We start from the raw sequence: 56,156 nt of genomic DNA, 5'->3' as shown, positions 1-56,156 counted from the left end.
CCCGGCCACGAGGGTTGCGGCAGCAGGCTTGTCCAGCTTGGATTTTTCCATCCAGGGAATGGTCACCGAGCCCACCGTTGCGGCGATGGCTGCCTGGTTGTGGACCACTCCGCCCAGGCCTGCCGAGGCCACGGTGGAGACCCACGCCGGACCGCCCTTCACCCCGCCGATCAGCGAGTTCAGCAGGTCGATCAACCGGTCCAGGACGCCGCCCTTATCCAGCAGGTAGCCCATGAAGACGAACGCCATGGTGGCGTAGACAATCTCGTCGGTCGCTGCCGAGTAGAACGCTGACCAACCCACCTGTGCCGCGGCGGCCCCGGTAAACGGCAGGACCACCAGGAAGCCCAGGATCATGGCCTCCCCCACGCTGCGCTTGATTGCAGTCGTCCAAAGCAGGATCACGGCAAGGTAGGCGCCCAGTGCCCAGATGCCGATCATGCTGCTGCTCCTAATAACGGAATGCTTGTTGCTGTTGAAATCACGTATTTCCCGTTCCTGATTGTGCCCTGCTGCGCGGTCAGCGCAAGGCCGGTTCCGCGTTCTGGGCCATCCGGGCGAGGGCTGCGGCGGAGGCGGTGGTCATCTCGGCCGGGACACCGAGGTCCGAGAGGTAGCTGGCGGTGTCCTGCATTTCCTTGGAGCGGCGGACGGCGTGCTTGGCGCTTCCGGTGAGGAACCTGTCGATGACAGCCTGGCCGTCCCCTGCCAGTTGGTTCGCGATCTGGCCGCGGATCCAGTCCTCCAGGCCGGCTGCCTTGCCGGCCGTGACCGCTTCCACCACCACGGACGCCAGGCCCTTCATGAGAACGCTGCGCAGCAGTTTGTGGGCCATCGCAGCCCCAGGCTCGCCGTCGGCGATTTCCACCTGCACGCCGAGGGGACGCAGCAGGCCGGCAACAGCCTGGGCGCCGGGGCCGCTCACCATCAGCGGCGTCTTTTCCCCCAGCGCGGAGACGGGGCCAAGGATGGCGACGTCGGCAAAGCCGGCCTTGCTGGGCAGCTGTCCGAGTTCCTGCATGACGCCCGGGGAGGAGGATGTGAAGTCGGCGTAGACGCTGCCGTCACCCAGGACCGGCAGGCATTCCTGCGCCACCTTACGGGCAGCTGCCGCACCGGTCATCACCAGGACGATGTCTGCCCCGGCACACGCTTCGGCCGCCGTGGCCATCCGAGTGACGCCTTCCGGGGTGGTGGGGGCCACGGGGTCGAACCCGGTGACCTGGTGGCCCGCAGCTGCGAGCGCTGCGGCATAGGTGGCTCCGGCTTCGCCGAGGCCAATGACGGTGCAAGCTGTCATGGTTTTGCTCTGTTCCTTCTGGTGACGTTCTGGTGGGGGTGCGGTTCAGTTGCGGGCGGCGACGATGGCCTGGCGGCGGCCGGTTTCGTCCGCGAACACCGCTTCGGCGGCTTCGGCGACGGCGGCGGCCTGCTCCCGGGGGACAACCACCACGCCGTCGGAGTCACCGACAATGACATCGCCGGGCAGGACGGGGACGCCGCCGAAGGCTACGGCGGTTCCCAGCCTGAACGGGCCGTCCTTGTAGGGGCCGGCGGGCGAAGTAGCCCGGGCGAAGACGGGCATGCCGATCTCACCCAGCGCCTCGGCGTCGCGCGCTGCTCCGTCCAGCGCGAAGCCCGCGACGCCGAGGTTGATGGCGCGCTCCCCGATCAGTTCACCCAGGAGGGCGCGGGATTCATCGGCGCCGCCGGCGACCACAATGACGTCTCCCGGACGGGCCAGCTGCAGGGCGGCATGGATTCCCTTGTTGTCGCCGGGACGGGTCCACACGGTGAACGCCGGTCCGGCGAGCTTCGCACCGGGCCACACGGCCTGGATGGCGGAGTCCGCGACGCCGAGCCGGTCCATGGCGTCACCGATATTGGCGGCGGGCAGCTTGGCGAGCCGGTCCACGGTTCCCTGGTCGGGGCGGGCAAAGTCGGCGCTGGTGTCAATGGCTGGAGTTGTCATGGTCGGTTCCTTAGGGGATTGAGACGTCAGTCTTTTTTCTGGACCATCGGAAGGACCTTCTTGAAGTCGTCTTCCTGGCCTGCCCAGAACTTCTGGTAGTCGGTGCCGTTGAGGTAGCTGGTCTGCAGGCCCAGGTCCTTCATCTTCTGCACCACGGCGGGGTCCTCGATGGCCTTCTCGATGGCGGCTTCGAGCTTCTTGGCAACGTCAGCAGGGAGCCCTGCGGGCGCGGAGTAGCCGCGGGCGGTGCCGGCGGTCAGGTCGTAGCCGGATTCCTTGAACGTGGGGATGTCCGGCAGCGAGGGTGCGCGGTCCCCGGACATGACGCCCAGGACCCGTGCCTTGCCCTGCTTGCTGAGGTCGTTTACGTCGCTGACGTTGGCCACCAGGACGTCCACGTGCTTGCCCAGGAATGCGGTGGTGGCCTGCGAGGCCCCCTCGGAGAAGTGGACCGGCGCGAACTCCGAGCCGGTGCTTTCCTGGATCTGGGCCAGGGCGAAGTGTTCGCCGGTCTGGATCCCGGTGGTGCTGGCGGTGAGTGACTTCGGCTTGGCCTTGACCGCTTCCAGCAGCTCTTTCAGGGTCTGGTACGGGCTGTCCGGCTGGACGGCGATAACGGTGGGGTCGATGACCTGCCGGCCCAGCGGCTGGAAGCTGTCCCTGGTGTACTTCGCTCCGCGCGCCGGGTCCAGGGGTGAGACCACCACCGAGGGGGATCCGGTGGCGCCGATGGTGTAGCCGTCCGGCTTGGCACTGGTCAGGGCGGTGTAGCCGATCTGGCCGCCGGCACCGGGCTTGTTGATGACCTCAACGTTGGTGCCGAGTTCCTTTTCGAGGACCGGCTGGATGAGCCTGGCGGCGGTGTCCACGGCGCCGCCCGACGAGAAGGCGACAATCAGGTCGATTGACTTGCCCTTTTTGGGGAAGTCGCCTGCGGCTGCGGCGGAGTTGCTGGCTCCGGCGTTGGCGCCGCAGCCGGTGAGGGCGAGCAGGGACGCCGCTGCGACTGCTGCAATGATCTTGTTGCGTGACATGGTTCTTCTCCTTTGAAGCGGTGCGGGAAATGCGGGTTGTGGCGGGGAGTCAGGCTTCCGGGTCCTCCATGAGGGCCCTGGGTTTGCGGAGTTTGAGCAGGGGGCTGCAGATGATGAGCAGGCCAAGGCCGATCAGCACGGCGGAGATGGGACGGCTGGTGAAGACGGTGAAGTCGCCCTGGGAGATTTCCAGCGATTCGCGCAGGGAGCGTTCCATCAGCGGGCCCAGCACCAGGGTGAGCACCATCGGGGCCAGCGGGATGTCGAGGTTCCGCAGTGCCAGGCCCAGGAGGCCGAAGCCGATCATGACGTAGACATCGAAGACGCTGAAGTTGATGGTGTAGGCCCCGATGACCATGAACACGAGGATCACTGCGGTCAGGATCGGGGTGGGCACGCGGAGGATGGAGGTCCACAGCCCCACCAGCGGGACGTTCAGCAGCAGCAGGAGGACGTTTCCGATGAAGAGGCTGGCGATGATGGCCCAGGCGATCTCCGAGTGTTCGGTGAACAGGCTGGGTCCCGGGGTGAGGCCCTGCTGCAGGAACGCGCCCATCAGCACGGCGATGGTGGGTGATGCGGGGATTCCCAGGGTGAACAGCGGGATGAGGGCAGCGTTGGCGTGGGCATTGTTGGCGGTCTCCGGACCGGCCACGCCTTCAACGGCGCCCTTGCCGAGTTGGTGGCGGAACCGCGAGAACCTCTTTTCCGTGGCGTAGGAAAGGAGCGAGGACACGGAGCCGGTCATGCCGGGAATGAGGCCCAGCCCGAAACCGACGCCAGTCCCGCGGGCCATGGCGGGTGCACTGCGGCGCCATTCCGTCCTGGATGGGAACAGCTGCCGGAAACCTGGCGCATGCACCACCGGGGTGGGCTCGTTCCGGCGGAAGGAGAGGATTTCGGAGAGCCCGAAGACGCCGACGATGACGGCAACGAAGCTGACCCCGTCCATCAGGTTGTCGATGCCAAAGGTAAAGCGCGGCGCTCCGGCCACGGGATCGATGCCCACCATGGAGATCAGCAGGCCCAGGGCGCCGGAGATCAGGGCCTTGACCATGGACTTTCCCGCCAGGGCGACCAGCAGCGAGATGCCCACCACCATGAGCGCGAAGAACTCGGGCGGCCCCACCAGCAGGCCCATCTCGCCGAGCGGTTTCGCGGCGGCGACCAGGCCAACGGTGGCGATCGTACCGCCGATGAAGGAGCCGACGGCGGCCAGCGTCAGCGCCGCACCAGCCCTCCCCATTTTTGTCATGGCATAGCCGTCGATGGTGGTGATGGCCGAGGAGGCTTCGCCGGGAGTGTTCAGCAGGACGCTGGTGATGGTTCCGCCGTACTGGGTGCCGTAGAAGATGGCACACAGCATGATGATGGACCCGGCTGGGTCGAGGTTGAGCGTCAGCGGGATCAGCAGGGCCACGCCCGCGACGGGTCCGACGCCGGGCAGGACGCCGATGATGGTGCCGAGCAGGCAGCCGAGGAAGGCAAACAGCAGGTTTTGCCAGGTCATGGCGGTGGCAAAGCCGCCGAGCAGTTCGTTGAGGGTTTCCATGCCTAGAGTCCGATCAGGTTCAGCGGAGTAAATGCCGATACGGGAAGGGCCACGTTCAGGCCGTAGTTGAAGGCGTAGAAAGCGCCGACGCTTCCCGCCAGGGCGATGATCAGTGAGGGCACCCAGGCCCGGCGTCCCCGGATTTTCAGGTGGTAGAGCAGGAACGCGAACATGCTCAGCTGGAAGCCCAGCAGGTCCATCACGGACGCCAGGATGACCAGGCTGGCCACGACGGAGATGACCACACCCTTGTCCACACCCTCGCCCCTGGCGCTGGGCCGGCGGAGTTCCTGCAGGAGCCAGACGGCCGACATGGCCACCAGGAGGGCGCCCATCGCGAAGGGGAACATTCCGGCGCCGGGGCCCAGGGATGTCCAGAGCCCCAGGCTGAGCGAGCTGACCAGGACAAAGCCGCCGACGGCGGCGAAGGCACTGATCCCCGCCAGCACACCGGGCGCGATCCGGACGGTGCTCCCTGCTTTTGTCGTGACTGACTCCGTTGTCATGGGTTTCCTTTTCACAGCGCGTCATTGCGTTTCATAGAATGAAACTATATTGCGTACTGAGAAATAGTGACAGGAGACACAGATACTGTCAAGCGCAAGAAACTTACATAGAATGAAAGAATGGCAACGACGACTTCCACCACGGCCGGCACGGCAGAAGAGGGCCCCAAGTCCTCGAACATGCGCTCCCTCTCGAGGGCCATGGAGGTCTTCGCCGAACTGCAGCGGGCCGAACGGCCGCAGCGGCTCAGTGACCTGGCGCGGAACTGCGGCATGAGCCTGCCTACCACGCTGAGGATCCTCCGGGTGCTGCAGGATTTCGGGATGGTGAGCCAGACGGACAAGTCCTACCGGATCGGCCCGGCCGTCCTGCCCGCCGCACGGAGCTTCCTGGAGAACGATCCCCTGGTGGTCGCCGCGCGCCCCGTCCTGCAGCAAGTGGCATCTCAGACCGGGCTGACGGCGTCGCTGTATTCGCGGCTTGGGTTCGAGCGAATCCTGGTGGCGCGCGTGGACGGCGAGGCACCGCTGCGCTACGACCTGCCGCTGGGCAAACGACTGCCCCTGACGCTCGGCGCCGCAGGAAAGATCCTGCTCGCATCGGCGTCCGATGACGAACTTCAGCAGGCGGTGGCGACGGCCGTTGCGGCCGGCCAGGAAGACGCGGAGCTGACAGCGATGGAACTGCGTGCGCGGCTCCCGGAACCCGGAACCGACTATGCGTTCTCCGCCGATGAGCGTGCCACCGGCGTCCTGTCGGTGGCCATGGCCGTGCCCAACCGGACGGGCCGGCCCACCGAATCGATCTCGCTCACCAGCCCGGTGGAAGCGGCCAGCGAGGCTACCCTAAAAGCCGGGGTTCCGGAACTGCGCCGTGCGGCCGGCCGGCTCTCCGAGCTGCTGGAGGGCTCCGTCTACTGACCCTCGCCGCAACCGCAACCGCCGCAAAAAGGCGGGCGACGGCGTCACGCACGGCACGCTTTCGGCCCACCTGGGGCGGGGAAGCCCCGGGAACCCGGGGACCCGCCGTCGTGCGCTGCCTGAAAGCCTGCCCGGCGTGACGCTGGGCAGCAGCTGTCAGTCCAGCTGCACCCCGCGAAGCAGCAGGAGCGTCCCTCCCACCACGACGGCTGACGCCAGGAACACGCCGCCCGCACCCAGCCCGGCGGCTACGACGCCGATGGCGCTGGGCAGGACCACCTGTCCCACCCGGTTGCCGGCGAGCCGCAGGGCCAGTGCACGCCCCCGCTGCCCAGCCGGCGCCTGCGCCGAAAGCCAGGACATGGTCAGCGGCTGGCCGATGCCCAGGCCCAGCCCCAGCACGGCCATAACACCAAAGAGCAACCACGCCGGCATGGGAATGGCCGCAGCCGCCAAAGCCGCGGTGGACAGGGCCAGGCTCACCACCAGCAGCCGCATCCGGCCGATCCTCCGGGACACCCGGCCCAGCAGCAGCCGCGACACCATGGAGAAGACGGCGCGGACGGTCAGCATGGCGCCCACGGTTGCCGCGGTGAGTCCACGGTCGGCGCCGAGGGCCGGCAGGTAGACCATGGTCAGGTCCACCACGGCCAGGACGGTGGCGCTGGTGGCGAGGGCCCGGGCCACGCCGGGTGACTTCAGCAGCGATACCGCACTGCCCGTCCCGGCGGAAACGGCCTGCCTTTTCCCGGCGCTGACGTGGGCCGGTACAACAAAGGTGGTGGCGAACAGCACCAGGCTCATGACGACCGAAAGAAGGAAGATCGCCTGGGTGTCGGGACGGATGGATGCGCCGCCCACCAGGGAAATCGCCAACGGCCCCAGGGCCTGCCCCAGGGACGCGGCAAAGGTCAGGTATCCGAACGCGGAGTCCATCCGGGACGAAGCGGCATTGTTGGCCACCACCGCCTGCTGCCCCACGACGCACGCCAGTTGCCCGGCCCCCAGCAGCGCGGTTCCGATGACCAGGGCCACGATCGAGGAGCCCCACAGCAGCAGGAAGGCAGAGCAGGAGAGGACGACGGCGGACCCGATCGCCATGAGCCGGCGCTCACCCAGGCGGTCCACCAGGCCACCCGTGGGCACGGCAAGCAGCAGCGGAAAGACGGCGTAGCTGGCGGCGAGCAGGCCCAGGGCGAAGCCGGGGACATCGAGCTCGAGCGCACGGTAGGTGGCGGCGGGGCGGACCAGGAAGGTGACGGCCTGGATGAGTGCGGAATGGACCAGCAGGGCCGTGGACGTGCGCCGCCCGAGTTCACCGATCATGCGCTGGTTGTGGCGCCGGAGATGGCCCGCACCGCGGCGTCCCGGGCGCCCATCACGTGCTCGAAAGCGATGGCGGCAGCCTTGTCCGGATCGCCGCCGGCCACTGCATCCACCAGGGTCCGGTGCTGGGCCAGGGCCTGGTCCCGGCGCTCCTGGGTGCTGTTGGTGAAGTGCCGGTACCGCTCCATATGGCTCGAGATCTGGCCGTGGAAGCGGCGGGCCCAGGAGTTTCCGGCGATCGCGGCGATTTTTGAGTGCAGCGCCATGCCCTGCTGCATGGCGTCATCGGCGAACGTCGCCATGGCGGCGTTGCGTTCAAGGATGCCGTGCAGGGCTTCGATGTCAGCAGGCGTCGCTTTCAGGCAGGCGCTGCGGGCCATCAGGGATTCCATTGCCGCGCGGACCTCGTAGAGCTCCGAAATGGCAGCTTCGTCAAGGGCCGGCACCAGCACCCCGCCTGTGGGCTGCTGTTCCAGCAGGCTTTCCGAGATGAGGCGCCGGATGGCCTCACGCAGCGGCGTGCGGCTCACCTGCAGCGCCGATGCCATCGCCGGTTCGTAGATGCGCTCCCCCGGTTTCAGCTCAAGGCCCAGGATCCGGCGCTTGAGTTCCTGGTAGACAAAGTGTGCGCCGGTGTTCCGGGCGGGTGTTTCGGACATGTGCCACCTCCACTCGGCATCATACTTGTATACATCTATACAAAAGAACCGCGCGGAGCCCGCCCGCCCTGGCGCCGCGGGCCGGCACACGAAGAAGGGAGGGGCAGCAGGCGCCGCCCCTCCCTCTGCCTCCTTGAACGGCGGACCTAAGCGCGGTCTGCGGCTCGTCCGGTCTTTTGCGTTTCCAGGTCCTCCAGGGACGTATCCCTGGTGTCGGAGGACATCAGGGTGGCCACGGCCGAGACCAGGCAGATGCCGAGCGTAGTCAGTCCGATGGTCAGCGGGATGTTCGCGGAACCGGGAGGGGCGATCGCGGTGAAAATGCTCGGGAAGAACGACGCGATCATGAGCCCGATGTTCTGCGAAACAGCGAAGCCGGTCACCCGGATCCGCATGGGGAACTGCTCCTGGAAGAACGTGGCGAATGTGGCGTTCCACATCTGGAAGAAGATGCCCTGCACGATCACCACGCAGACGAAGACCAGTGGCAGGCTCCCCTGCTCGATCGCCCAGAGGTATCCGGTCACCAGGACGCCGCCGGTGACGCCGCCGGCCGCCATCAGCATCCGCCGGCCGATCCTGTCCGAGAGCGCGCCGAACACCGGAATGGTGGCCACGGCCGCGATATTGGCCACCAGCGTCACCCACAGGAACTCGCTGCTGGAGAACCCGTTGCCGTAGCCCTTCTGGGTGGCAAAGGAGACGCCGAAGATCAGGGTGGCCATGCCGATGACGTTGGTGAAGGTCATGAGGATGCAGCGGAGCAGTGCGCCCGGCCGGGTGCGCAGGAGCTCGGCGAGTGGAAAGCGGTGCGCGGTCCCGGCGGGCCCGGGCTGCGCGGCGTAGGCAGGAGGCTCGGTCACGCGGCGGCGGATGAGGTAGCCGGCAAAGATGACGACGGCGCTGAGCAGGAAGGGGATGCGCCAGCCCCAGGACCCGAACTGGTCAGCCGGGAGGAGGGCGGCGAGCGGCAGCAGGACGGCGGTGGCCAGGATTGACCCCACCTGGGTGCCCTGGAGGCTGAAGCTGGCGAAAAAGCCGCGCCGGGCATCCGGCGAGTGTTCGACGATCATGGCGCTGGCGCCGCCAAGTTCGCCGGCCACCGCGAAGCCCTGGATCAGGCGGAGGATAACCAGGAGGGCGGGGGCGAGGAGGCCCACCGGCCCGTACGTGGGCAGGAGCCCGACGGCGAAGGTCGCAAAGCCCATGAGCAGCATGGCGAAGACGAGCACCTTCTTGCGTCCGTGCCGGTCCCCGTAAGCACCGAGGACGACGGCGCCTACCGGGCGGGAGACGTATCCCACCGCATAGGTTGCAAGGGAGGCAATGATCCCTACGGTCGGGTTTTCCGCGGGAAAGAAGATGGTGGGGAAGATCAGCGTGGCAGCCAGCGAGTACAGCGCGAAGTCGTAGTACTCAAGGGCACTTCCGATCCAGCCGCTCATTGCCGCCTTCTTGGGATCCCGCAGACCCGCCCCAGCAGCTGGACTGGAAGGGGCCACGCGGGTTGGGGTGGTGCTCATGTGCTTGTCCTTCGTCTTCATTGGCAAGGAACCGAAACCCCTGGAAACAGTTGGGGCGGTGTCTGCGCAGAAACCCACGGGGGACGGGCTTGGGCGGCAGCTCTTGAATCGATTCATCCAATATAGAAGGTGACGTGCATTACGTCAACGGGCAAGCGCTATCCAGCCTGCTCGGGGAGCCCCGGCTGCTACCTGCTGGCGTAGTACGCCGCAGCCATGTCCTGCTTGGCGCGGCCCTGTTCTGCCACCCGGTCCAGCCGGGCGGCGAACGCTTCGGCGCCGTCGAGCTTGAGGCCCTGCTCAGCGGCGGCATCGACGATCAGGTGTGCATCCTTGCAGGCAGTGTCCACGGCGAAGGACGCAGGCTCGAGTCCCTCATCCAGGATGAGCCCCATCTTGGTCCGTAGGTAGGGAAGGTCCAGTCCGCCGCCGTCGATTACGTTGAGGAACTGCTGCGGATCGACCCCGAGCGCCTGGGCAAGGGCAACCACCTCGCCGGCGGCGTTGGAGGCGGCAATGACCCAGCTGTTCACCACAAGTTTGAGCCGCGCGGCGGACCCTTCAGCGGGGTCCTGCCCCGTCCAGATGGTTCGGGCGCCAATGGCATCCAGCACCGGTGCCACCCGCCGGCGCACAGCGTCAGGCCCGGCGGCCAGCACCAGGAGCTGGCCGGCTTCAGCGGGCGCGCGGGTGCCTGACACGGGCGCTTCGACCAGGTCCAGTCCGAGCTCGGCGGCCAGTTTGGCCACAGCGGGCGCGTCCTGCACACCCACGGTGGTGGACTGGATCCAGGCCGTGCCTGGCCGGAAGCCCGGGGCTGCAGCCCGGACCACTTCTTCCACCGCGGCGGCGTCATAGAGCATGGTCAGGACCACGTCGGCCGCTTCCACGGCGTCGGCGGGACTGGCGGCACGCCGGGCGCCGTCAGCAGCCAGGGGTTCCGTTTTGGTCGCATCCCGGTTCCACACGGAAACCTCGTGACCGGCCCGCAGGAGGTTCCGGGCCATGGCCGCTCCCATGATTCCCGTCCCGAGCACTGCGACTTTGAGCTTGGTATCCATCGAGTCATTCTCCTGGCTGCGTTGATGTCCGGCGTCTACCTACTCAACGTCTCCATGATTCCCCGACTTATTCAAGCGGAGGCATTCCAGAGCGCACGCTCCAGTGGAATGTCTGCGCCCCGGCCTAGACTCGTACCCATGAGCGACAGCAACCAGGAAACGATCGGCAGCCCGGAACCCGAACCTAACGCAGGGCTCAACAGGGACCCGGAAGACTGGGTGACCGGGGACGAGCCCATGACGGCAGCCCAGCGCAGCTACCTCGATACCCTTGCACGCGAGGCGGGGGAGGAACTTCCCGCTGATCTGAGCAAGGCGGAGGCGTCAAAGCACATCGACCGGCTGCAGCAGCGCAGCAACCGCGTGGGCGGCGGCGGGGACAGCAGCGCCGGCAGCTAGACGCGGCAAGCGGGCGACGCCGGCACTGACGGCGGCGCCAAAGGCGCCGCCGTCAGGGGCAGGGTAAGTTCGACGACCGGCTTTGTGCCAGGGGGCCGGCTGTGTCAGCCGCCGGCTGAAGGGGCCTACCAGGCCTGGTGTTCGCGGGTGAGGCCGAAGGGGACGGCGTCGCTGAGGTCCACCGTGAACTTGTCGGCGCCATGGCGGGTCACCAGGATGCCGTGGCGGCGGCCGATCAGTGCATGGGCCTTGGCAGCTGCGACCGCGGCGTCCAGCTCGGTGTCCATGCTGTGGCGGTCGGAGACGGTGAGGGTCAGGGGGAAGTTCATGGATGTTGCCTGTGTCTTTCAGGGGATGGGTGGGCATACCCCGCCCAGCGCTCCCCCTGGCTGCATAGGCGGTTGGCGCTTTGGCGCCTCGACCCATGGTGCCTGAGCAAAAATGTGCCAGCAACTTTAGATAAATGACGCAGGTCAGCGCCTTGGGCGCCACCCTTTGTCCTGACAATTACTGGCCGCAGGGCGCTGTCAATTAGAGTTGAAAGGGAGTGGGAGCCGTTTTCCGGGGCTTCCATCTGCCTCCGAAACCCGCCCCGCGGCCCACCCGAGCCATTATTGCGCGACCGCTGACTGTGCAACGACCTGACAAGGATTCCGCCATTTCCACCGACGCTCTCTTCGGCAATCTGACCAGGATCCGCAATGTCATCCTCCCCGCGCCCGTGCGGAGCGGCCTGAACTCCGGGCGCGGACTGCTGGGCGGCTTCATCGTGGTCCATTTGGTCTTCCTGGTCTTCGCAGCTTCGCTCTCCCTGCGCGGCGAGGCGTTCAGCGACACCTTCATCTACCGCGACTGGGCCATGGCCGGCTTCAACGACGCCAACCTCCGGGGCGGCCCCAGCCCCTGGGTTTATCCCATCCTGGCCCTGATCCCCATGGCTATTGCGGGCCTCGCAGGCCCTGGACCGTTCTTCTTCCTCTGGGTCCTCATGACAACCGTCCTCAATGGCTGGGCGCTGCTGAAACTCACCGGACGCGGCCGCAACGCCAACGCCATCCCCGCGGGCTGGTGGTGGCTGGCCTTCACCTTCCTCATGGGCTGGCTCGGCTTCGCCCGCGTTGACGGCCTCACCGCCCCGCTGGTCCTCGTGGCCCTGGCATACGGCGTCCAGCGCCCGTTCATCGCCTCGGTCCTGCTGGCCATCGGCACCTGGGTGAAGGTCTGGCCGGCGGCCATCATGCTGGCCCTGTTCGCCGTCGTGAAGAACCGCCTGCTGGTAGTGCTGGCAGGAATCGCGACGACGGCGGGCGTCGTTGCGCTGGCAGCAGCCCTGGGCAGCGTCCCCAAGCTCCTGAACTTCCTCACCCAACAGGGCGACCGCGGCATGCAGCTCGAGGCCACCTTCACCACCCCGTGGCTTTGGCTTTCCGTCCTGAACGTGGGCGGCTCCCGGATGTACATGAACACGGACATCAACTCCATGCAGGTGGACGGCCCCGGCACCGCCACCATGTCCGTGCTGATGCAGCCGCTCCTGGTCCTGTCCGCCCTGCTGGTGGCAGGCCTGGCCTTCTGGGCGCTCCACAACGGCAAGCAGCACAAGGTGGCCGGCGGCGTGGACCGGACCGAGCTGCTTCTGGCCGGCGCCCTCGCCCTGGCCGCCGCCTTCGTGGTGTTCAACAAGGTGGGCTCGCCCCAGTTCATGGTGTGGCTGGGCCCCGCCGTCGCCGTCGGCCTGGCGCACAGCTGGCGCGAATGGCGCGTCCCGGCACTGATGCTGATCGCCATCGCCGTGGCCACCTACTTCATCTACCCCCTCTTCTACGACGCCCTCAGCCACAACAACCCGTGGATGGCACTGGTGCTGACCATCCGCAACATCCTGCTGGTGGTCCTGTTCCTGTGGAGCGTCCGGCGCCTGTACTCACTGGGCAAGAAGACCGCCGCACCCGCCCCCGCGCTCAAGGAGACCTGAGATTTCCACAAGGTTCTTTGACCGTTTGGTGACGGTCCGCAGCAAAGTCCTGCCAGCCAAGGTGGTGGACTGGTTCGCCCGTCCGTCCAGCGTGTGGTGGGGCTTCGCCGTCGTCCACTTGTACTTCCTGGGCTGGATGGCGTCCTTCTTCCTGAACGGCGATACGTTCAGCGACACCGAGCAGTACCGGCAGTGGGCCATGGCCGGGTACAACCCGGCGGACCTGACCGGGAAGATCAGCCCCTGGGTCTACCCCGTGCTGGCGCAGATCCCCATCTTCCTGGCGAACATCGCCGGGCCAAGCCTCTACCTGCTGGTGTGGTTCCTGATCATCACGGCGCTCAACGCCGTCGGCCTGCTCTACCTCACCCGCGGCCCGCGGAAGGTGACGGGCGTTGCGCCGGCCTGGTGGTGGCTGTTTTTCACCGTCTTCATGGGCTACCTGAGCTTCGCCCGGGTGGAAGGCATCACCGCACCGATCGTGCTGATCGCGCTGCTCTACGCGGCTGACCGGCCCGTGGTGGCGGGCGTCCTGCTCAGCGTGGCCACCTGGATCAAGGTGTGGCCTGCAGCCGTGCTGGTACCCATCGTCATCGCCAGCCACAAGCGGGTCCAGGTGGTGCTCGCCGGTGCCGCCGTGACCGCCGTCGTTGGACTGGGGACCTGGCTGACCGGCGGGCTGCCGCACATCATGGACTTCCTGCTCAACCAGGGCGAGCGCGGCATGCAGCTCGAGGCCACCTTCTCCACACCGTGGGTCTGGCTGAGCGTCTTCCACATCGCCGGCTCCAAAATGGCGGACAACACGGCCATCAACTCCACCGAGGTCTACGGCCCCGGAGCCAGTACCGCAGCTTTCCTGATGCAGCCGCTGCTGGTCCTCGCCGCCGTGACCGCCGCCATCCTGCTGGTGCGTGCCATGCGGCGGGGCGCCGAGCGCGAGGAACTGTTCCTTGAGGGCTCCCTCATGATGGTCACCGCGTTCATCGTCTTCAACAAGGTGGGCTCGCCGCAGTTCATCATCTGGCTGGCCCCGGTGATCATCGCCGGCCTGGCCCACGACTGGGAGCGCTGGAAGGTGCCCGCGGCCCTGCTGATGGGCATTGCCATGACAACGTTCGTGATCTATCCGCTGTTCTACACGCCCCTGATCCACGCCCACCCGGTCATGGCGGCCATCCTCACCACCCGTAACGTGCTCCTGGTGGTGCTGCTGTGGTGGTCGGTGAAGCGCACGGCGGAACTGGGCCGCAAGACCTCCACGCGGGTGCCGGCGGAAGCCTAGCTTTTTATGTGGCCGGCCGCCCGGCTAGCGGCTTTCGGACCGGTCGACGGCGGTTGGGGCCTGGGGTGCGCGGGTGCGGCGTGCCGCCCGCCGTTCCACGGCCCACTGCCACCCGCGCCGGGCCAGGTCCAGGGGCTTTCCCTCGATGAGCAGTTTCCGGGTGTGGACGTCCAGCACCAGCAGGTAGAACGTGAAGGCCAGGGCAGTGAAGAACGCCAGGGACGACGCGTCGATGGGCAGTGCCACGAAGGACCAGACCGAGAGCTGGTCCTGCGCGCCGAACACCACGAAGAACGTCACGCCCACGTACAGCGAGCGGATCTGCCAGTCGTCCCGGATGCCGGTGACGGCCAGGAACGGCAGGAACCACAGGATGTACCAGGGCTGGATGATGGGTGAGAGCATCACCACGGCGGTGAACGCCAAGGCCATCCGGCGCACCGCCCGGGAGTAGTCGCCACGGAACATGAGCAGCAGGACCAGGGCGATGGCGGCCCACTTCATGGCCGTCCTCAGCCAGGTGGCCAGCGTTCCCCCGGGCAGGCCCAGGGCGTTGGCGAGCATCTCCACCTGCTGGCCCAGGAAGCCCGACGGCGAGTACCCCGTGTAGCCGGGGGTTGGGTCCATGATGGCCCAGGTCCAGCCGATGCCCAGGTTGTAGGGGATGCCGCTGAGGGCCAGCACGCCGAAGCTGATGCCCGCCGTCGCTCCCCACATCAGGAACTTGCGCGGCCACGAAGCAGAGGGGCCCGCCCACATGACCCCGATGAACGGCAGCAGCAGCACGGTGATGGGCTTGATGCCGATGGAGGCGGTGACCAGGAGGATGCCCAGCAGGTAGCGGCGGGTGGCGGCCAGGTAGACACCGGCGACGGCGAGCCCCACCATGAGTGCGTCGTTGTGGGCACTGGCGATGAAGCTGATGAGGAACAACGGGTTGGCCACGGAGATCCAGAGGGCCCGTGCACCGTTGATGCCGTGCAGTTCGGCCAGCTTGGGGACGTAGATGACGCAGAGCAGGACGCCGACGCCGGCCAGGAGCCTGAAGAGCAGGACTGACGCGTCGGGCTGGGCACCGGTCAGCCCCACGACGGCGCGCGCCAGCCACAGGAAGTACGGCCCGTAGGGGGTCCGGTTCTCGGCCCAGGCGGGGTCGGCGCCCAGCGAAAACCAGTTGTTGAGGGTGGAAATGCCCACCTCATACGGGTTCTGGCCCTCCTGGACCAGGCGTCCCTGGCCGGTATAGGCGTAGACGTCGCGGGAAAAGACCGGGACGCAGAACAGCAGCGGCAGGGACCAGGCGGAGATGGCCACCACCACGGACCGCAGCGACGACTGCCCCCAGTCCCCCAGCCGCTGGCCCAGCCTCAGCCAGGAGCGCATCAGGAGCATGGCGCCGGCCGTCAGCAGCACGGTGGATACGGCAACACCCCACCCCTCGGTGCGGAGCGCGATGACCACCGGCTGGCGGATCATGGGCGAGCCGTTGGCGATCCAGCCCGTGCCGATGGAGCCGACAAACATCATGAGGGCGCCGATGAAACCTTCGATGGTGGCGAGGTAGGCGCGGCCCCTGGCGGGCGCGGAGGCGTCGACCGGTTTGCCCGGCCGGCTCTCCGACGTCTCAAGGTGTGACCCGCCTGCCGTCATGATTGTGTGGTCCCCTACTTTGTTACGGCACTGGTTGCACCGGCTCCCTGGGCCGCCCTGCAACCCGGTCATTTTATCAGCCGTGCTTACTGCTGCCCCGGGGCCATGGCCGCGCGGCAAGGCACAGTTTGGCAACAGCGGCGGGTCCCCTACCGAGCGCGCAGCAGCGCCAGGAACTCGTCGGCCATGCCGAGTTGTTCCTCCAACTTCGCACGGCGCCGCGCTGCTTCTTCAATGAAACCGTTCAACTCAGTCCTGATGGCCGTAACATCCTCGCCCGGCGCGGCCGCTTCCAAGGCGTCAATGACCTTCAGGAGCCCGGCCATGGCTTCGAGCGTGAACCCCAGCGGTTTCATCCTGCGGATCAGCAGCAGGCGCGCGAAATCGCGCTCGGTGTAGAGGCGGAATCCGCCGTCGGTGCGGCCGGACGGTTTGAGCAGGCCCACCTCGTCGTAGTGGCGGATGGTGCGCAGGGACATCTGCGAACGGTCCGCGAGTTCGCCGATATGCATTGTGGCCACCACTTCTTCGGCGGTCATCTCTTTCACCATCACGTCACCCATCCGGCTCAACCCTCACGTTAGGGTAGTGTTGCATGCGCAGCCGGCAGTCACCGGCGCTTTTCTCTCCACCCCAATTGTCTTCCATGGCAGGGCTGGACCCTTGCGCACCGTGGCGCGCACAACGTTGCCCACCCGCTCTTTCCTGAGAGCCAAGTCCCTGGAGCCGCTCCTTGGCCGTCGCCGACCGCCCCCGCCCCACCCGGCAGCCGAACACCGTCATGGCCGCGCTGCGCTCTCCGCGGCAGCTGACCCGCGAAGTCCTCGCCGGCATGGTCACCACCCTCGCGCTCGTCCCGGAGGTCATTTCGTTCTCGATCGTGGCCGGGGTGGATCCGATGGTCAGCCTTGTCGCCTCCATCGTGCTTGCCCTGGCGATGTCCATCCTTGGCGGACGGCCCGGCGTCGTGACGGCGGCTGCGGGCTCCGTGGCCCTGGTCATCGCACCGCTGGTGCACGAGCACGGTGTCCAGTACGTCCTGCCCACGGTGCTGCTTGCAGGGGTGATCCAGGTGGTCTTTGGCCTGGCCGGGCTTGCCCGCCTGATGCGGTTCATCCCGCGATCAGTGATGATCGGGTTCGTCAACGCCCTGGGTGTGCTGATTTTCATGGCGCAGGTGCCCCATGTCCTCAGTGTCCCCTGGCTCGCCTACGTCCTGTTTGCCCTGACGCTGGCCATTATTTTCGTCCTCCCCCGCTTCACCAAGGTGGTCCCGTCACCGCTGGTGGCCATCGTCGTCGTCACGGCGATCGCCATCCTTGCGGGCCTTGCTGTTCCCAACGTCGCCGACGAGGGGCCCCTGACCGGCCAGATGCCGGGATTCACCCCGTTCCTGGTTCCGCTTGATGTTGAGACCTTCAAGCTGGTCCTGCCCACGGCGCTGAGCGTGGCGTTCGTCGGCCTCATGGAAACCCTCCTCACGGCGAAACTGGTCGATGACATCACTGAGACGCCCTCGCACAAGGGCCGCGAGTCCTGGGGCCTGGGCGTCTCGAACATCCTCGCCGGGTTCTACGGCGGCATCGCCGGCTGCGCCATGATCGGCCAGACCGTCCTCAATGTGAAGACCGGCCAGGCGCGGACCCGCATATCAACGGTTGTGGCCGGGGTGTTCCTGCTGGCCTTGGTGACGGGGCTGAGCCCGATCATGGGGCAGATCCCCATGGTGGCCCTGGCCGCGGTGATGATGGTCGTGGCCGTCACCACGGTGGACTGGCACAGCGTCAGGCCGTCCACCCTCAAGCGGATGCCGCTGCCGGAGACGATCGTCATGGGCGTCACGGTGGCCGTCGTGGTCTTCACGGGCAACCTGGCCTACGGAGTGCTGGTGGGCGTCATCCTGGCGATGGTGCTGTTCGCCCGCCGGGTGGCCCACGTCATCACCGTCGAGCGGAACCTGGCGGACGACGGCGGAAGCGTGCGTTACGAGGTGGTGGGGCCGCTGTTCTTCGGCAGCAGCAATGACCTCGTGGAGCATTTCGCGTACGCCGACGATCCCGCCTCGGTGACCATCGACCTTAGCCGCGCCCAGATCTGGGACGCGTCAACAGTGGCGGCCCTGGACTCCATCGAAACCAAGTACGGGCACCACGGCGCCGCGGTGGCCATTGAAGGCCTCGATGAGCGCAGCACCGGCTTCCACCGCCGCCTTACGGGGCATTTGGGCGCCTGACTTTCGGCGCGTCCAGGAGCGGGGCCGCACGTCTGCGGTCCCGCTCCTTCGCGCATGACCTAGGAGAACCGCCCCGGCCGGAACGTCGCCAGCATGGGGTGCTTCCGGCCCGTCAGGATTTCACCGGCAAGAAGTTCGCCGGCGATAAGGCCCAGGGTGGCACCGGAGTGCGTGAAGGCAACGAAGCAGCCCGGCACCTGGCCGAGTTCGCCCAGGACGGGTTCGCCGTCACCGGGGATCGGCTTGTAGCCCATCTTCCAGGAGGCCGGCTTGAGTTCCGGATTGCCGGCAACCAGCCTGGAGGCTTCATCAGCCAGTTCCTGCACCACTTCTTCCGGGACGGTGAAGGAACCGTCCGCGTGCTCGGTGATGTGTTCCTCGTACCAGTCGTGGTCCAGCGCGAACGTGCCGCCGGGGTTGGGCCGGAGCGCGGCGCGCGGGGTGTTCATCACGGCGGTGACGTCGTGCTGCACCTGTTTGGTCACCACCAGCATGGACACCGGCGAACCATTGGGGATGTGCACGCCCAGGGGCTGGACGACGGCGGGCGTCGCTGCCCCGCACGCCACCAGGACGGCGTCGGCCGGGTAGGTCCCGCCGGACGAGGTCTCCACGCCGGTGGTGCGGCCGCCCTCCACCATGACGGAGGCCTTGCCGGCATTGAGGACCAGTTCGCCGCCACGGGAGTGGAACTCCTCCATCAGGAAGTCGATCAGGTCCGGAAGGCTGACCCAGCCTTCGCCGGGGTTGAAGATGGCGTTGTCCGGCACGGCACTGGAATCGATACCGGGAGTGGCTGTTGCAATCTCTTCCGGAGCCAGCAGTTTGGAGTCGTAACCGATGGACTTCTCGTAAGCGTGCCGCGCCTCGGTCGCTTCAGCCTGCCCGTCCGCGTTCCACATGAGGCCGCCGCCGAACTGGAGCCACTCCCGGCGGGGGTTGGAGGCGAAGAGCGTGCGGTAGCGGTCAACGCCGGCCACCCGGAGCTGGTGGTACGGGGTGGACCGTTCGCCAGCGGAGTTGAGCCAGGACAGGGAACGGCCGCTGGCTTCGCTGGCCAGGCCGCGCTCGGTCAGGAGGATCACGGAGGCGCCTTCGCGGAGCAGGTGCACGGCGGTGGAGACGCCCAGGATGCCGCCGCCGATGATGGCGACGCGCTTGGTAGCTGTAACAGAGGACATTGGTGTCCCTTTCTGTGGAATTCGTGGTTCTGGGTTGGACGCGAACGGTGCGTCATGGGGAAGAGTTGGGGGGAACCTCAGGCCAGGGCGTGGATCCCCTCGATGACTTTCAGTACTTCGAGGGGGCCGGCGGGGTCGACGGGCAGCGGCCCCTCCCCGTGCAGGGCTGCGGCCAGTTGCACGTAAAACTGCGGGTAGGCGCCGCGTTCGGCAGGAACGGGGGACGTTGCACCATCGATGCCCAGGAGCCCCCAAGACTCCTGGGGATCGAGGCCATATGCCGGATCCGACGGCGGCATACCCGTTGCGAGGGCAGGTTCCTGGCCGTCAAGACCCCACTTGGTGTACCCGGCCTCGGAGCCGAGGACGTGGAAGCGGGCACCCGCCTGTGCGGCCATGCCGTTCATCCAGAGCCGTGAACGGACTCCCGAGGTGTGCAGCAGTGACACGAAGGCCTCAGTGTCGGCAGCGTCCGGATGCGGCCCGCGGTTGGCCGTCTCGCCGTAGCTCCGTTCCACCGGTCCGAACAGCTGGATGGCCTGGTCGATCAGGTGGGCGCCGAGATCGTGCAGGATGCCGCCGCCCTCGGCAAGGGACACGGTGTCCCGCCAGTTCCCAAACCCTTCCGGCCGCCACCACTCGAACCGTGATTCGAAGCTGCTGACCTGCCCCAGCGCTCCCGAGGCCAGGATCTTCCGGAGGGTAAGGAAGTCTGCATCCCACCGGCGGTTCTGGAACACCGTAAGCCGCACCCCGCCGTCGTCCGCCCTGCTGAGCAGTTCCCCACCCAGGGCGGACGTGGGCACGAACGGCTTGTCCACCACCACGTGCAGGCCGTGGGCGATGGCCGTCGCGGCCAGTCCGAAGTGGGTGTGCGGCGGGGTGCCCAGGATGACCAGGTCCAGGTCCGCGGACAGGGCGAAAAGCTCTTCCGGAGTTCCAACGATCCGTGCCCGTGGGTAGAGGCGTGCCGCCTCGGCCGCGCGCCCGGGCCGGGCCGTCACGATCACGTCGAGCGAAAAATCCGGGTTGGCCGCGATCAGCGGCGCGTGGAAGACCTTTCCGGAGATCCCAAAGCCGACGACGGCGGTCCGGATGGGTGCAGCGGGAACCGTACCCATCAGAGCACCTCGGAAAGGAAGCGCTGGAGGCGTTCGCTGCGGGGGTTGTCGAAGAGTTGGGTGGGAGTGCCTGCTTCGACCACTTCACCTTCGTCCATGAAGACCACCTGGTCGGCAACTTTGCGGGCGAAGCCCATTTCGTGGGTGACCACCAGCATGGTCATGCCGCGGCGGCCCAGGCCCGCCATGAGGTTCAGGACGCCCTTGACCAACTCGGGGTCCAGGGCGCTGGTTGCTTCGTCGAAGAGCATGACTTCGGGTTCCATGGCCAGGGCGCGGGCAATGGCGACGCGCTGCTGCTGGCCGCCGGAGAGATCGCGGGGGCGGTGGTCGGCGCGTTCGGCGAGGCCTACTTCGGCCAGGCGTTGGCGGGCGCGATCCATGGCCTGGGCCCTGGGCATGCCCTTGACGGCCCAGAGGGCCAGGGCAACGTTTTCTTCCGCGGTGTGGTCGGGGAAGAGGTTGAAGTGCTGGAAGACCATGCCGATGCGGGTGCGCAGGGTGTCCGGGTTGGTGCCCAGGGTGCTGTCGCCGGCGAGCAGCACGTCGCCGCTTTTGGGTTCGTGGAGGCGGTTGATGCCCCGCAGCAGGGTGGATTTGCCGGAGCCGGAGGGGCCGATGATGCAGGTGGTGGTTCCGGGGGCGACCGTGAGGCTGACGTTGCGCAGGACGTCGATGTCGCCGTAGGCCATGGTGACGTTGTGCAGTTCCAGGCTGGAACCGTGGAAGGTCGGGGCCCCGATGCGGCCTGCTGTGGTGGTGTTTTGCGTGGGGGTGTTCATGTGTTGCTCCCGGTGGTGAGCGGCGAGGCCGCGTCGAGTTCCTTGACTTCCTTCAGCCCGCTGGTGGGTGGCGCGGCCCGGCGGCGTCCGGTGCGGAACTTGTTGTCGAAGTGGTTTACCAGGTGCGTCAGCGGGACGGTGATGACCAGGTAGAACAGGCCTGCCGCGACCAGAGGTGAGAGGTTGCCGGAGAGCACGGCGGCGTCCTGGCCCACGCGGAAGAGTTCGCGTTCGGTGACCAGCAGGCCCAGGAAGTACACCAGGGAGGAGTCCTTGACGATCGCGATGAACTGGTTCACCAGGGCCGGAAGCACCCGGCGTACGCCTTGGGGCACCACCACCAGGGCCATGGACTTGGCGTAGCTCATCCCCAGGGCGCGGCAGGCCTCGCCCTGGCCCTTGTCCACGCTGAGGATGCCGGCGCGGAAGATCTCGCCGATGTAGGCGCTGGCGATCAGGCTCAGTGCGATGATGCCCAGCGGGTAAGGGGACGGCCCGAAGATCGATTGGCTGAGCCGGGCGAAGCCCTGGCCGATCAGCAGGATGGTCAGGATGGCCGGCAGGCCCCGGAAAAGGTCGGTGTAGATCCGGGCCGGAACCCGCAGCCATTTCGAGGGTGAGATGCCCATGACGGCCACCACCATCCCCAGCACCGTGCCAAGGACGGTGGCGGCGATGGAGATGATCAGCGTGTTCAGCAGGCCGACCGCCAACAGTTGGGGCAGGACCTCGGCCATAGCGCCGAAGTCGAAGAAAGTACGGATGATGGTGTTGAACCAGTCCATGGTTGCTCTCAGACGTAGATTGGGTGGAGGTGCCGGGGCGGGCCGCGGCCAGCGGGGCCCGCCCCGGCAGTGCAGCCGGAGGGCTGGTGCGCGCGGGCTACTTACTGGGCGCGGGTGAGGCGGAGGCGGCCTGTTCGGCCTTGGGCAGGTACTGCTTGGGCATCGGGGAGCCCGGGAACCATTTCTGGTAGAGCTTCTTCCAGGTGCCGTCCTCCATGGCTGCGGCCAAGCCCTTGTTCAGGGCTTCCTTGAAGGCGGTCTTGCCCTTGGCGACGGCGAACCCGGCCGGAGCGTCGAAGGACGGGATGTCCGCGGCGCTGACCAGGCCGTGCTGGTCCTCGTAGGCCTTCGCTGCCTCGTAATCCAGGAAGTGGGCGTCCACGCTGCCGCTGTTCACGGCCGCGATGGCGGTGTTGTTGTCCGGGAAGCGGACCAGGCTGGCCGAGGTGAAGTTCTTGACGGCGTACGCTTCCTGCAGGGTTCCCTGGACCACGCCCAGGCGCTTGCCGGCCAGGCCCTCAGCGCTTGTGATGCCCGACGTCTTGGTGGTGATCACCGTCAGGTAACCGGCCAGGTAGCCGTCCGAGAAGTCCACGGTTTCCTTCCGCTTGTCCGTGATGCCGATCGCGGCCACCCCGGCGTCGAACTGCCCGTTGGCCACTGCGGCCAGGAGGCCGGAAAAGTCCTGTCCGGTGAAGACCACGTTGTCCACACCGGCCCGATGGGCCACATCCTTGAACAGTTCGACGTCGAAGCCGGTGAAATTACCGGACGCGTCGGCGAAGGTGTACGGCTTGGAGTCGCCCAGGCTGGCCACGCGGATGGTGCCCGGCTGGATCAGGCCGTAAGGGTTGTTCTCAGTGGTGGAAGCGGCGGAGGTGGAGCTGCAGCCGGAGAGCGCCAGGACCGCAGCCAGTGCTGCGGCGGCGATTCCGGCCGGGCGGAGGTTCTTTTTCTTCACAGCGTTGTCCAATCGTTGGGAGGGAGGCGGTGCTGTCAGGGCCGCCGAAGAAAGTCGCCGATGCTCTTGTTGAGTCCGGTCTCACACCCTAAGATTGAGACCGGACTCACATCGATGGATAGAAATGTAGCGGAAGTCACAGGGGGCGTCAACAGCCTCTTCGAAAGGTGAAGATGAGCGCTGAAGGAGCACGGCGGCGGGACGTCACCGTTGCAGACGTCGCAAAGGCAGCCCAGGTCTCCAAGGCCCAGGCAGCCCGCGCGTTGGGCAATTACGGCGCCGTCAGCGACGACGTCCGCGAGCGCGTCCAGGCCGCGGCGGAGGCCCTTTCCTACCGGCCCAATGAGCTTGCGCGCAGCATGAACACGGGCAAATCGCACACCATCGGCGTGGTGGTGGGTGACATCGAAAACCCCCACTTCGGACTGGCAACCCGGGGCATCACGGACACGGCAAAGAAGGCCGGCTACAACGTCATCCTGGTCAATACCGACGAAGACCGCGAGGCGGAAGTGGACGCAGTGCGGGTGCTGCTGGACAAGCGCGTGGACGGGCTGATCGTCGCTCCTGCGTCCTCGGTGGACACCGGACACCTCCAGGAGGTGCACCGGTCAGGCCGGCCCATGGTCTTCATCGACCGCACTGCCGGGGACATGCCGGTTGAGACCATGGCCGTGGACATGGCGCGGATTTCGCGCGAGGCTACGCGGTACCTGCTGGATGCGGGCCACCGCCGGATCGCCTTCATTTCCACGTTGAGGACTAATGCCCCGTACACCCCCGGAATGACGCTGGAGTCCTCACAGATTGCCGACCGTATCGAAGGCATGCGGGAGGCCTTCCTGGAATCCGGGCTGGCTTTTCCGGAGGACCTGGTCCGGTTGAACGCGGGCGATGAAGACTCCATCCGCAGCATTACCCGGGAAGTGCTCAGGGGTCCGGACCGGGCCACGGCCGCGGTGGCGTCCGACGGCCTCATCGCCCTCAGCGTTGTGGAAGCGATCCAGGAACTGGGCCTGTCCATTCCAGCGGATGTTTCATTCCTGATGTACGACGACTTTGCGTGGACCAGGCTGACAACCCCGCCCCTCACGGTCATCGCCCAGCCCGTCTACAACATGGGAGTCGCGGCAGCGAAGGCGTTGATCCGGCAAATGGAGGGGCTCCCGCCCACCGCTCCCGCACAGTTCACGGCAACCCTGGTGCGGCGCGGGTCAGTGGGGCCGTGCCCGGCCACCACCGGGAAACCTGGCCGCGAACAGCTGGCGGGAAAGCCCGCCTGACGCCCCGGCCTACTGGGCGGCGTCGAATCCCGCCAGCAGGCGCCGGGTAGCTGTCTCCATGTGGGAGCTCATGGTTGCCGTCACGGCACCGGCATCCCGGGCAGCCAGCGCTTCGTAGATTTTGGTGTGCTCCTTCAGCGCGGCAGCAGCATGCCCTTCGTCCGTGAGGGCCCGGTCCACCCAGATCCGCAGCAACGAGCGGATGCTTTGCAGGAGTTCCTGGAGCACCTGGTTCCCGGAAGCCGCGGCGATTTCGCGGTGGAACGAGGCGTCGGCCTCAACGAAGGCCGTAAGGTCGTCAAGCGTGCGTTCCATCGTGTCCAGGTTTGAGCGCATCCGCTCCAGCGCCTCGTCGGTGATGCGCCCTGCGGCCAGTTGAGCGGCCTGCACCTCGAGTCCGCTGCGCAGTTCCACGAGTTCGCGCGTGCGTGGGGCGCCCAGCATCATGCCCCAGCTCAGGGTGCGGGGCAGAAGCTCCGAGACGCCGTCCCGAAGATAAGTGCCGGATCCCGGCCGGACCACCACGATGCCAAGGATTTCCAGCGCAGCGAGGGCCTCCCGCACCGCTGACCGGCCAACGCCAAGGGAGGCGGCCAGCGTGCGCTCGGCAGGGAGCCTGGTTCCCGGGGCAATATCACCGCTGGTGAAAAAGGCCAGCAGGCGCTCGGCCACTTCCGACACCACTGAACCCTGCCCCAGAGAGCCCAGGGCGGCACTGATCTTGGCCGTCGCGGCGGCGGATTCTACGGACACCACCCAAGCGTAACAACTGGTTGACCACGCCGGACGGCCCCAGAGGACCACCTACGGGATTGTCATCGGACGGGAACCAGTCAACCGGTTGACCAATTCTTGTTTCAGTCCTATGGTGGAACTCACAGCTTCAGCCGCCGCGGAACCCCAAGCCCGCGTGCACATGAGACAGCCCCACGCCTCCAGTGACGGATGCGGCCGGGACACCAACATCTAGGAGTCAACGTGGACACCACACAATCGGTGGTCGAAAAATCCGCAATCAGGAAAGTGGCGATCAGGCTTGTCCCGTTCGTCGCGCTGATGTTCTTCATCAACTATCTCGACCGCACCGCCATCTCTTTCGCCGGCCCCAACGGCATGAACAAGGACCTGGCCCTGAACGCCGCCCAGTTCGGCTTCGCCTCCGGCGTCTTCTTCATCGGCTACATCCTGCTGGAGGTCCCCTCCAACCTGGCGCTCCACAAGTTCGGAGCCCGCCGCTGGCTGGCCCGCATCATGGTCAGCTGGGGCATCGTCTCCCTGCTGTTCACCTGGGTGGCCAACGTTGAGCAGCTCTACATCCTGCGCTTCATCCTGGGCGTGGCCGAAGCCGGATTCTTCCCCGGCGCCATCCTCTTCCTGAGCCTCTGGGTTCCCGCCAGGCACCGCAGCAAGATCCTGGCCCTGTTCTACCTGGCCCAGCCGCTGACCACCGTCATCGGCGCCCCGCTGGCCGGCATCCTCATCCAGCAGCACGGCCTCTTCGGGCTCGAAGGCTGGCGCGTGATGTTCCTCGGCGTTGCCATCCCCGCCATCCTCATCGGCATCGTTTCCTGGTTCTACCTGGCCGACTCCCCCGCCAAGGCCAAGTGGCTCAGCGCCGAGGAAAAGACCTGGCTGACCGGCGCGCTGGAGAAGGAAAAGAACGAAACCGCCGCGGGCAACAAGCACGTCAGCGTACGCACCGTCTTCGGCAACGGCCGCGTCTGGATGCTCTCCCTGATCTACTTCGGCTTCATCTACGGCCTTTACGCCCTCGGCTTCTTCCTGCCGACCATCATCTCCGGCTTCGAAGGCGTCTACGGCACCAAGTTCGACGTCTTCCAAAAGGGCCTGATCACCGCCATCCCGTACCTGCCGGCAGCCATCGCCCTGTACTTCTGGTCCAAGGACGCCACCAAGCGCGGCGTCAAGACCTGGCACATCGCAGTACCGGCCCTGGTGGGTGGACTGAGCATCCCGCTGGCACTCTTTGCGGGAAGCCCGGCAGCCACCATCGCCGTCATCACCATCACGGCCATGGCCATTTTCGCCGCGCTGCCCAACTTCTGGACGGTCCCCACGCAGTTCCTGACCGGTGCGGCAGCGGCAGCCGGCATCGCCCTGATCAACACCGTGGGCAACCTGGCAGGCTTCAGCGCCGGCTACATCACCGGCTGGCTCAAGGACTGGACAGGCGACTACACCGTGCCGATGTTCGTGGTGGGCGGCTTCATGCTCCTGTCCGCCGTCCTGATGGTGGCGTTGAGCCGTTCCGGCCGCGTCACGGAGGGCATCCGGTCCGAGGCCCTGGATCCGGCCGGCGCCGGCCAGCACGCCGAGCCCTGAGCGGCAACGCACCGTAAAACCCGGGGGCGCCTTCCTTGCCCGAAGGCGCCCCCACACCAACCACTGCCCACAGACCCTTCCCCAGCTAGGCCCAGGAGCTTTTCCCATGACCCGCCTGTTCAACGAACCGTCAGCCTTCGCTGACGAAATGATCGAAGGCTTCGTCGCCTCACACGGACGCTGGGTGAGGCGTGTTTCCGGAGGCGTTGTCCGCAACACCAAGAGCACCCCGGACACGGTGGCACTGGTTATTGGCGGCGGCTCCGGCCACTACCCGGCCTTCGCCGGACTCGTGGGCCAGGGCCTGGCTCACGGCGCCGCCATGGGCAACCTTTTCGCATCGCCGTCGGCCCAGCAGGTTTACAACGTGGCCAGGGCCGCCCACAACGGCACCGGCGTGCTGCTTGGTTACGGAAACTACGCCGGTGACGTCCTCCACTTCACCCAGGCCAAGGAAAAGCTCCGCAGGGAAGGCATCGACTGCCGCAGCATCGCCGTCACGGACGACGTTTCCTCTGCCCCGATCGAAGAGCACACCAAGCGCCGCGGCATCGCCGGAGACCTCACCGTCTTCAAGGTAGCGGCCGCTGCCGCGGAGGCCGGCTACGGCATGGATGCGGTGATGGAGATCGCCGAACGCGCCAACCACCGCACCCGCTCCTTCGGCGTCGCCTTCACCGGCTGCACCCTCCCAGGCGCCGAAACACCGCTGTTCTCCGTTCCCGAGGGCCGGATGGCGGTGGGCATGGGCATCCACGGTGAGCCGGGCATTGGAGAAACAGACATTCCGACGGCGGATGAGCTCGCCGAACTGCTCGTTGGCAAGCTCCTCACCGAAGTGCCCGACGGCATTGAGGCCACCAGCGCCCGCCTAGTCCCCATCCTCAACGGCCTGGGCAGCGTCAAATACGAAGAGCTCTTCGTGGTGTACCGGCGCGTGGCCCAGCTGCTGGCTGAGGCAGGCCTGGAGGCGGTGGACCCGCAGGTGGGCGAGCTGGTCACCAGCTTCGACATGGCCGGCACCTCCCTGACCCTCTTCTGGCTCGACGACGAGTTGGAGGCCCTCTGGAACGCCCCCGCCGACGCCCCGGCTTTCCGCCGCGGCGCCGTCACCGCCGGAGCGCTGGAGGAGACGGCAGGCGAGACGGCCGACGTCGAACTTTCGGTCCCGGAGGCAACCGCTGAATCCCAGGCCGGTGCGTGCCGTGTCCTCGCGGCGCTTGGCGCCGCCAAGGATGTGGTGGACGCCAACGCCGCCGAACTGGGCCGGATCGATGCGATCGCCGGAGACGGCGACCACGGCATCGGCATGGAGCGCGGCGTCCGCGCGGCCGTGCAAGCCGCGGCAGACGCCGTCGGCCGCGGTGCCGGCGCTGCCACCACCCTGTACTTCGCCGCCGATGCCTGGGCCGACAAGGCCGGCGGCACATCCGGCGCCTTGTGGGGCATGGCCCTGCGTGCGGTAGGCGATGCCGTGGGTGACAGCAAAGCGCCCGACGCCGGTGCTGTCGCCGCCGGCGTGGCAGGCGCCGCCGCCGCGATCATGGACTTTGGCAAGGCCAAGGTGGGCGACAAGACCTTGGTGGACGTGCTGGTTCCGTTCCGGGATGCCCTGACCGCCGGTGTGGAGGGCGGAAAGTCCCTGGCCGATGCCTGGGACGTTGCAGCCACCACTGCCCAGCAGGCTGCCGAGGACACCGCCAACCTGCTGCCCCTGATGGGCCGGGCCCGGCCCCACGCCGAGAAAAGCCTGGGCACCCCTGACGCCGGCGCCGTGTCCATGGCCCTGATCGTCCGTGCCATCCACAACACCCTCAGCCAGAACACCACCATCAAGGAGAACGCATGAGCGCCAAACTGCGCCTGGTCATTGGAGCCGACGACGCCGGTTTCGACTACAAGGAAGCCCTGAAGGCCGACCTGGAAGCCTCCGAACTGGTCGAATCCGTGACCGACGTCGGGGTGGACGCCAGTAGCCACACCCCCTACCCGTCAGTTGCCATCGCCGCCGCCGAACTCATCGCCGCGGGCAAGGCCGACCGGGCCCTGCTGGTCTGCGGCACCGGCCTCGGCGTCGCGATCGCCGCCAACAAGGTTCCGGGCGTCCGCGCCGTTACCGCGCACGATTCCTTCTCCGTTGAGCGCGCCATCCTGAGCAACAACGCCCAGGTCCTCACCTTCGGCCAGCGTGTCGTCGGCCTGGAGCTCGCCCGCCGGCTGGCGAAGGAATGGCTCACCTACACGTTCGACGAAAGCTCCGCCTCGGCGGAGAAGGTCGCCCTGATTAAGGACTACGAGGGTGTCACTTCCTGCTAAGAACCCCCAAGCCATCATCGGCGTCAGCCTGAAGATGTACTTCGGCTACGCCCGCTCGGTGGACTACTGCCGCGACGTCGCATCCATCGCCTTCGCCCATCCGGCAGTGCAAAGCGGCGACATCGAGCTCTTCGTCCTGCCCGTCCTGCCGGCACTGCCGGAGGCCGCAAGGATCCTGGGCCCCGCCGGTGCCGCCGCCGGCGCCCAGGACATCTTCTGGGAAGACGAAGGCGCCTACACCGGCGAGGTGGGCGGCAGGACCATCGCCGAACTCGGCGGCCGGTACGCCGAGGTGGGCCATGCAGAACGCCGCCGGATCTTCGGCGAGGACCACCGGACCATCGGGCTGAAGACCGCAGCCGCCTACCGCAACGGGCTGACCCCCGTCCTGTGCGTCGGTGAACTGCAGCAGGGGTCCGTGGAGGAGGCCGTCGCCCAGTGCACGGCGGAGATCGACGCCGCACTGAACCGCGCGTCGTCCCTGGCGCCCGCCGGCCGGACCATCGTCGCCTACGAGCCTCAATGGGCCATCGGCGCCCCGGAACCGGCCACACCGGAGTACATCAGCGCCGTCACCACCGGACTGGACGCGCACCTGCGCAGCCTCCCGGGCCAGGACACCAGCCGCGTGATCTACGGCGGCAGTGCCGGACCGGGCCTGATCACCCAGCTGGATCCCGCCGTCGCCGGTTTGTTCCTGGGCCGCTTCGCCCACGACCCGAAGGCGCTGAAGACCATCCTGGACGAAACCGCGGCGCGGCTGGAAACAGCGGAGGTGGCGGCATGACCTCACGAATCGGCCTCAGCAGCTACGCCTTCTTCTGGCAGCTCTCGGACCAGGTCTCCACGCCACTGAGCATCCATGACGCCCTGGAACGGACGGCGGAACTGGGCGTTGACCTCTTCCAGGTCTGCGACTACGCACCGCTGGAAGCCATGACCGACGCCCAACTCCAGGCCGTGCGGGATACCGCGGACCGGCTGGGCATCGGCCTTGAGCTGGGCACCAAGGGGATCCGGCCGGAGCACCTTCGGAAGTTCCTGCACATCGCGGAAATCCTAGGATCCCCGCTGCTGCGGACCATGTTCAACACCCCAGGCCACACCCCCACCACGGAGGAAGCGGTGGCCATCTTCAAGGAGGTCCTGCCCGAGTTCGAGGCGGCAGGGGTGAAGATCGCCGTGGAAACCTACGAACAGGTCCCCACCTCCCGGGTCCTGGACGTGATCCACGGCGTGAACAGCCCGCACCTGGGGATCTGCAGCGACCCCGCCAACACCGTCGCGGCGCTGGAGATGCCGCGTGAGGTGATTGACGCCGTCGCACCCCATGTCCTGAACATGCACGTCAAGGACTTTGCCTTCAGCCGCAAGGACGGCTGGGTGGGATTCACCTACTCCGGCGCCCCACTCGGCGAAGGCCTGCTCGACTACGGGTACATGGCCGGGAAGATCCGGCCGCACGAACGAAACATCAACCAAATCGTCGAACACTGGCTGCCCTGGCAGGACACCGAGGCGGAAACCATCCGGCTCGAAAACCAGTGGACCCGGCAAAGCATCGAATACCTAAGGAGCAAGTGAAATGTCAGCAGAAACTTTGACCGTCGCCGTCATCGGAGCCGGGGGCAAGATGGGGCTGCGGGTTTCCCGGAACCTCCAGAAGTCCGGCCACACCGTCTTCTACAGCGAGAACTCCCCCGCCGGCCAGGAGCGCGTCCGCGCCGAGCGCCGCGAGATCACCGCCACGGACGACGCCGTCAAGGGCGCCGACGTGGTGATCCTCGCCGTCCCGGACACCGTCCTGGGCATCGTGTCAGAAGGCGTGGTCCCGCAGATGAAAGCCGGATCCATCCTCCTCACCCTGGACCCCGCCGCCGCCTACGCCGGCCTGCTGGCCAAGCGCGACGACGTCGTGCAGGCGGTAGCGCACCCGTGCCACCCGTCCGTGTTCCTGGAGCGCACCACCAAGGAAGAATGGGCCGACACCTTCGGCGGCCAGGGCGCCCCGCAGAACGTGGTGGCCGCCATCGACGAAGACGCCCCGGAGGCCACCAAGGCAGCTGCGGAGGCGACCATCCGCACCATCTACGCCCCCGTCATCGACGTCCACTGGGTCACCGTCAAGCAGCTCGCCATCCTCGAACCCACCCTCGTGGAAACGGTGGCCTGCATGATCGGCGCCCTGCTCAACGAGGCACTGCACGAGACCGTGCACACCGCCGGCGTCCCCGAGGAAGCCGCCAAGGCCATGCTGTTCGGCCACGTCCAGATCGCGCTGACCAACGCCCTGCGCGGGTCCAACCCGTTCTCCGAGGCCTGCGAAATCGCCATCCAGTACGGCAAGGACACCATCATCAAGGACGACTGGAAGAAGATCTTCGACGACTCCGAACTCGACGGCGTCATTGCCAAGATGCTGAAGCTGGAAGCGGTCAAGCGCTAGGCTTCACACCCCAGCGGCGGCTGCCACCCGGTCCTCTTCGGACGGGGTGGCAGCCGCCGCTTTGTGTTCCACGCGTTGCCCCGCCCCGCACTCAGGCCGGGGGAGGGGCGGTGGACTCGCGGACAATCACGTGGGTGGCCAGCTCCACCCGGCGGGAATCGAGGACTTCACCGCGCGCCTGGCGCAGCAGCGACCTCAGGGCAGCCCGTCCCATCTCCTCAAGGGGCTGCGCCACCGACGTGAGCGCCGGCACGGATTCCTCGCCCTGGATGGTGCCATCGAAACCGACGAGGCTGATGTCCCCGGGAACCTTCAAGCCGCAATGCGCCGCCTCGCTGAGCACGCCCAGGGCGATGCTGTCGCTTCCGGCAAAGATGGCCGTGGGGCGCTTCTCGAGGCCAAGCAGCGCCTTCATCCCGGACACCCCGCTGTCCCGGCGGAACCTGCCGCCCGAAATGATGTACTGCGGATCCACGGAGAGGCCATGGGCTGCAAGGGCCGCCATGTAGCCGTGGAGCCGCGCCTGGTTGCATTCGGCCCGCTCAATACCGCCGATGTAGGCAATGCGCCGGTGGCCCAGTTCCAGCAGGTGTTCGGTGGCGGCCTTGCCGCCCGCCCAGTTGGTGGCCCCTACGCTGACCACGTCCGCGGGTGGCGGGTTGAGCGGATCGATCACCACCACCGGGATCCGGCGCCGCCGGAAAGCGTGCATCTGCGCCTCGCTGAATGCCGAGGTCACCACGATCATTCCCGCCCTGCCTTCGTCGACCATCCGCTGCGCGCGGCGCTCCGCGGTCTGCACCGTCGGAGTCGAGGGTGGGGTGACGCTCACCAGGACCTCGACATCCTCGGAAGCGGCGAACTGCAGAATCCCGTCCAGGACCTCGGTGGTGTAGGCGGAGGTCAGGACGTCCACCACCACCTCGATCACCGTGCTGGTCCTCGTCACGGAACGGCGCTGCACGGGTGATTGATACCCCGCCTGCTCCAAGGCGGCCAGGATGCGGGCCCGGGTCTCCGGCGCAACATCTTCGCGGCCGTTGACCACCTTGGACACTGTGGGGGTGGAAACCCCCGCCTGCAAGGCAACAGCTGCCAGGGTTGTCTTTGCCGGCCGTGCAGTCTTCGCCACTGGCTCATCCACTCTTTCGAAACATTTCGCTTACGGCCATCTTGCCCGCGTTTCCTCAGGGCGTCAACTGATCACCAGTAGGGACAGGTTGAGCCCGGCACGGTCAACTCTTGACTGTGACCCGGCTCACGGCTAGATTGGCACCACCGCTCGTAAAGTTTCGAAATCTTTCGAAAGCCGCGCGGTACGACCACTGACCGAATTGACGCGGGCCATCCGCCTCGGAGCCGAGGCAAACGCCTGCTTCACACGTTACCGGGACCCAGCGTTGAGCCCGGAGGATGAACGGAAGCGAAATGAAGATTCGAAAGTTGCGCTCGGCAGCGTTGGCAATTTCCGCAGCAGGACTGGCAGTCAGCCTCGCTGCCTGCGGTTCGTCAGGTCCTGCCAGCTCAAACGTCAGCAGCGATTCGGCCACCATGTGGGGACTCACCGGCGGCAACCAGCCGGTGCTCCAGAAGTCGGTGGATGACTGGAACCAGGCCAACCCGGACAAGTCCATCAAGCTGGATTTCTTCGCCAACGACGCCTACAAGACCAAAGTCCGCACCGCCGTCGGCGCCGGCGAAGGCCCCACCTTCATCTATGGCTGGGGCGGCGGAGTCCTGAAGTCGTACGTCGACGCCAGCCAGGTTGACGACCTGTCCACCTTCATCAAGGACAACCCGCAGGTCAAGGACCGTTACCTTCCCTCAGTGCTGAAGAACGGTGAAGTAAACGGCAAGACCTACGCACTGCCGAACAACAACGTCCAGCCGGTTGTCCTCTACTTCAACAAGGACGTCTTCGACAAGGTGGGAGCCCAGCCGCCGAAGACCTGGGATGAGCTGATGGCCCTGGTGCCGAAGTTCAAGGCAGCCGGTGTTGCCCCGTTCTCGCTGGGCGGCCAGTCCAAGTGGCCGGACCTGATGTGGCTTGAGTACCTGGTGGAGCGCATTGGCGGCCCCGAAGTCTTCGCCAACATCGCAGCCAACAAGCCCGGAGCCTGGTCCGACCCCGCCGTCAAAGAGGCGCTGACCAAGATCCAGGACCTGGCCGACGCCGGCGGGTTCATCAACGGCTTCTCATCCGTTGCGGCGGACAGCAACGCAGACCAGGCCCTGATGTACACCGGCAAGGCCGCCATGATCCTGCAGGGCGGCTGGATCTACCAGGGCATGAAGAAGGACGCCGCCGACTTCGTCAAGAGTGGAAAGCTGGGATACACCACCTTCCCCACCGTTTCGGGCGGCAAGGGTGACCCGACGAACGTCGTGGGCAACCCCTCCAACTTCTGGTCCATCTCCGCCAAGGCGACCGATGCCCAGAAGAAGGCCGCCCTGGACTATGTCAAGGACGGCATGTTCACCGATGCCAACACAGATGCCTTGATTAGCTCCGGCGCCGTCCCGGTAGTCAAGGGAATCGAAGACAAACTCGCCGCCTCACCCGACAAGGACTTCCTGACCTTCGTCTACGGCCTGGCCAAGAACGCCCCCAGCTTCACCCTCTCCTGGGACCAGGCCCTCAGCCCCGCGCAGGGTGACGCCATGCTGTCCAACCTGGACCAGATCTTCCTCAAGAAGATCAGCCCTGACCAGTTCATCAGCACCATGAACGCCACGATCGGAAAGTAAGGTTCCATGACGGCTCTTGGTTCCGCCAACCGGGGGGTCCGCGACGCGGGCCCCTCGGGATGGCTCGCAGTCCCGGCCCTGGTCTTCTTCCTGGCGTTCGCTGTCGTCCCGCTGATCGGCGTCGTCCTCCTCAGCTTCACCAGCTGGAACGGTTTGGGCGAGATCAAGCTGGACGGCCTGTCCAGCTGGACCACGGTCCTCACGGATCCGGTCACCGGCAACGCCCTGGTGGTCACCGGGAAGATCATGTTCTTCTCATTCATCGTCCAGGCGCCCATCAGCCTGCTGCTTGGCGTGTTCACGGCCGGCGGCCAGAAGTACCGCGCCGCCCTCGCCGTGCTCTATTTCCTGCCGTTGCTGCTTTCGTCCGCCGCCGTTGCCATCGCCTTCAAGGCCCTGCTCGATCCCAACTTCGGCCTGGGCCCCGGATTCAACCTGCACATCCTTGCCCAGGACTGGCTTGGCAACTCGGATTTGGTCCTGTTCGTGGTGGTCTTCGTGATTGCGTGGCAGTTCGTTCCCTTCCACACGCTGATTTACCAGGGCGGCGTCCGCCAGATCCCCACGTCGCTGTACGAGGCCGCCGAAATCGACGGCGCGGGACGCTTCCGCCAGTTCTGGAACATCACCCTGCCCCAGCTCAAGTACACGATCATCACGTCCTCCACCCTGATGGTGGTGGGCAGCCTCGCCTACTTCGACCTCATCTTCGTGCTCACCGGGGGCGGCCCCGGCTACAGCACGCGGCTGCTGCCGCTGCACATGTACCTGACGGGTTTCAAGGCCAACGACATGGGCGCCGCGAGCGCCCTGGGAGTCATTCTCGTCGTCATCGGACTGGGCCTGGCGCTCATCCTCCAGCGGTTGGGCGGCAAAAACCGCAACGCAAGCCAATTGGAAGGTGCCTGATGGCCTCCACAACACAACTTCCCGTCCCACCGGCCCCGGCGGGCAGCATCACCGCAGCACCGGTTACCCGCACCAAGGGACCCGGGCGGCTGCGGCCAAACCTCCTTGGCGGGCTGGGCGGCTGGCTTTGGCTGGCCATCATCATCGTCCCCATCTATTACGTGGTGATCACCAGCTTCAAGAACCAGGCTGGTTTCTTCACCTCCAACCCCATGCTCCCGGCAACGGAACCCACCCTGGACAACTACAAGCTGGTCCTGGAGAACAACTTCGTCAGGTACTTCACCAACAGCCTGATCGTCACCCTGGGCACGGTCCTGCCTGCCCTGCTGGTGTCCTTCATGGCCGCGTATGCGATCGTCCGCGGCAAGGGCCGGTTCCTGAGCCTGACGAACAACCTGTTCCTCCTTGGCCTGGCCATCCCCCTGCACGCCACCATCATCCCCATCTACTGGATGATCACCCGGGCGCACATGTATGACACCTTGCTGGCCCTGATCCTTCCGTCCGTGGCATTTGCCATCCCGGTCAGCGTCCTCATCCTGTCCAACTTCATGCGCGATGTCCCCAATGAGCTTTTCGAATCGATGCGCCTGGACGGCTGTTCCGACTGGGCCATGATGTGGCGCCTCGCTCTCCCCATGACCAAGCCGGCGGTCATCACCGTCGGCATCTACAACGCCCTGCATGTCTGGAACGGTTTCCTCTTCCCGCTGATCCTGACGCAGAGCCCGGCAACCAGGGTCCTGCCGCTGTCCCTGTGGACCTTCCAGGGTGAGTTCAGCGTGAACATCCCCGCCATTCTCGCCTCCGTCGTCCTGGCGACCCTTCCCCTGCTGGTGGTATACGTCGTCGCCCGCCGTCAACTGTTGAGCGGCCTCACCGCCGGCTTCAGCAAGTAAGAAAGGACATCTCCATGACCACCGCACAACCCCTGCGGGTCGGCATGGTGGGCTACGCCTTCATGGGTGCAGCCCACTCCCACGCCTGGCGGACCGCACCCCGGTTTTTCGACCTGCCCCTGCAGCCCCGGCTGACCGCGGTCGCGGGCAGGAATGCCGAGGGAGTCCGTTCCGCGGCAGACAAGCTCGGCTGGGAATCGGTTGAAACGGACTGGCGCCGCCTGATCGAGCGCGACGACATCGACCTCATCGATATCTGCACGCCCGGCAACACCCACGCCGAAATTGCCATCGCCGCCCTTGAAGCCGGAAAGCACGTGCTGTGCGAGAAGCCGCTGGCCAACTCCGTCGAGGAAGCCGAACGGATGACGCTCGCCGCGGAGACCGCGGCGAAGAACGGCGTCTTCTCCATGTGCGGCTTCAGCTACCGCCGCACTCCGGCGCTGGCGCTGGCCAAGCGGTTCGTGGAACAGGGCAGGCTGGGCGGCATCCGCCATGTCAGGGCCCAATACCTGCAGGACTGGCTCAGCGATGCCAACGCCCCCATGACCTGGCGGCTGGACAAGAGCAAGTCCGGATCCGGCTCCTTGGGTGACATCGGAGCACACAGCATCGACGCCGCGCAGTGGGTTACGGGCCTGAACATCAGCGGGGTCTCGGCCCTGCTGGAGACCTTTGTGCAGGAACGCCCGCTGGCCGGCGACCTGGTGGGACTCGGCGGGCACGGCGACCTCAGCAGCGATGCTCCGCGGGGAAAAGTCACGGTTGATGACGCGGCAATCTTCAGCGCAAAGTTCGACGGCGGCACGGCTTCGGGTGCGATCGGCGTCTTTGAAGCCACGCGTTACGCCCTGGGCAGGAAGAACGCCATGCGGCTGGAGGTCAACGGCACCAAGGGTTCCGTTGCCTTCGACTTCGAGGACATGAACGTCCTGTCCTTCTACGACGCCGCCGAATCCCCCGACGCCGGGTTCCGGAAGATCTTCGTCACCGAGCCCGAGCACCCCTACGTCGGAAACTGGTGGCCCACCGGCCACGGCCTGGGGTACGAACACGGCTTCACCCACCAGGTGGTGGACCTCGTCACGGCCATCGGCGAAGCCCGCCAACCGGAACCGTCCTTCGCCGACGCCCTGCAGGTGCAGCGGGTCCTGGCCGCTGTGGAGTCCAGTGCCGCAAATTCCAGCCAGTGGCAAAAAGTCTGAGCAGCGGTTCGGCACGGCAACGACCAGCTTCAAGCGATCCAAGGAATAGACATGACACGACCAATCACGCTGTTTACCGGCCAGTGGGCCGACCTGCCCTTCGAGGAAGTGGCGCGGCTCGCGGGCGAGTGGGGCTTCGACGGGCTGGAGATCGCCTGCTGGGGCGACCATCTGGACCCGCGCCGCGCGGCCGAGGATGACAACTACCTCCAGGGCCGGCTGGACATCCTCGAAAAGAACAACCTGAAGGTGTTCGCCATCGCCAACCACCTGACCGGACAGGCGGTGTGCGACGACCCCATCGATGAGCGCCACCAGGGCATCCTGTCCGCTGAGGTCTGGGGTGACGGGGCGCCCGAAGGCGTACGCCGCCGGGCAGCGGACGCCATGAAGGACACCGCCAGGGCTGCTGCCCGCCTGGGGGTGAAGACTGTCACCGGCTTCACGGGCTCCTCCATCTGGAAGGCGGTGGCCATGTTCCCGCCCGCCTCCCAGGAAATGATCGACGCCGGCTACCAGGACTTCGCGGACCGCTGGAACCCCATCCTCGACGTCTTCGACGAGGTGGGTGTCCGGTTCGCCCTGGAAGTCCACCCGTCCGAAATCGCCTACGATTACTGGACCGCCAAGCGCACCCTTGAGGCGATCGGACACCGGGAGAACTTCGGCCTGAACTTCGACCCCTCCCACTTCATCTGGCAGGACCTGGACCCCGTCATGTTCCTGCAGGACTTCGCGGACAGGATTTTCCACGTCCACGTCAAGGAGTCCATCCGCCAGCTCGACGGCCGCAACGGCCGCCTGGGCTCGCACCTGGCCTGGGCCGATCCCCGGCGCGGCTGGGATTTCGTCACGGCAGGGCACGGGGACGTGCAGTGGAACCGGATCTTCCGGACCCTGAACGCCATCGGCTACGAGGGCCCCACCAGCATCGAGTGGGAGGACGCCGGCATGGACCGGCTTATCGGGGCCCCGCAGGCGCTGGCCATGGTCCAGGACCTGGCCCGGATCGCCCCGCCGGCAGCGGCCTTCGACGCCGCTTTCGCCAGCCGCTGACCCCACGCCTTGCCGGCAAAAGCCGGCAGCCAACCAAAGGAAACCCCAATGACAGAACGCAAGAACGCCCTGGTGGTCCGCGGCGGCTGGGACGGCCACCAGCCCTACGAGGCCACAGAGCTCTTCATCCCCTACCTCAAGGACAACGGCTACGACGTCCGGGTGGAGGAATCCCCGAAGGTCTACGCCGATGCCGCCTACATGGCAGGGGTGGACCTCATCATGCAGTGCATGACCATGACCACCATCGAAAAGGACGAATTCGCCGGACTGCGGGCAGCCGTGGAGAACGGCACCGGCCTGGCCGGCTGGCACGGCGGGATCGCCGATTCCTACCGGAACACCTCCGACTACCTGCACCTGATCGGCGGCCAGTTCGCCTGCCACCCCGGCAAGCACCCGGATGAGTGCATCGGTGAGCAGTCGGACAACTACGTGCCCTACACCGTCAACATGCTGCCGGCCGCCGCCGACCACCCCATCACCAAGGGCATCAAGGACTTCGACCTGATCACCGAACAGTACTGGGTGCTGTCGGACGACTACATCGACGTCCTGGCCACCACCACCCAAAAAGTCCGCGAGTGGGACCCCTGGAACCGCGAAGTGACATCCCCCGCCATCTGGACCCGCCAGTGGGGCAAAGGCCGGATCTTCGTGTCCACCCCCGGGCACCGCGTGGAAATCCTCCAGGACCGGAACGTACGCACCATCATCGAAAGGGGCCTGCTGTGGGCAAGCCGTTGAAAGTCGGAATCGTTGGCTGCGGAGCCATCATCGCGCAGTACCTCGCCAACTTCCGCCGGCTGGACCAGATCCAGCTGGTGGCCGTGGCGGACCTGGATCCGGCACGTGCGCAGGCCGTGGCGGATGACTACGACGGCGTCCGCGCCGTCTCCGTGGACGAACTGCTCTCCGCAGAGGACGTGGACCTGGTCCTGAACCTGACCATCCCCGCCGCCCACGCAGAGGTGGCACTGAAGGCGATCGCCGCAGGAAAAAGCGTTTACGGCGAAAAACCCCTGGCTGCCACCACCGAAGAAGCACGCCGGGTGCTGGACGCGGCGCGGGAGGCAGGTGTCGTCGTCGGCTGTGCACCGGACACCGTGCTGGGCACCGGGATCCAGACCGCCCGGAAAGCCATTGATGACGGACTGATCGGCGCACCCATCGCGGCGTCCGCCACCATGGTGACGCCGGGCCACGAGCGCTGGCACCCCAACCCTGACTTCTACTACCAGCCCGGCGGCGGCCCCCTCCTGGACATGGGCCCCTACTACGTCACGGCACTCGTGACGCTGCTGGGCCCTGTGGTGTCGGTGATCGGTGCGGCCAGCCACACGCGGAATGAGCGGACCATCGGCTCGGGGCCGCGCCAGGGCGGGAAGGTCCCCGTGAACATCGATTCCCACGTCACCGGCGTCCTGGTCCACGCATCCGGCGCGCTCTCGACGCTCTTCATGAGCTTTGATGCCGTGAAGTCCAAATCCCCCAACATCGAGATCCACGGCGAGCGCGGCTCCCTGGTGGTACCGGACCCCAACCACTTCGACGGCGACGTCCAGCTGTTTTCCCTGGGCGCCGAGGACTGGGAAACCCTTCCCGTGTCCGCCGGCTACGTGGATTCCGGCCGCGGGTTCGGCATCGCGGACCTGGCCGCCACCCCGCAGGGAATGGAGCCCAGGGCCGGCGGAGCCTTGGCCTACCACGCCCTGGAGGTCATGGAATCCGTCCTGGAGTCCGCACACAAGGGCACGGCGGTGGCCATCGAGAGCACCGTTGAGCGGCCTGGCAGCGTGGAGCTGACGGTCCTGGCTGAGCAGGCAGACGCGCTCCAGTCCAAGTAGGCAGGTGTCCGGAACCGCGCCGCAGAAGCAGGGGGGCTAGTGCAGCCGATCGCTGCGGGCGGCGCGGTTCCTGCCCAGGGACTTGGCCCTGTACAAAGCCGCGTCCGCCGAGGCGACCAGGTCATCGGCATCGAAAGTTCCGGCGTCGTACGTGGAAATCCCGTAACTCGCGGTGGGCATCTCCATGCCATCCGGTGCTTTGGCGCCGGCCAGGCGCCTGCTGATTTCCTCCGCGATCGTCTCTGCCCGTTCCGCGCTTGCCCCCGGAACCAGGATGACGAACTCTTCCCCGCCATACCGCCCGATCAGGTCGGTGGATCGGACAGTTGCCACGCAGGCGTCGGCGAAGGCCTGAAGCGCCAGGTCCCCGGCGGCATGGCCGTAGGTGTCGTTGACCGCTTTGAAGTGGTCCAGGTCGGCAAGGATCAAGGCTCCCGAGCCGCCCGTGATGCTGCGGTCGGCAAGCTGTTCCGCAGCAAGGTCCATGAAGGCCTTGCGGTTCAATAGCCCCGTGAGGTCATCCCGGGTGGCGACCACGCGCAGGGCACGCGTCTGCTGTTCACTGCTCAACGCCGCCATGCTGAAGGAAACCACCACCAGCAACACCATGGTGACCAGCGTGGTGATGGCCGAGCCAAAGACATTAACGAACACCGGGCCATCCGGGCCCTCCACGAGGAACGCCAGCCAACGGAAGAAGTAAAAAACGGAAAGTCCGCCCGCAGCCACCGCCATGGGGATGCGGACCCGCGAATAACCCGGCTCAAGGCGCCACAGTTCACGGGACGCAAGCCCAACAGTCAAGCTCATCGCGGCGAGGAACACGGGACCGCCGGACCAGGTGTTGGTGGCGGGATGGTCGAGCAGGGAGGCAACGAGCGTGGCCAGCGGAATGCCCGTGAAGGCCCACTTGGGCGGCCGCACTGTCCGCAGCGAACGCGCCCCTGCCCACACCGCGACGCCGCCGTGGACCAGCAGGGTGTTCCCGGCCGGGTTGGCCCACCACTGGTGGGGCGTGCCATCGAGGAGGAAACAGGCCGATCCCGACAGGAAGAACAGCAGGGCACCGCACCACCAGGCGCTGTACGGCGATCGCGTCACCCGGTAGGCGGAAAAGTAGAACAGAACCACCAGCACCAGGGCCATCAGGCCAAAAGCGATGCGCAGGGTTGCCGTATCCAGAACCATGTGCCAGACGTCCCCCCAAATGCGGCGATTGCTGCTCACGCAAGTATTGCATTTAACACAGACACTGCAGAAGCTCCCGTACCCCTGACGGACACCTTCGAAACCCGCCTAGGGTGGTGGTTAGCAACCGGACCACGAAAGGCCGCCATGCTTCTTCTCTTTGGGTTCAAGACCGTGCACAAGGCCCTGCCGGGACGGACCGCTACCTGCCCGCACTGCGGCGCCTTCATCCACCACCTCCTTGAGGAGCAGGCCACCAGGTTCACGCTGTTCTTCATCCCGGTGCTTACCTTGTCCCGGAAATACCGGATCACCTGCACCAACTGCGGCCATGAATCCTCCATCAGCGCCCGCCAGAAGCGTGCGCTGGAACTGCGGCCGTAGGGCGCCGGGAACCTTCGCGTCCCCGGCTGAGTTGAAAGGGTTATGGACGACCCTCCTTCACACATGCCCTGGCCCCTCTGCCACCTGACCGGATCACCGGCCACACCAGGAGAGGGGCGCCCCAATGTTTGAATGGATCATGCTGGGCATCGGCCTGGTCCTGACCGTCGGCACCGGCTTCTTCGTCGCCTCGGAGTTCGCGCTGGTGAACCTGGACCGGCATGACCTGGAAGCCCGCCAGGCCCGCGGCGAAAAGCGGCTTGGGCCCACCATCAAGGCCCTTCGCATCACCTCCACGCACCTTTCCGGCGCGCAGCTGGGCATCACGCTGACCACCCTGCTGACGGGCTACACCTTTGAGCCCGCCATCAGCCGGATGCTCAGCGGCCCGCTGCAGTCTGCGGGGCTGGCCGAAGCCTTGGTGCCGGCCGTCGGGTCTGTTGCCGGTATCTTCCTGGCCACGGTCTTCTCGATGGTGGTGGGCGAGCTTGTCCCCAAGAACTTCGCCCTGGCCCTGCCGCTGGCCACCGCCAAGGTGGTGGTGCCGTTCCAGGCCCTCTTCACCGCCGTGTTCAAGCCGGTAATCCTGCTGTTCAACAACACGGCCAACAGCATCATCCGCGGCTTCGGCATCGAGCCCAAGGAGGAACTCTCGGGTGCCCGGAGCGCGGAGGAGCTGAGCTCCCTGGTGCGCCGGTCCGCCGTCGAGGGCGTCCTGGACCTGGACCACGCCACCCTTCTGCACCGCACCCTCCGCTTCTCCGAGTACAGCGCGGCGGACGTGATGACCCCGCGCGTCCGGATGGCGGCGGTGGGCGCTGCGGATACCGCGGAGGACATCGTGGCCCTTGCCACCTCCACCGGCTACTCCCGTTTCCCGGTCACCGGACGTGACAAGGACGATGTCCTGGGCCTCCTGCACGTCAAGCAGGCCTTCGCCGTGCCCCTTGGCCGGCGTGCGGACACCACCGCGGCGGAGCTCATGATCGAGCCGCTGCGGGTTCCGGAATCCATGGGCGTTGACACACTCCTGGGCCTGCTTCGGCGCCAGGGACTCCAGGTGGCCATCGTCTCCGACGAGCACGGCGGCACGGCCGGAATCGTCACGCTGGAGGACCTGGTGGAGGAGATCGTGGGCGAGTTGGAGGACGAGCACGACCGGGCGCGGGCCGGGGTGGTCCGCGTGGGCCGTTCCGTCACGTTCGACGCCGCACTGCGGCCGGACGAGCTGCTGGACCGCACCGGCATCGAGGTCCCCGGCGGGGACGAGTACGACACCGTGGCCGGGTACGTCACGGACCGGCTGGACCGGCTTCCCGAGCTGGGCGACGAGGTGGCGGTCGACGGCGGCACCCTCCGCGTGGAGCGCGTGGCGGGCATGCACGTGGAACGGCTGCGCTTCACCCCTGCGGCGTCCGGCGAACCGCCGCGCAGCCCGCACGACCGGATCATCGACAACCTGACCCAGGAGCTGACCCATGAGTGAGTATCTTCCCGGCATCATCTGGCTGGTGGTTCTCCTTTTGGTCAACGGCTTCTTCGTGGGTGCCGAGTTCGCCGTGATTTCGGCCCGCCGCTCCCAGATCGAACCCCGCGCCGAAGCCGGGAGCAAGGCTGCGAAAACCACCCTCTGGGCCATGGAACACGCCACCCTCATGCTGGCCACCAGCCAACTGGGCATCACCGTCTGCTCCCTGGTCATCCTGAACGTGTCCGAACCCGCCATCCACCACCTGCTGGAAATCCCGCTGGGCCTGACCGCATTGTCCTACGAGGCAATTAGCATCATCGCGTTCGTGGTGGCGCTGCTGCTGGTGACGTTCCTGCACGTGGTGGTGGGCGAGATGGTGCCCAAGAACATCTCCTTCTCGGTGCCTACCCGGGCAGCCCTCCTGCTCGCCCCGCCGCTGGTGTTCGTGGCCAAGGTGTTCAAGCCGGTGATCTGGACGCTGAACGGGATTGCCAATTCCGTCCTCCGGCTCTTCCGGGTTGAGCCCAAGGACGAGGCCACCAGCGCGTACACCCTGGATGAGGTGGCCACAATCGTGGAGCAGTCCACCCGGGACGGCATACTGAAGGACACCACCGGCGCCCTGACCAACGCCTTCGAGTTCACGGCCAAGACGGTGGCCGACGTGCAGGTGCCCATGGCGGAGATGGTGCTGCTGCACGACTCCGCCACGCCGGCGGACATCCAGCAGGCCGTGGCAGGACACGGCTACTCGCGGTACATCCTGGTTAACGCGGCCGGCGAGCCGGATGGCTACCTGCACCTCAAGGACGTCATGGACCTCACCTCGGCCGAGAAATTCCACCGTCCGGTTCCGGCCAAGAGGGTGCGCCGCCTTGCCTCGGCGTTTGCCGGGGCGGACCTCGAGGACGCTTTGGCAGCGATGCGCCGGACGGGCGCCCACGTGGCAAGGGTGTTCGACGCCGACGGCAGGACCACCGGGATGCTCTTCCTGGAGGACATCATCGAGGAATTGGTGGGCGAGGTGCAGGACGCCACCAGCGCATAACCGGTGGTGATGGGGGCGGATCCAGGGATCGGTTTCCCTCGCTCAGCGGCCCGGTTCCGGAAGCCGGAGCAGGGCTACCGCCGCCGCGGCCACCAGGACAGCGGCGGCGGCGCTGATTCCCGAATACCCGGTCATGCCCATGACCGGCCCTGCGGCCGCGCTGCCCAGCGCTGCCGCGAGGGACATGGCGGCATCCGAAAAACCCTGGGCGGGGATCCGCTGGGAGGGCGCCAAGGCAGCGACGAGCAGCGTGGATCCTGCCACGGTGGTGGCGGACCAGCCCAAACCCAGCAGGACCAGCCCGGTGGTCACGGCCGCTGGATACTCCGGCGCCAATCCCGTCACCGCCACCGCAGCCATAAGGGTTGCCAGGCCCGCCAACACCATCCGCGCGGGGCCCATCCTGTCCGTGAGCCACCCCACCAGCGGTGACAGGGCGTACATTCCGGCAATGTGCAGGGAGATGGTCAGCCCGATCAGCGCGATGGTGTCCGGGTGGCCCGCGGCCGCGCCTGCCTGGTGCTGCATGTGCAGCGGGGTCATCGACATCACCCCCACCATCACCGCATGGGCAGCCACCACCGCCACCACTGCCCCGCGGGTGGTGCGGTTCTCCCGCACAATCTGCCATCCGGCCTGCAGGGCGCCCCGGCGCCGGACACCGTCACCGGAATCAGGACCATCCATGGTGCGGCGGGTCAGCAGCGGGTCGGGCCGGAGGAAGACCCACACAATCGAAGCACCGATGACCATGCCGGCTGCCGAGATGAGGAACGGCCCTGCCGCGGCAGGAATCCCCAGCCAGCCGGCCACCAGCGCGCCCGGACCCACCATGTTGGGGCCGGCTACTGCCCCGATGGTGATGGCCCACACCACCAGCGAAAGGTCCCGCCCGCGGTGCGCGGGTTCGGCCAGGTCCGTCACCGCAAAGCGGGCCTGGAGGTTCACTGCCGAAGCCACGCCCACCAGGAAGGCACCCCCGAGCAGCAGGACGAAGAGCCCCGTGATCACGGCACCCACCATCAGGGCGGTACCGGCAATCGCAGCGGCAAGCCCGGAAGCAAGGGCAAAACGGCGGCCGCGGGAGAGCGCCAGTTGCGCCAGCGGAATGGCGGTCACTGCCGTCCCCAGCGTCAGGGACGTGTTGACTGAGCCTGCCCAGGCCTCGGAGCCTGACAAATCCACGGCCAGGATCGAACCCAAGGCGAGCGTGGAGCCATTGCCCAGCCCGGAAAAGATCTGGGCGGACACCAGCGTCCTGCGCATCCGGGACTGCAGGGAGCGGGCGGTTTCGGCGGTGGCGGTCAAAGGTGTGGCTCCTGGTCAGGAAAACGTGGGGTGTGGCAGGACCCCCTGGGGCAGCCCGCCGTCATGCCCAGTGTGGTGTCATGGGTTTATGCAGTTCAACCATGACAACATGTCCGGCGTCCGGGTCGCGGAGGAACTCGTCAACATGCTGGGCGGCGGAGCCTGGGACGAAGGTGCGCTGGCAGACCTTTTGGCGGCCCACCTTTTCCACAATCCGCAGGTGGGCGCGCCCGAGGAAGCGCTCCTGCGGGACTGGACAACACGCCTGCGCGCTGTCTTTGAGTCGGACAGCGAGGAGGACCGCTGCGCCACGGTGAACGCACTGCTTGAACAGGGGGTCAAGCGGGTCTTCCTGACGGTCCACGACGGACTGGGCCCGCACCTTCACTTTGCTGAAACCAGCGACAGCCTGGTGGAACGCGTGCGTGCCCTCACGGCCGGCGGCCTGGCCATCTTCATCACGGAGGCTGCGGGTGGACGGCTGGGTACCTGTGCCAGGGACGGCTGCCCGAAGGTTTTTGCCGACACCAGCCGCGGCGGACGGCGCGCCTATTGCTCGGCGCGGTGCGGCAACGCCGAGGCGGTGATGCGCTACCGGGAGCGAGGGCACTACGCTGGCCGCCCTTAGCAGGCAGCATTCAACCATGGCCCCCGACGGCGGCGGGCGCTAAAGTGGGACCGTTCGCACCCTGCCGTCCCCGGCAGGAAGACGGTGAACCCGCGAGGGAATGGAGGTGGTTTTGATGACTGCAGTTGCCGCGCGCCCAGCGCGCTCCGCACCCACCCCATCATCCATCCTCCCGGCTGCACCCGCCTGACCTGTCGGCAGCTGTCCGCAGCAGCGCTGTTGCACCGGGGACCCCGCAAGGAAACCACAGTGCACAATTCTTCAGGCAACCCCCTGGACAACACCCCAAGTACCAACCAACCAACCGGCGGCCCCGGCGCTTACGGCTACACCCCCGCCGTCGGCCGCCACTTCGACCAGAACCCCTGCCCCGGCGCCACGGAACGCGGACGGGTGGTCCGCGTGGACCGCACCCTGCTGCTGGTCGCCGCCGGGGACGGCCTGCTCCACCTGCCGTATCCGCTGTCCGGGGAGCCCGCCGTCACCGGCGACTGGGTCTGGATCGGCCCCAACCGGGCCGGTAACCGCCAGATCCTGGCAGTCCTTCCGCGCCGCTCGGAGCTCAGCCGCAAACGCGCGTTCGAGGATTCCTCCGAGGAACAGGTCCTGGCCGCGAACATGGACACCGTGGGGGTGGTGGTGCCCGTTGACCGGCCGCTCACGCACAACCGGCTGGAACGCACCCTCGTTGCCGCGTGGGACTCCGGCGCCACCCCGCTGGTGATCATCACCAAGGCGGACCTGGCTGATGTGGCTCACGACGTCGTCGGGAAAGTCATCCTGCAGGCAGCGGGCGTGGAGGTGGTCACCACATCCGCCGAAAACGGCGACGGGGTTGACGAACTGATGTCCCGCATCCAGCCCGGCGGCACCATCGTGCTCCTGGGTCCGTCCGGCGCGGGAAAATCCACCTTGATCAATGCGCTGGTGGGCCGCGAGGTCCAGCAGACCGGGGAGGTGCGGTCCGGGGATTTCAAGGGCAAGCACACCACCACCGCCCGCGAGCTGGTACCGCTGTCCAACGGCACGGTGCTGATGGACACGCCCGGTGTACGGGGTTTCGGGTTGTTCGACGCCGGCGAAGGCCTGGGCGGGATGTTCGGCGATGTGGAGGAAATGGCCGCCGGCTGCCGCTTCGCGGACTGCGGCCACGGCGGTGAGCCCGGCTGCGCGGTTCGGGAAGCGATTGACGGCGGCGTCCTGGAGGAACGGCGCTGGAACTCGTACCTGAAGATGCAGCGCGAACTGGCCGCGCTGGCCCGCCGCTCCGACGTCGCCGCCCAGCGCGCCTACCACCGGGAGTGGCACCAGAAGGTGGTGTCCGCCGGAAAATCGCAGCGCTGGGCGGAACGCGAGGCCACGGAACGCCAAGGCCGGACCGCGGGGAAGGACCGAAAGCGGAAGCGGTAGGAGAGACCGTATTCCGGCGTGGGGGCGGGGAGTAGGGTTCGGTCATGGACATCATCCTGGTTCCCGGTTTCTGGTTGGACGCCTCATCCTGGGAGGAGGTGACCCCTGCCCTGGAGGCAGCAGGGCACCGGACCCACCCCCTCACCCTCCCGGGGAAGGAATCCGTGGACGCCGCCAGGTCGGGCATCAATCTGCAGGACCACATCGACACGGTGGTGGAGGTCCTGGACGGCCTCCCCGGCAAGGTGGTCCTGGTGGGCCATTCCGGTGGCGGTGCCATCATCCACGGCGCGGTGGATGCGCGGCCGGACAAGGTGGCGCGTGCCGTGTACGTGGACAGCGGACCGCTCGGTGAAGGCGGTGTCATCAATGACGAACTGCCGGCCGTTGGGGATGACGTCCCCCTGCCTCCCTGGGAGGACTTTGACGATGCCGACCTGGTGGATCTCGATGAGGGGCTTCGCCAGGCCTTCCGTGACCGTGCCGTTCCGGAGCCCCGGGGCGTGGCGTACGGCAAGCAGCAGCTGCATGACGAGCGCCGCTACGAAGTCCCCGCCACCGTGATCGCCTGCGAGTTCCCGTCCGCCATGATCCGGGAATGGATCGCAGCGGGGCATCCGTTCGTCGCGGAACTGGCAAAGGTCCGGGATGTCGAGTACATCGACCTGCCCACCGGGCACTGGCCGCAGTTCACCAAACCGGAGCAACTGGCACGCGCCATCCTGGCGGCCGTCGACCGGACCACTACGCGCCAGGTTTGAAAAACCCTTGCGTGCGCACGGCGCCGTCCCCATAATAAATGAATGGCATTCATTTATTCGACAGCAGTCGGTGGCAGCGCCGCCCCTGGCCACGCGGCCGTCAGTACCGCGTCCCGCATGCCCGCCGAGTGGGACGCCCACCAGCGGACCTGGATGGCCTTTCCGCCGCCAAACGAGACCTTCGGGCCGGTGGGAAGCTCCACCCTGGACCGCGCGCGGGCCGCCTGGACCACAGTGGCCCGGACCATCGCAAGGTACGAGCCCGTTACGGTCGTCGCCGATCCGCGCGATGCCACCGCCGCGCGGGAATGGCTCGGCCCGGGCATCGACGTCCTGGCCGTTCCGCTGGACGACGCCTGGCTGCGGGACAGCGGCCCCACGTTCGTTCATGCGGCAGACGGTTCACTCGCCGCGGTTGACTGGATCTTCAATGGCTGGGGCGCACAGGACTGGGCTGCCTGGGCCAAGGACCAGGACGTAGCCCGGAGCGTGGCAGCCGGCACCAATGTGCCAGTCAGGCGAAGCTCCCTGGTGAACGAAGGCGGCGGATTCCATGTGGACGGTGAAGGCACGGTGCTGCTGACCGAAACGGTGCAGCTCGATCCCGGCCGAAACCCCGGCGCCACCAAAGAGTCCGTCGAGGCGGAAATCCATGCAGCCCTGGGCACCACCAAGGCCATCTGGCTTCCCCGCGGGCTCACCCGGGACTATGACGAGTTCGGCACCCGCGGCCATGTGGACATCGTGGCCGCCTTTGCCGGCCCGGGAACCATCCTGCTCCACCGCCAGGATGATCCCGCCCACCCGGACCACGCCGTCTATCTGCAGCTGAAGGCAGTCCTTGCCGGGCAGCTGGACGCCCAGGGCCGGCCGCTGCGCATCATCGACGTTCCAGCCCCCACCACACTCAGGGATGAAGAGGGCTGGGTGGACTGGTCCTACATCAACCACTACGTAGCCAACAAGGTGGTGGTGCTCTGCGGCTTCGACGATCCCAACGACACCATCGCCGCCGGCATCCTGGAGCGCGCCTACCCCGGACGCACGGTGGAACTGGTGGATGCCCGGGACATCTTCGCCTTCGGCGGCGGCATCCACTGCATCACCCAGCAGCAGCCGGCCCGGCGCGAAGGCGATGCAGCATGAAGCAGGCACAGGCCAATCAACAGTTGGCCGCTGCGGGGACTTTCGACGTGGTGGAGGCCGGCATCGGCCAGCTCCGGGCAGCCCTTGATGCGGGGGTGGTCACTTCCGAAGACCTGGTCCGCCTCTATCTGGCGCGCGTCGAGAAGTATGACTCATCAGGAATATGTTTGAACTCGCTCGTCGTGATGAACGCGAAGGCCATCGCCGAGGCGCAGGAGTCGGACCGCCGCCGTGCCGCCGGGTTCACGCTCGGCCCCCTGGACGGCATCCCCTACACCGCAAAGGACAGCTATCAGGTCAAAGGCCTTACCGTGGCTGCCGGTTCACCCGCGTTCAAGGACCTGGTGGCACAGCGCGACGCCTTTACCATCGAACGGCTGCGGGCCGGGGGCGCCGTCCTGATCGGGCTGACCAACATGCCGCCCATGGCCAACGGAGGTATGCAACGCGGAGTATATGGGCGGGCGGAGAGCCCTTACAACGCCGATTTCCTCCCGGCCGCCTTTGCCTCCGGGTCATCCAACGGGTCCGGCACGGCCACTGCGGCGAGCTTCGCAGCCTTCGGACTGGCGGAGGAAACGTGGTCCTCAGGCCGGGCCCCGGCATCGAACAACGCCCTGTGCGCCTATACACCCTCCCGCGGCGTCATCTCCGTGCGTGGGAACTGGCCCCTGGTGCCCACCATGGATGTCGTGGTTCCGCACACCCGCACTATGACGGACCTGCTGGAGGTCCTGGACGTGGTGGTGGCGGACGACGCCGAGCCACGCGGCGACTTCTGGCGTGTCCAGCCGTGGATCCCGGTGCCCAAGGCATCCACCGTCCGGCCGGTGTCGTACCTTGACCTCGCCGTTCCGGACGCTACCGCGGCGGCAGGGGTACTCACCGGGAAGCGGCTGGGCGTGCCCCGGATGTACATCAACGCGGACCCGGAAGCCGGCACTGCCGAAGCGCCAGGCATCGGCGGGCCCACAGGGCAGCGCATCGAAACCCGCGCATCCATCATGGAGCTGTGGAACGCGGCCCGCCGCGACCTCGAAGCCGCAGGCGCCGACGTGGTGGAGGTGGACTTCCCCGTGGTCTCCAACTACGAAGGCGACCGGCCCGGCGCGCCCACCATCGCCACCCGGGGGCTGGTGTCCCCGGAATACCTGCGGCGGGAAATCGTGGACCTGTCGGCCTGGGCGTGGAATGACTTCCTGGAGGCCAACGGGGACCCGCAGCTGAACCGCCTTGCCGACGTCGACGGTTCCGCCATCTTCCCGGCCCCGGACGGGGCGCTTCCGGACCGCTACGACGGCTTCGATGACGACATCAGCGACTATCCCGGCTGGATCCGCGGGCACGGCGTGCCCGTCCTGGCCGACATTCCGCACCTGCCCGCGGGCCTGGCAGGGCTGGAGGAAACCCGCCGGGTGGACCTGGAGGAATGGATGGACCGGCTGGGCCTGGACGCCGTGGTGTTCCCGGCGGCGGCCGATGTTGCCCCGGCGGACGCGGACACCAACCCGGCCTCGGCGGACGCCGCCTGGCGCAACGGCGTATGGGTGGCCAACGGGAACCTGGTCCCCCGGCACCTTGGCATCCCCACGGTCACAGTTCCCATGGGCACCGCGGCGGACATCGCCATGCCGGTGGGCCTCACCATCGCCGGCAAAGCCTACAGCGATACCGGGCTGCTCCGGCTGGCCGCAGCCATCGAAGCAACCGGGAGGCGCCGCATGGCCCCGCCCCGCACCACCACACCCCGCACCACCACACCCCGCAACGAAAGAAGCTCCTGACTGGACGGCGTTGGTGTCCGCCTGCCTGCGGGACTGCCCCGGACTGCCCGCGGGCAGGCGGATCACGGCCACGGGACATCCCCGCCCACACAGCGGAAGCGCCTTGACAGGCTCGATTGTTAGCGCTGACAGTGGGAGGAAACCGATGCCAAGCGAAAGCCACTCGATGAAGAACTGGGCAGGAAACCTCGAATACTCCTCCGCGGATGTCAGTCGGCCGGAATCAGTAGCGGAACTGGCATCCATCGTGGCCGCTTCGCCGCGGATCAAGGCCCTGGGGTCCCGGCACTCGTTCAACCGGGTGGGAGACACCGACGGCGTGCACGTGCTGCTCGATGCGCTGCCGCAGCAGGTGGAGCTGGATTCCGGCCGCGGAACAGTGCGCGTCAGCGGCGGCGTGAGTTACGGGGCGCTCTGCCGGACGCTTGAGGATGCCGGCGTCGCCATCCACAACCTTGCCTCGCTGCCGCACATCTCGGTGGCAGGCGCGGTGCAGACCGGCACGCACGGGTCCGGTGTGAACAACCCGGCCCTCGCCGGTGCCGTGGAATCCATCGACCTGGTCCGGGCCTCCGGAGAGCAGGTCACGCTGACCCGGGAGGACGGCGACGAGTTCCTGGCAAGCGTGGTGGGCATCGGGGCCCTGGGCATTGTCACCGGGCTGGAACTGGCGGTGCGGCCCAGCTTCAGGATGCGCCAGCGGGTTCTGGAGGACCTGCCGTGGGACAACGCCCTGGGAGATTTCGCCGGAATCGTGTCCAGTGCCTACAGCGTGAGCCTCTTTACGGACTACGCGGGCAGCAGCATCAACCAGGTATGGCTCAAAGCGCTCGACGGGGAGGAGCCGCTTCCAAACCTCTTCGGGGCAACCGCCGCGCTGCATCCCCGGCACCCCCTGCCGGACATGTCAGCGGAGAACTGCACGGCGCAGTTGGACGAACCCGGGCTGTGGCTGGACCGGCTCCCGCACTTCCGGCACGAGTTCACCCCAAGCAACGGAGACGAACTCCAGAGCGAGTTCATCCTTCCCCTGGAGCACGCCCCCGCTGCCCTCCAGGCAGTCCGCGCGCTGGCCGAAGACCTTGCCCCGCTGCTGTTCGTCTCGGAAATCCGCACCGGCGCCGCCGACGAATTCTGGCTCAGCCCGTTCTACCGGCAGCAAAGCGCTGCGCTGCACTTCACGTGGAAACCGCTGCAGCCTGAGGTGGAAGGCTTCCTCCCGGTCCTTGAGGAAGCCCTGCGGCCCTTCGGTGCCCGCCCGCACTGGGGCAAGCTGTTCACGCCGGAGGGCTATGACTGGGAGGCGCTGTACCCGCGCTTCGCCGATTTCCGGGCCTTTGCGGCCGGCCATGACCCCGAGGGCAAGTTCCGCAACGCCCTGCTGGACAGCATCCTCGGGGTACCGGCACGCCGGTAGAGGCCGCCGGTACGCTGGAGGCATGACTCTTCGCCCCGTCGCCGCCACTGCCCTTGCCGCCGCCCTGCTGCTGACGGGGTGCGGCGCCGTGGGGGAAGCCGCAGGCACCGCGGCAAGCGACGCCGCTTCCAGGGCGGCCTCGGCCGCCGCGCAGGAAGTCAACCGGCAAATCTGCGCAGTGGTCCAGGACGGCCTGGTCAGCGCCGAAGACCGCCAGGCTTTGGCGGGCTTGGTGTCGGCCGCGCGGACGGCAGGGGTTCCTGCAGAGATCACGACGCCTCTGGGCCGGATTGCGGAGGCCGGGGACCAGGTGCCGGCAGACTCAGTCCGGGCCCTGCAGGACGCCTGCCGCGGCTGACCGGCAAGGGGCCGGAAGGCCCTTCAGCGCCCGGATCACCGCTGCTACGGTGAAATGACGAACCAGTAAGCCTGTGGCAGTACGCCACGCGCGAAGGAGATCGTCATGGCGGAACGCGGCAAAACCACCTCGGGCCCCCGCATCGGGGAGGAGGAAAAATGACCACGAACCTGCAGAAATATGCCGATCTCTACCGCACTCCCGGCCCGTGGTGCACGGCCTACGTGGACGCGGGAACCGGAACAGTGGACACCCTTGAAGCCGGGGATGTCAGGGCCGGAAATACCCGCGCCCGGCTTGAAGCGCAGGGGGCAACCTCCGCCGATGTCGAGGCAATGGAGCAGGCCCTCCAGCCGGCCGCCGGGATCCCCTCCCCCGTGGCACGCTTCGTCCTGGTCCACGCAGGGAAGGCCGTAGTCAATGAGGTGCTTCCCGGCGATCCCGTCATGCCGGAGCGGCTCGCAGTGGAGCCCGTCCCGGACCTGCTGCCGCTGGTCAAGCACCGGCCCGAAGACCTTGCCTACGTTGTGGCGGAAGTAAGCCGGGAGCACGGTGAAATCCGGCTGTACCGGGCCGGAGCCAGGATTCCCGCCTTCGTACAGGACGTGGAGGGAGAATCCGAACACGTGCACAAGTTCCATGGCGGGGGTTGGTCTGAACTGCGGTTCCAGCACCACACCGAAGACGTCTGGCGCCGTAACGCGGACGAAGTGGCAGGCGAAATCGACAGGGTGGCCAGCGCCAGCGGCGCCCGGCTCATCGTGCTGGCCGGCGACATCCGTGCCAGGGGCCTGGTCAAGGACAACCTCTCCGAAGCCGGCAGGGCTTTGGTGTCGGAGGTGGAGTCCCACACCCACACCGCCGGGGCTGGCAGCGCCAACCTGGAGGACCACGTCAACCAGCACGTTGCTGAGCTGTGGGCGGAGGAGCAGCAGGCTGTCATGGACAGGCTGGCCGTCCAGGAGGGCCAGGCCAATCCCGAGGCAGCCCATGGCATCGGAGCGGTGGTGCATGCACTCCAGCAGGCACAGGCGGACGTCCTGATCTTTGATGATGCCGCCCTGTCCGGACGGACCCTGCTGGCCCTGGACGCCGAACCGTGGGTTGCCACAGCCCGGGAAGAAGCCCTGGCTGCCCGCATCCTGGGAGAAGTGCCGGCCCCGGCGGCGCTGCTTCGCGCAGCCGCCCTCACCGACGCCCGCGTTCTCCTGGTTCCGGGACCGGTCCTGCCCAAGGGCGTGCATATCGCGGCACTGCTGCGCTGGTCCTCGGGACCGGACGTCCCGTCGTCGTAAGCCCTGCTGCCTGTCCGGTGCTGCCCAACCCCACGCACGGGGCATGGCAAGACGCCCGCAGCCCTGTCAGTTCTGGTGTGGCTGTTCCCAGCCACGGATTCCGGCTGCCCGCCCGGTCTGGGGACGGTGTCCGCCCCGGTGTTCCGGCGGAGCAAACGGAACCACGCCGCTTTCGCGGTTGAGTGGGACGGCACGGACAAACTTGGTGAGTTCCTCCCGGAGTTCCTTCCACCCGATGTCCGGATCGTCCGGATAGGCGTTGATCTCCGCTTGGCGCGCCGCTTCGACGGCGGCAACGCCGGCGTCCGTCAGCTCCACTTTCAGCTGGCGGCGGTCCGAGGCGTGCCGGGTCCTGGTGATGAGTCCTGTGCCCTCAAGCCGGGTCAGGACCCGGCCCAGTGTTTGGCTCTGGACCCTGATCGCATCGGCAAGCTGTTCCTGGTTCAGTGGGCCCCCCGTCAGGCCTTCCAGTGCAATAACTGCGGCACGGGTGAGGCCAAGGGGGGCCAGTGCATCGTCCTGGCGCCGCTGGATGAGCCGGGCCGCCAAAGTGATCAGGCGGTAGCTGCTCCGGGCGTCGGGATCGAGATTGCTGGTCATCGGCCGCGGCCTTCCTGTAGGTGGCGAAGTGCTGGTCACCCTGCGTCGCTACACCACTACAATAAGCATGCTTAGCAACATATTCGCAAGTAGGCTTACTATCCAGCGGCAACTTAACCGCATCGCCGGGCGGCCCCGGGACTTCGAAACTGCAGCACTGCCCCTTGCAATCCAAATGGGAAGTGTGCTTAGTATCTAATTAGTAACCTTGCTTACTAACTCGCCAGCATTGCTGGTTCTTGATCGCCAGCTAACCCTTTCTGAAAGAGAGCGAAGATGACAGAGAACCAATGGCCCCAGACCCCGCACACCGCTGACGATCCGGCCATCGCCGATCCGTACGGCGCAACGGAGGCAGCTCCCCGGCAGGCCTCCTACCCCACCACTTTGGGTGACACCTCCAAGACCCAGGCAGCCAGGGAGCAGGCATCCAACGTTGCCGGCGAGGCCGCATCCGCCGCACAGAATGTGGCTCAGACGGCGAAGGAAGAAGCCGCGAACGTGGCGCATGATGCGAAGGCCAATGCGCAGGACCTGCTGCACCAGGCAAAGTCCGGCCTCACCAGCCAGGCGGGCACCCAGCAGCAGAAGGCCGCGGAAGGCATCCGCAACATCTCCACCCAGCTGCACAGCATGGCCAACGCCCCGGACCAGCAGGGCATGGCCGGCGACCTGGTCCGCCAGGCCGCAGAACGCACCTCCTCCATGGCCACCTGGCTGGAAAACCGGGAGCCGGGCGACCTCCTGAACGAGGTCCAGCGGTTCGCCCGCAACCGCCCCGGAACCTTCCTGCTCCTCGCCGCCGGCGCCGGCGTCCTCGCCGGACGCCTCACCCGCGGACTCACCGCAGGTGCACCCGAAACATCGGGACAGGCTGCAGGTTCCAATACGGCCCAGGGTTCAGGCCAGCACCGCGCCGCGCAGCCAGCCCCGGCAGCGCCGCTTCGCCAGGAGACCGTTTATGCCGCAGGCACCGACGACCTCTTTGCTGAGCCGGTAGTGGGCAGTGCCACCCCGGTGTCCACCAGCACCCTGCCTTCGGGAACACCCGAAGAGACTCCGCTTCGCTTCGAGGACGACCCCTACCGCGCCGAAAACGGCGTGTACTCCGGCGACGGGACGTTCGGCACTGAAGGTACCCCGGGCACCGGCCGGCACGGCACGGGTGGTCTGTGATGAGTAGCCAGATTCCGGAGCCGCCGCCCAGCGCGGCGCACGTGAAAGCGGACAACGCCTCACTCGGTGACCTGCTCGGGGACGTGACCCGTGACCTGTCCACCCTGATGCGCCAGGAAGTGGAACTGGCCAAAGCCGAACTCAAACAATCCACCTCCCGCGCAGGCAAAGGCGCCGGCATGCTCGCCGGCGCCGGGATCG

Annotated in this window: 55 protein-coding genes (1 of these 55 running past the window's edge); 32 read left to right on the top strand and 23 right to left on the bottom strand. The window is 67.0% G+C overall.

Annotated elements, in window-relative coordinates; translation table 11 throughout:
• The 6 genes from PUN51_RS14180 to PUN51_RS14155 all read right to left on the bottom strand — a co-directional run.
• Positions 1 to 441: the beginning of a TRAP transporter large permease subunit gene (locus PUN51_RS14180; protein ID WP_224024075.1), read on the bottom strand. It extends 897 nt beyond the left edge of the window; 441 of the gene's 1,338 nt are visible here — the first part of the coding sequence; it begins with the start codon at positions 439 to 441; its stop codon lies off the left edge, out of view.
• Between the two features lie 79 nt (positions 442 to 520).
• Positions 521 to 1,300: an NAD(P)-dependent oxidoreductase gene (locus PUN51_RS14175; protein ID WP_159634813.1), complete on the bottom strand. Its 780-nt coding sequence runs from the start codon at positions 1,298 to 1,300 to the stop codon at positions 521 to 523.
• A 45-nt stretch (positions 1,301 to 1,345) separates the two neighbouring features.
• Complete coding sequence (locus PUN51_RS14170; RefSeq protein ID WP_275181375.1) at positions 1,346 to 1,972, bottom strand: methyltransferase; 627 nt, start codon at positions 1,970 to 1,972, stop codon at positions 1,346 to 1,348.
• A gap of 26 nt (positions 1,973 to 1,998) precedes the next feature.
• Positions 1,999 to 3,006 (bottom strand): tripartite tricarboxylate transporter substrate binding protein, encoded by a 1,008-nt coding sequence (locus PUN51_RS14165; RefSeq protein WP_275181374.1) that lies wholly within the window; start codon positions 3,004 to 3,006, stop codon positions 1,999 to 2,001.
• A 49-nt stretch (positions 3,007 to 3,055) separates the two neighbouring features.
• Positions 3,056 to 4,558, bottom strand: a complete 1,503-nt coding sequence (locus tag PUN51_RS14160; protein ID WP_275181373.1) for a tripartite tricarboxylate transporter permease — start codon at positions 4,556 to 4,558, stop codon at positions 3,056 to 3,058.
• A gap of 2 nt (positions 4,559 to 4,560) precedes the next feature.
• Complete coding sequence (locus PUN51_RS14155) at positions 4,561 to 5,064, bottom strand: tripartite tricarboxylate transporter TctB family protein (protein ID WP_275181372.1); 504 nt, start codon at positions 5,062 to 5,064, stop codon at positions 4,561 to 4,563.
• A 120-nt stretch (positions 5,065 to 5,184) separates the two neighbouring features.
• Between PUN51_RS14155 and PUN51_RS14150 the strand changes: the two genes are divergently transcribed.
• Entirely contained in the window at positions 5,185 to 5,985 is an 801-nt protein-coding gene (locus PUN51_RS14150) for an IclR family transcriptional regulator (RefSeq protein ID WP_224024063.1), read from the top strand.
• A gap of 156 nt (positions 5,986 to 6,141) precedes the next feature.
• Here the strand turns inward: PUN51_RS14150 and PUN51_RS14145 are convergent, their stop codons facing one another.
• The 4 genes from PUN51_RS14145 to PUN51_RS14130 form a co-directional block, all read right to left on the bottom strand.
• Entirely contained in the window at positions 6,142 to 7,311 is a 1,170-nt protein-coding gene (locus PUN51_RS14145; protein WP_275181371.1) for an MFS transporter, read from the bottom strand.
• Complete coding sequence (locus tag PUN51_RS14140; protein ID WP_275181370.1) at positions 7,308 to 7,970, bottom strand: GntR family transcriptional regulator; 663 nt, start codon at positions 7,968 to 7,970, stop codon at positions 7,308 to 7,310. The genes PUN51_RS14145 and PUN51_RS14140 overlap by 4 nt, the downstream gene beginning before the upstream one ends.
• A gap of 146 nt (positions 7,971 to 8,116) precedes the next feature.
• Entirely contained in the window at positions 8,117 to 9,493 is a 1,377-nt protein-coding gene (locus PUN51_RS14135; protein ID WP_275181369.1) for an MFS transporter, read from the bottom strand.
• A gap of 188 nt (positions 9,494 to 9,681) precedes the next feature.
• On the bottom strand, positions 9,682 to 10,554 hold the full coding sequence (locus PUN51_RS14130; protein ID WP_275181368.1) for an NAD(P)-dependent oxidoreductase: 873 nt from the start codon (positions 10,552 to 10,554) through the stop codon (positions 9,682 to 9,684).
• A gap of 138 nt (positions 10,555 to 10,692) precedes the next feature.
• Here PUN51_RS14130 and PUN51_RS14125 point away from each other — a divergent pair, with 138 nt between their 5' ends.
• Complete coding sequence (locus PUN51_RS14125) at positions 10,693 to 10,953, top strand: DUF3072 domain-containing protein (protein ID WP_159634843.1); 261 nt, start codon at positions 10,693 to 10,695, stop codon at positions 10,951 to 10,953.
• A gap of 125 nt (positions 10,954 to 11,078) precedes the next feature.
• Here the strand turns inward: PUN51_RS14125 and PUN51_RS14120 are convergent, their stop codons facing one another.
• A complete protein-coding gene (locus PUN51_RS14120; RefSeq protein WP_159634846.1) occupies positions 11,079 to 11,282 on the bottom strand; it encodes a hypothetical protein in 204 nt (67 codons plus the stop codon).
• Positions 11,283 to 11,638: 356 nt separating this feature from the next.
• Between PUN51_RS14120 and PUN51_RS14115 the strand changes: the two genes are divergently transcribed.
• The gene (locus PUN51_RS14115; protein WP_275181465.1) at positions 11,639 to 12,928 is read left to right on the top strand and encodes a glycosyltransferase family 87 protein; all 1,290 of its coding nucleotides are present in this window, start codon (positions 11,639 to 11,641) and stop codon (positions 12,926 to 12,928) included.
• 28 nt (positions 12,929 to 12,956) lie between these two features.
• The gene (locus PUN51_RS14110; protein WP_159634849.1) at positions 12,957 to 14,213 is read left to right on the top strand and encodes a glycosyltransferase 87 family protein; all 1,257 of its coding nucleotides are present in this window, start codon (positions 12,957 to 12,959) and stop codon (positions 14,211 to 14,213) included.
• Between the two features lie 24 nt (positions 14,214 to 14,237).
• On the opposite strand, the gene mptB is transcribed toward PUN51_RS14110, so the two are convergent.
• Together mptB and PUN51_RS14100 are read right to left on the bottom strand one after the other, a co-directional pair.
• Complete coding sequence (mptB, locus tag PUN51_RS14105; protein ID WP_275181367.1) at positions 14,238 to 15,935, bottom strand: polyprenol phosphomannose-dependent alpha 1,6 mannosyltransferase MptB; 1,698 nt, start codon at positions 15,933 to 15,935, stop codon at positions 14,238 to 14,240.
• A gap of 77 nt (positions 15,936 to 16,012) precedes the next feature.
• Positions 16,013 to 16,414, bottom strand: coding sequence for a MerR family transcriptional regulator (locus tag PUN51_RS14100; protein ID WP_201302543.1), 402 nt, complete (start codon positions 16,412 to 16,414; stop codon positions 16,013 to 16,015).
• Positions 16,415 to 16,644: 230 nt separating this feature from the next.
• Between PUN51_RS14100 and PUN51_RS14095 the strand changes: the two genes are divergently transcribed.
• Positions 16,645 to 18,096 (top strand): SulP family inorganic anion transporter, encoded by a 1,452-nt coding sequence (locus PUN51_RS14095; RefSeq protein WP_275181464.1) that lies wholly within the window; start codon positions 16,645 to 16,647, stop codon positions 18,094 to 18,096.
• Positions 18,097 to 18,155: 59 nt separating this feature from the next.
• Here PUN51_RS14095 and PUN51_RS14090 read toward each other — a convergent pair whose 3' ends face one another.
• The 5 genes from PUN51_RS14090 to PUN51_RS14070 all read right to left on the bottom strand — a co-directional run bounded on the left by PUN51_RS14090 (position 18,156) and on the right by PUN51_RS14070 (position 22,926).
• Positions 18,156 to 19,277, bottom strand: coding sequence for an NAD(P)/FAD-dependent oxidoreductase (locus tag PUN51_RS14090; RefSeq protein WP_275181366.1), 1,122 nt, complete (start codon positions 19,275 to 19,277; stop codon positions 18,156 to 18,158).
• Positions 19,278 to 19,354: 77 nt separating this feature from the next.
• Positions 19,355 to 20,398: a Gfo/Idh/MocA family protein gene (locus PUN51_RS14085; protein ID WP_275181365.1), complete on the bottom strand. Its 1,044-nt coding sequence runs from the start codon at positions 20,396 to 20,398 to the stop codon at positions 19,355 to 19,357.
• Positions 20,398 to 21,180, bottom strand: a complete 783-nt coding sequence (locus PUN51_RS14080) for an amino acid ABC transporter ATP-binding protein (RefSeq protein ID WP_275181364.1) — start codon at positions 21,178 to 21,180, stop codon at positions 20,398 to 20,400. The genes PUN51_RS14085 and PUN51_RS14080 overlap by 1 nt, the downstream gene beginning before the upstream one ends.
• Positions 21,177 to 21,965: an amino acid ABC transporter permease gene (locus tag PUN51_RS14075; protein WP_159634867.1), complete on the bottom strand. Its 789-nt coding sequence runs from the start codon at positions 21,963 to 21,965 to the stop codon at positions 21,177 to 21,179. Before PUN51_RS14075 ends, PUN51_RS14080 begins: the two co-directional genes overlap by 4 nt.
• A 97-nt stretch (positions 21,966 to 22,062) precedes the next feature.
• Complete coding sequence (locus PUN51_RS14070) at positions 22,063 to 22,926, bottom strand: ABC transporter substrate-binding protein (RefSeq protein ID WP_275181363.1); 864 nt, start codon at positions 22,924 to 22,926, stop codon at positions 22,063 to 22,065.
• A 173-nt stretch (positions 22,927 to 23,099) separates the two neighbouring features.
• Here PUN51_RS14070 and PUN51_RS14065 point away from each other — a divergent pair, with 173 nt between their 5' ends.
• The gene (locus PUN51_RS14065) at positions 23,100 to 24,209 is read left to right on the top strand and encodes a LacI family DNA-binding transcriptional regulator (RefSeq protein ID WP_275181362.1); all 1,110 of its coding nucleotides are present in this window, start codon (positions 23,100 to 23,102) and stop codon (positions 24,207 to 24,209) included.
• 9 nt (positions 24,210 to 24,218) lie between these two features.
• On the opposite strand, the gene PUN51_RS14060 is transcribed toward PUN51_RS14065, so the two are convergent.
• A complete protein-coding gene (locus PUN51_RS14060) occupies positions 24,219 to 24,962 on the bottom strand; it encodes a FadR/GntR family transcriptional regulator (protein WP_224024041.1) in 744 nt (247 codons plus the stop codon).
• Positions 24,963 to 25,187: 225 nt separating this feature from the next.
• On the opposite strand from PUN51_RS14060, the gene PUN51_RS14055 reads away from it, so the two are divergent.
• The 6 genes from PUN51_RS14055 to PUN51_RS14030 all read left to right on the top strand — a co-directional run bounded on the left by PUN51_RS14055 (position 25,188) and on the right by PUN51_RS14030 (position 31,314).
• Positions 25,188 to 26,552, top strand: a complete 1,365-nt coding sequence (locus tag PUN51_RS14055) for an MFS transporter (RefSeq protein WP_224024039.1) — start codon at positions 25,188 to 25,190, stop codon at positions 26,550 to 26,552.
• A gap of 106 nt (positions 26,553 to 26,658) precedes the next feature.
• Entirely contained in the window at positions 26,659 to 28,401 is a 1,743-nt protein-coding gene (locus PUN51_RS14050; RefSeq protein WP_275181361.1) for a dihydroxyacetone kinase family protein, read from the top strand.
• The gene (locus PUN51_RS14045; protein WP_224024035.1) at positions 28,398 to 28,868 is read left to right on the top strand and encodes a ribose-5-phosphate isomerase; all 471 of its coding nucleotides are present in this window, start codon (positions 28,398 to 28,400) and stop codon (positions 28,866 to 28,868) included. The genes PUN51_RS14050 and PUN51_RS14045 overlap by 4 nt, the downstream gene beginning before the upstream one ends.
• Entirely contained in the window at positions 28,852 to 29,655 is an 804-nt protein-coding gene (locus PUN51_RS14040; RefSeq protein WP_275181360.1) for a triose-phosphate isomerase family protein, read from the top strand. Before PUN51_RS14045 ends, PUN51_RS14040 begins: the two co-directional genes overlap by 17 nt.
• Positions 29,652 to 30,452: a sugar phosphate isomerase/epimerase family protein gene (locus tag PUN51_RS14035; RefSeq protein WP_224024031.1), complete on the top strand. Its 801-nt coding sequence runs from the start codon at positions 29,652 to 29,654 to the stop codon at positions 30,450 to 30,452. Before PUN51_RS14040 ends, PUN51_RS14035 begins: the two co-directional genes overlap by 4 nt.
• 1 nt (position 30,453) lies before the next feature.
• Positions 30,454 to 31,314, top strand: coding sequence for a phosphogluconate dehydrogenase C-terminal domain-containing protein (locus PUN51_RS14030; RefSeq protein WP_275181359.1), 861 nt, complete (start codon positions 30,454 to 30,456; stop codon positions 31,312 to 31,314).
• A gap of 91 nt (positions 31,315 to 31,405) precedes the next feature.
• Here the strand turns inward: PUN51_RS14030 and PUN51_RS14025 are convergent, their stop codons facing one another.
• Complete coding sequence (locus PUN51_RS14025) at positions 31,406 to 32,446, bottom strand: LacI family DNA-binding transcriptional regulator (RefSeq protein ID WP_275181358.1); 1,041 nt, start codon at positions 32,444 to 32,446, stop codon at positions 31,406 to 31,408.
• A gap of 296 nt (positions 32,447 to 32,742) precedes the next feature.
• On the opposite strand from PUN51_RS14025, the gene PUN51_RS14020 reads away from it, so the two are divergent.
• The 7 genes from PUN51_RS14020 to PUN51_RS13990 are packed head-to-tail and all read left to right on the top strand — an operon-like array spanning position 32,743 to position 39,981.
• Complete coding sequence (locus PUN51_RS14020; protein WP_275181357.1) at positions 32,743 to 34,062, top strand: extracellular solute-binding protein; 1,320 nt, start codon at positions 32,743 to 32,745, stop codon at positions 34,060 to 34,062.
• A 6-nt stretch (positions 34,063 to 34,068) separates the two neighbouring features.
• Positions 34,069 to 34,971, top strand: a complete 903-nt coding sequence (locus PUN51_RS14015; protein ID WP_275181356.1) for a carbohydrate ABC transporter permease — start codon at positions 34,069 to 34,071, stop codon at positions 34,969 to 34,971.
• Complete coding sequence (locus PUN51_RS14010; RefSeq protein ID WP_275181355.1) at positions 34,971 to 35,873, top strand: carbohydrate ABC transporter permease; 903 nt, start codon at positions 34,971 to 34,973, stop codon at positions 35,871 to 35,873. The genes PUN51_RS14015 and PUN51_RS14010 overlap by 1 nt, the downstream gene beginning before the upstream one ends.
• A gap of 14 nt (positions 35,874 to 35,887) precedes the next feature.
• On the top strand, positions 35,888 to 37,078 hold the full coding sequence (locus PUN51_RS14005) for a Gfo/Idh/MocA family protein (protein WP_275181354.1): 1,191 nt from the start codon (positions 35,888 to 35,890) through the stop codon (positions 37,076 to 37,078).
• 51 nt (positions 37,079 to 37,129) lie between these two features.
• The gene (locus PUN51_RS14000) at positions 37,130 to 38,134 is read left to right on the top strand and encodes a sugar phosphate isomerase/epimerase family protein (RefSeq protein ID WP_275181353.1); all 1,005 of its coding nucleotides are present in this window, start codon (positions 37,130 to 37,132) and stop codon (positions 38,132 to 38,134) included.
• A 48-nt stretch (positions 38,135 to 38,182) separates the two neighbouring features.
• The gene (locus PUN51_RS13995) at positions 38,183 to 38,881 is read left to right on the top strand and encodes a ThuA domain-containing protein (protein ID WP_275181352.1); all 699 of its coding nucleotides are present in this window, start codon (positions 38,183 to 38,185) and stop codon (positions 38,879 to 38,881) included.
• Positions 38,866 to 39,981 carry a Gfo/Idh/MocA family protein gene (locus tag PUN51_RS13990; RefSeq protein ID WP_159634897.1) on the top strand — a complete coding sequence of 372 codons (1,116 nt, stop codon included), beginning with the start codon at positions 38,866 to 38,868 and terminating at the stop codon, positions 39,979 to 39,981. The genes PUN51_RS13995 and PUN51_RS13990 overlap by 16 nt, the downstream gene beginning before the upstream one ends.
• A 36-nt stretch (positions 39,982 to 40,017) precedes the next feature.
• Here the strand turns inward: PUN51_RS13990 and PUN51_RS13985 are convergent, their stop codons facing one another.
• Positions 40,018 to 41,169, bottom strand: coding sequence for a GGDEF domain-containing protein (locus PUN51_RS13985; RefSeq protein WP_275181463.1), 1,152 nt, complete (start codon positions 41,167 to 41,169; stop codon positions 40,018 to 40,020).
• Between the two features lie 147 nt (positions 41,170 to 41,316).
• Between PUN51_RS13985 and PUN51_RS13980 the strand changes: the two genes are divergently transcribed.
• The 3 genes from PUN51_RS13980 (at position 41,317) to PUN51_RS13970 (ending at position 44,072) form a co-directional block, all read left to right on the top strand.
• On the top strand, positions 41,317 to 41,553 hold the full coding sequence (locus PUN51_RS13980) for a zinc-ribbon domain-containing protein (RefSeq protein ID WP_275181351.1): 237 nt from the start codon (positions 41,317 to 41,319) through the stop codon (positions 41,551 to 41,553).
• 124 nt (positions 41,554 to 41,677) lie between these two features.
• The gene (locus tag PUN51_RS13975) at positions 41,678 to 43,039 is read left to right on the top strand and encodes a hemolysin family protein (protein WP_275181350.1); all 1,362 of its coding nucleotides are present in this window, start codon (positions 41,678 to 41,680) and stop codon (positions 43,037 to 43,039) included.
• Positions 43,032 to 44,072, top strand: a complete 1,041-nt coding sequence (locus PUN51_RS13970; protein WP_275181349.1) for a hemolysin family protein — start codon at positions 43,032 to 43,034, stop codon at positions 44,070 to 44,072. Before PUN51_RS13975 ends, PUN51_RS13970 begins: the two co-directional genes overlap by 8 nt.
• Positions 44,073 to 44,114: 42 nt before the next feature.
• On the opposite strand, the gene PUN51_RS13965 is transcribed toward PUN51_RS13970, so the two are convergent.
• Positions 44,115 to 45,380, bottom strand: coding sequence for an MFS transporter (locus PUN51_RS13965; protein ID WP_275181348.1), 1,266 nt, complete (start codon positions 45,378 to 45,380; stop codon positions 44,115 to 44,117).
• Positions 45,381 to 45,468: 88 nt separating this feature from the next.
• Between PUN51_RS13965 and PUN51_RS13960 the strand changes: the two genes are divergently transcribed.
• From PUN51_RS13960 to PUN51_RS13925, 8 genes are all read left to right on the top strand, one after another.
• The gene (locus PUN51_RS13960) at positions 45,469 to 46,008 is read left to right on the top strand and encodes a CGNR zinc finger domain-containing protein (RefSeq protein ID WP_275181347.1); all 540 of its coding nucleotides are present in this window, start codon (positions 45,469 to 45,471) and stop codon (positions 46,006 to 46,008) included.
• Between the two features lie 249 nt (positions 46,009 to 46,257).
• Complete coding sequence (rsgA, locus tag PUN51_RS13955) at positions 46,258 to 47,418, top strand: ribosome small subunit-dependent GTPase A (RefSeq protein WP_275181346.1); 1,161 nt, start codon at positions 46,258 to 46,260, stop codon at positions 47,416 to 47,418.
• A 44-nt stretch (positions 47,419 to 47,462) separates the two neighbouring features.
• Positions 47,463 to 48,179, top strand: a complete 717-nt coding sequence (locus tag PUN51_RS13950) for an alpha/beta fold hydrolase (RefSeq protein WP_275181345.1) — start codon at positions 47,463 to 47,465, stop codon at positions 48,177 to 48,179.
• A gap of 42 nt (positions 48,180 to 48,221) precedes the next feature.
• Positions 48,222 to 49,325, top strand: a complete 1,104-nt coding sequence (locus tag PUN51_RS13945; RefSeq protein WP_275181344.1) for an agmatine deiminase family protein — start codon at positions 48,222 to 48,224, stop codon at positions 49,323 to 49,325.
• A complete protein-coding gene (locus tag PUN51_RS13940) occupies positions 49,322 to 51,109 on the top strand; it encodes an amidase (protein WP_275181343.1) in 1,788 nt (595 codons plus the stop codon). Before PUN51_RS13945 ends, PUN51_RS13940 begins: the two co-directional genes overlap by 4 nt.
• Positions 51,110 to 51,275: 166 nt before the next feature.
• Positions 51,276 to 52,526 carry a D-arabinono-1,4-lactone oxidase gene (locus PUN51_RS13935; RefSeq protein ID WP_224027246.1) on the top strand — a complete coding sequence of 417 codons (1,251 nt, stop codon included), beginning with the start codon at positions 51,276 to 51,278 and terminating at the stop codon, positions 52,524 to 52,526.
• A 22-nt stretch (positions 52,527 to 52,548) separates the two neighbouring features.
• The gene (locus PUN51_RS13930; protein ID WP_224023998.1) at positions 52,549 to 52,884 is read left to right on the top strand and encodes a hypothetical protein; all 336 of its coding nucleotides are present in this window, start codon (positions 52,549 to 52,551) and stop codon (positions 52,882 to 52,884) included.
• A gap of 158 nt (positions 52,885 to 53,042) precedes the next feature.
• Positions 53,043 to 54,179: a baeRF2 domain-containing protein gene (locus PUN51_RS13925; RefSeq protein ID WP_275181342.1), complete on the top strand. Its 1,137-nt coding sequence runs from the start codon at positions 53,043 to 53,045 to the stop codon at positions 54,177 to 54,179.
• 66 nt (positions 54,180 to 54,245) lie between these two features.
• Here the strand turns inward: PUN51_RS13925 and PUN51_RS13920 are convergent, their stop codons facing one another.
• On the bottom strand, positions 54,246 to 54,779 hold the full coding sequence (locus PUN51_RS13920; protein ID WP_224023994.1) for a MarR family winged helix-turn-helix transcriptional regulator: 534 nt from the start codon (positions 54,777 to 54,779) through the stop codon (positions 54,246 to 54,248).
• Positions 54,780 to 55,055: 276 nt separating this feature from the next.
• Between PUN51_RS13920 and PUN51_RS13915 the strand changes: the two genes are divergently transcribed.
• The gene (locus tag PUN51_RS13915) at positions 55,056 to 55,955 is read left to right on the top strand and encodes a hypothetical protein (RefSeq protein WP_224023992.1); all 900 of its coding nucleotides are present in this window, start codon (positions 55,056 to 55,058) and stop codon (positions 55,953 to 55,955) included.
• Positions 55,955 to 56,156: phage holin family protein (locus PUN51_RS13910; RefSeq protein WP_275181341.1), on the top strand; the 202-nt coding region annotated here is incomplete at its 3' end. The genes PUN51_RS13915 and PUN51_RS13910, both read left to right, overlap by 1 nt.

The sequence above is a fragment of the Arthrobacter sp. NQ4 genome, from assembly GCF_029077345.1.
Taxonomy (GTDB): domain Bacteria; phylum Actinomycetota; class Actinomycetes; order Actinomycetales; family Micrococcaceae; genus Arthrobacter.
This window is presented reverse-complemented; position numbering and strand designations above follow the sequence as displayed.

Coding starts and splice junctions, on each gene's coding strand:
- PUN51_RS14175 (WP_159634813.1), bottom strand. CDS start 1,300: ATGACAGCTTGCACCGTCATTGGCCTCGGCGAAGCCGGAGCCACCTAT.
- PUN51_RS14170 (WP_275181375.1), bottom strand. CDS start 1,972: ATGACAACTCCAGCCATTGACACCAGCGCCGACTTTGCCCGCCCCGAC.
- PUN51_RS14165 (WP_275181374.1), bottom strand. CDS start 3,006: ATGTCACGCAACAAGATCATTGCAGCAGTCGCAGCGGCGTCCCTGCTC.
- PUN51_RS14160 (WP_275181373.1), bottom strand. CDS start 4,558: ATGGAAACCCTCAACGAACTGCTCGGCGGCTTTGCCACCGCCATGACC.
- PUN51_RS14155 (WP_275181372.1), bottom strand. CDS start 5,064: ATGACAACGGAGTCAGTCACGACAAAAGCAGGGAGCACCGTCCGGATC.
- PUN51_RS14150 (WP_224024063.1), top strand. CDS start 5,185: ATGGCAACGACGACTTCCACCACGGCCGGCACGGCAGAAGAGGGCCCC.
- PUN51_RS14145 (WP_275181371.1), bottom strand. CDS start 7,311: ATGATCGGTGAACTCGGGCGGCGCACGTCCACGGCCCTGCTGGTCCAT.
- PUN51_RS14140 (WP_275181370.1), bottom strand. CDS start 7,970: ATGTCCGAAACACCCGCCCGGAACACCGGCGCACACTTTGTCTACCAG.
- PUN51_RS14135 (WP_275181369.1), bottom strand. CDS start 9,493: ATGAGCACCACCCCAACCCGCGTGGCCCCTTCCAGTCCAGCTGCTGGG.
- PUN51_RS14130 (WP_275181368.1), bottom strand. CDS start 10,554: ATGGATACCAAGCTCAAAGTCGCAGTGCTCGGGACGGGAATCATGGGA.
- PUN51_RS14125 (WP_159634843.1), top strand. CDS start 10,693: ATGAGCGACAGCAACCAGGAAACGATCGGCAGCCCGGAACCCGAACCT.
- PUN51_RS14120 (WP_159634846.1), bottom strand. CDS start 11,282: ATGAACTTCCCCCTGACCCTCACCGTCTCCGACCGCCACAGCATGGAC.
- mptB (WP_275181367.1), bottom strand. CDS start 15,935: ATGACCGGGTTGCAGGGCGGCCCAGGGAGCCGGTGCAACCAGTGCCGT.
- PUN51_RS14100 (WP_201302543.1), bottom strand. CDS start 16,414: ATGGTGAAAGAGATGACCGCCGAAGAAGTGGTGGCCACAATGCATATC.
- PUN51_RS14095 (WP_275181464.1), top strand. CDS start 16,645: ATGGCCGCGCTGCGCTCTCCGCGGCAGCTGACCCGCGAAGTCCTCGCC.
- PUN51_RS14090 (WP_275181366.1), bottom strand. CDS start 19,277: ATGTCCTCTGTTACAGCTACCAAGCGCGTCGCCATCATCGGCGGCGGC.
- PUN51_RS14085 (WP_275181365.1), bottom strand. CDS start 20,398: ATGGGTACGGTTCCCGCTGCACCCATCCGGACCGCCGTCGTCGGCTTT.
- PUN51_RS14080 (WP_275181364.1), bottom strand. CDS start 21,180: ATGAACACCCCCACGCAAAACACCACCACAGCAGGCCGCATCGGGGCC.
- PUN51_RS14075 (WP_159634867.1), bottom strand. CDS start 21,965: ATGGACTGGTTCAACACCATCATCCGTACTTTCTTCGACTTCGGCGCT.
- PUN51_RS14065 (WP_275181362.1), top strand. CDS start 23,100: ATGAGCGCTGAAGGAGCACGGCGGCGGGACGTCACCGTTGCAGACGTC.
- PUN51_RS14050 (WP_275181361.1), top strand. CDS start 26,659: ATGACCCGCCTGTTCAACGAACCGTCAGCCTTCGCTGACGAAATGATC.
- PUN51_RS14045 (WP_224024035.1), top strand. CDS start 28,398: ATGAGCGCCAAACTGCGCCTGGTCATTGGAGCCGACGACGCCGGTTTC.
- PUN51_RS14035 (WP_224024031.1), top strand. CDS start 29,652: ATGACCTCACGAATCGGCCTCAGCAGCTACGCCTTCTTCTGGCAGCTC.
- PUN51_RS14030 (WP_275181359.1), top strand. CDS start 30,454: ATGTCAGCAGAAACTTTGACCGTCGCCGTCATCGGAGCCGGGGGCAAG.
- PUN51_RS14020 (WP_275181357.1), top strand. CDS start 32,743: ATGAAGATTCGAAAGTTGCGCTCGGCAGCGTTGGCAATTTCCGCAGCA.
- PUN51_RS14015 (WP_275181356.1), top strand. CDS start 34,069: ATGACGGCTCTTGGTTCCGCCAACCGGGGGGTCCGCGACGCGGGCCCC.
- PUN51_RS14010 (WP_275181355.1), top strand. CDS start 34,971: ATGGCCTCCACAACACAACTTCCCGTCCCACCGGCCCCGGCGGGCAGC.
- PUN51_RS14005 (WP_275181354.1), top strand. CDS start 35,888: ATGACCACCGCACAACCCCTGCGGGTCGGCATGGTGGGCTACGCCTTC.
- PUN51_RS14000 (WP_275181353.1), top strand. CDS start 37,130: ATGACACGACCAATCACGCTGTTTACCGGCCAGTGGGCCGACCTGCCC.
- PUN51_RS13995 (WP_275181352.1), top strand. CDS start 38,183: ATGACAGAACGCAAGAACGCCCTGGTGGTCCGCGGCGGCTGGGACGGC.
- PUN51_RS13985 (WP_275181463.1), bottom strand. CDS start 41,169: ATGGTTCTGGATACGGCAACCCTGCGCATCGCTTTTGGCCTGATGGCC.
- PUN51_RS13980 (WP_275181351.1), top strand. CDS start 41,317: ATGCTTCTTCTCTTTGGGTTCAAGACCGTGCACAAGGCCCTGCCGGGA.
- PUN51_RS13975 (WP_275181350.1), top strand. CDS start 41,678: ATGTTTGAATGGATCATGCTGGGCATCGGCCTGGTCCTGACCGTCGGC.
- PUN51_RS13970 (WP_275181349.1), top strand. CDS start 43,032: ATGAGTGAGTATCTTCCCGGCATCATCTGGCTGGTGGTTCTCCTTTTG.
- PUN51_RS13960 (WP_275181347.1), top strand. CDS start 45,469: ATGCAGTTCAACCATGACAACATGTCCGGCGTCCGGGTCGCGGAGGAA.
- PUN51_RS13950 (WP_275181345.1), top strand. CDS start 47,463: ATGGACATCATCCTGGTTCCCGGTTTCTGGTTGGACGCCTCATCCTGG.
- PUN51_RS13945 (WP_275181344.1), top strand. CDS start 48,222: ATGGCATTCATTTATTCGACAGCAGTCGGTGGCAGCGCCGCCCCTGGC.
- PUN51_RS13940 (WP_275181343.1), top strand. CDS start 49,322: ATGAAGCAGGCACAGGCCAATCAACAGTTGGCCGCTGCGGGGACTTTC.
- PUN51_RS13935 (WP_224027246.1), top strand. CDS start 51,276: ATGAAGAACTGGGCAGGAAACCTCGAATACTCCTCCGCGGATGTCAGT.
- PUN51_RS13930 (WP_224023998.1), top strand. CDS start 52,549: ATGACTCTTCGCCCCGTCGCCGCCACTGCCCTTGCCGCCGCCCTGCTG.
- PUN51_RS13925 (WP_275181342.1), top strand. CDS start 53,043: ATGACCACGAACCTGCAGAAATATGCCGATCTCTACCGCACTCCCGGC.
- PUN51_RS13920 (WP_224023994.1), bottom strand. CDS start 54,779: ATGACCAGCAATCTCGATCCCGACGCCCGGAGCAGCTACCGCCTGATC.
- PUN51_RS13915 (WP_224023992.1), top strand. CDS start 55,056: ATGACAGAGAACCAATGGCCCCAGACCCCGCACACCGCTGACGATCCG.